The sequence below is a fragment of the Stenotrophomonas sp. YJH_SMC_82 genome (assembly GCF_059368875.1).
The window spans coordinates 225832-281231 of the sequence record NZ_JCAFSE010000003.1 but is presented as its reverse complement, the minus strand read 5'-3'; the positions used below and the strand labels follow the sequence as shown (position 1 = coordinate 281231).

The 55400-nt window shown below is 67.6% G+C and carries 52 protein-coding genes and 1 pseudogene (2 of these 53 only partly in view); 20 read left to right on the top strand and 33 right to left on the bottom strand.

Annotated features, from left to right (window positions below; all coding sequences use genetic code 11):
* A protein-coding gene (locus tag AC5P53_RS13980; RefSeq protein WP_241886894.1) for an AraC family transcriptional regulator crosses the window boundary here: on the top strand, positions 1–27 show its 3' end. Its footprint begins 855 nt before the window's first position; 27 of the gene's 882 nt are visible here — the last part of the coding sequence; the start codon falls outside the window, past its left edge; the stop codon is at positions 25–27.
* A 249-nt stretch (positions 28–276) separates the two neighbouring features.
* On the opposite strand, the gene AC5P53_RS13975 is transcribed toward AC5P53_RS13980, so the two are convergent.
* A complete protein-coding gene (locus tag AC5P53_RS13975) occupies positions 277–834 on the bottom strand; it encodes a TetR/AcrR family transcriptional regulator (RefSeq protein WP_049420776.1) in 558 nt (185 codons plus the stop codon).
* 4 nt (positions 835–838) lie between these two features.
* Positions 839–2371, bottom strand: coding sequence for an MFS transporter (locus AC5P53_RS13970; RefSeq protein ID WP_241886895.1), 1533 nt, complete (start codon positions 2369–2371; stop codon positions 839–841).
* Positions 2372–2608: 237 nt separating this feature from the next.
* On the opposite strand from AC5P53_RS13970, the gene AC5P53_RS13965 reads away from it, so the two are divergent.
* Positions 2609–4297, top strand: coding sequence for an AAA family ATPase (locus tag AC5P53_RS13965; RefSeq protein ID WP_241886896.1), 1689 nt, complete (start codon positions 2609–2611; stop codon positions 4295–4297).
* 128 nt (positions 4298–4425) lie between these two features.
* Positions 4426–5127 carry a hypothetical protein gene (locus tag AC5P53_RS13960; protein WP_241886897.1) on the top strand — a complete coding sequence of 234 codons (702 nt, stop codon included), beginning with the start codon at positions 4426–4428 and terminating at the stop codon, positions 5125–5127.
* A gap of 42 nt (positions 5128–5169) precedes the next feature.
* Here the strand turns inward: AC5P53_RS13960 and AC5P53_RS13955 are convergent, their stop codons facing one another.
* From AC5P53_RS13955 to AC5P53_RS13930, 6 genes are read right to left on the bottom strand one after another with little or no spacing between them, the layout of a single operon-like run.
* Entirely contained in the window at positions 5170–5916 is a 747-nt protein-coding gene (locus AC5P53_RS13955) for a hypothetical protein (RefSeq protein WP_241886898.1), read from the bottom strand.
* Positions 5916–6533 (bottom strand): DUF3299 domain-containing protein, encoded by a 618-nt coding sequence (locus tag AC5P53_RS13950; RefSeq protein ID WP_046430871.1) that lies wholly within the window; start codon positions 6531–6533, stop codon positions 5916–5918. The genes AC5P53_RS13955 and AC5P53_RS13950 overlap by 1 nt, the downstream gene beginning before the upstream one ends.
* Complete coding sequence (locus AC5P53_RS13945; RefSeq protein ID WP_014647315.1) at positions 6523–7074, bottom strand: DUF3299 domain-containing protein; 552 nt, start codon at positions 7072–7074, stop codon at positions 6523–6525. Before AC5P53_RS13945 ends, AC5P53_RS13950 begins: the two co-directional genes overlap by 11 nt.
* A gap of 2 nt (positions 7075–7076) precedes the next feature.
* Positions 7077–8330 carry an ABC transporter permease gene (locus tag AC5P53_RS13940; RefSeq protein WP_241886899.1) on the bottom strand — a complete coding sequence of 418 codons (1254 nt, stop codon included), beginning with the start codon at positions 8328–8330 and terminating at the stop codon, positions 7077–7079.
* Positions 8323–9018, bottom strand: a complete 696-nt coding sequence (locus tag AC5P53_RS13935; protein WP_126412359.1) for an ABC transporter ATP-binding protein — start codon at positions 9016–9018, stop codon at positions 8323–8325. The genes AC5P53_RS13940 and AC5P53_RS13935 overlap by 8 nt, the downstream gene beginning before the upstream one ends.
* Entirely contained in the window at positions 9015–9548 is a 534-nt protein-coding gene (locus tag AC5P53_RS13930; RefSeq protein ID WP_046430878.1) for a ZrgA family zinc uptake protein, read from the bottom strand. The genes AC5P53_RS13935 and AC5P53_RS13930 overlap by 4 nt, the downstream gene beginning before the upstream one ends.
* Positions 9549–9580: 32 nt before the next feature.
* On the opposite strand from AC5P53_RS13930, the gene AC5P53_RS13925 reads away from it, so the two are divergent.
* Entirely contained in the window at positions 9581–10057 is a 477-nt protein-coding gene (locus tag AC5P53_RS13925; protein ID WP_241886900.1) for a MerC domain-containing protein, read from the top strand.
* 269 nt (positions 10058–10326) lie between these two features.
* Here the strand turns inward: AC5P53_RS13925 and AC5P53_RS13920 are convergent, their stop codons facing one another.
* On the bottom strand, positions 10327–11229 hold the full coding sequence (locus tag AC5P53_RS13920) for a LysR family transcriptional regulator (RefSeq protein ID WP_241886901.1): 903 nt from the start codon (positions 11227–11229) through the stop codon (positions 10327–10329).
* A gap of 118 nt (positions 11230–11347) precedes the next feature.
* Here AC5P53_RS13920 and dkgB point away from each other — a divergent pair, with 118 nt between their 5' ends.
* Genes dkgB through AC5P53_RS13900 form a run of 4 tightly spaced genes read left to right on the top strand, consistent with a single transcriptional unit; the run spans position 11348 to position 14415 of the window.
* Positions 11348–12151 carry a 2,5-didehydrogluconate reductase DkgB gene (gene dkgB, locus AC5P53_RS13915; RefSeq protein WP_241886902.1) on the top strand — a complete coding sequence of 268 codons (804 nt, stop codon included), beginning with the start codon at positions 11348–11350 and terminating at the stop codon, positions 12149–12151.
* An 11-nt stretch (positions 12152–12162) separates the two neighbouring features.
* Positions 12163–13137: a TIGR03571 family LLM class oxidoreductase gene (locus tag AC5P53_RS13910; RefSeq protein ID WP_241886903.1), complete on the top strand. Its 975-nt coding sequence runs from the start codon at positions 12163–12165 to the stop codon at positions 13135–13137.
* Between the two features lie 19 nt (positions 13138–13156).
* Entirely contained in the window at positions 13157–14095 is a 939-nt protein-coding gene (locus tag AC5P53_RS13905) for a cyclase family protein (RefSeq protein ID WP_126412369.1), read from the top strand.
* Complete coding sequence (locus AC5P53_RS13900) at positions 14092–14415, top strand: MoaF-related domain-containing protein (protein WP_046430889.1); 324 nt, start codon at positions 14092–14094, stop codon at positions 14413–14415. Before AC5P53_RS13905 ends, AC5P53_RS13900 begins: the two co-directional genes overlap by 4 nt.
* Before the next feature lie 19 nt (positions 14416–14434).
* Here AC5P53_RS13900 and AC5P53_RS13895 read toward each other — a convergent pair whose 3' ends face one another.
* The gene (locus AC5P53_RS13895; RefSeq protein WP_049439531.1) at positions 14435–15388 is read right to left on the bottom strand and encodes a LysR family transcriptional regulator; all 954 of its coding nucleotides are present in this window, start codon (positions 15386–15388) and stop codon (positions 14435–14437) included.
* A gap of 106 nt (positions 15389–15494) precedes the next feature.
* On the opposite strand from AC5P53_RS13895, the gene AC5P53_RS13890 reads away from it, so the two are divergent.
* Both AC5P53_RS13890 and AC5P53_RS13885 read left to right on the top strand, forming a co-directional pair.
* Positions 15495–16238 carry an SDR family oxidoreductase gene (locus AC5P53_RS13890; protein ID WP_241886904.1) on the top strand — a complete coding sequence of 248 codons (744 nt, stop codon included), beginning with the start codon at positions 15495–15497 and terminating at the stop codon, positions 16236–16238.
* A 160-nt stretch (positions 16239–16398) separates the two neighbouring features.
* Positions 16399–16485 (top strand): annotated as a pseudogene (locus AC5P53_RS13885) (3-ketoacyl-ACP reductase); the annotation flags it as partial.
* Positions 16486–16602: 117 nt separating this feature from the next.
* Here AC5P53_RS13885 and AC5P53_RS13880 read toward each other — a convergent pair.
* From AC5P53_RS13880 to AC5P53_RS13870, 3 genes are read right to left on the bottom strand one after another with little or no spacing between them, the layout of a single operon-like run.
* Entirely contained in the window at positions 16603–19680 is a 3078-nt protein-coding gene (locus AC5P53_RS13880; RefSeq protein WP_241886905.1) for a CusA/CzcA family heavy metal efflux RND transporter, read from the bottom strand.
* A complete protein-coding gene (locus AC5P53_RS13875) occupies positions 19677–20849 on the bottom strand; it encodes an efflux RND transporter periplasmic adaptor subunit (protein WP_241886906.1) in 1173 nt (390 codons plus the stop codon). Before AC5P53_RS13875 ends, AC5P53_RS13880 begins: the two co-directional genes overlap by 4 nt.
* A complete protein-coding gene (locus AC5P53_RS13870) occupies positions 20846–22093 on the bottom strand; it encodes a TolC family protein (RefSeq protein ID WP_241886907.1) in 1248 nt (415 codons plus the stop codon). The genes AC5P53_RS13875 and AC5P53_RS13870 overlap by 4 nt, the downstream gene beginning before the upstream one ends.
* Before the next feature lie 62 nt (positions 22094–22155).
* On the opposite strand from AC5P53_RS13870, the gene AC5P53_RS13865 reads away from it, so the two are divergent.
* Together AC5P53_RS13865 and AC5P53_RS13860 are read left to right on the top strand one after the other, a co-directional pair.
* Positions 22156–22830: a response regulator gene (locus AC5P53_RS13865; RefSeq protein ID WP_241886908.1), complete on the top strand. Its 675-nt coding sequence runs from the start codon at positions 22156–22158 to the stop codon at positions 22828–22830.
* Complete coding sequence (locus AC5P53_RS13860; RefSeq protein ID WP_164077807.1) at positions 22823–24196, top strand: sensor histidine kinase N-terminal domain-containing protein; 1374 nt, start codon at positions 22823–22825, stop codon at positions 24194–24196. Before AC5P53_RS13865 ends, AC5P53_RS13860 begins: the two co-directional genes overlap by 8 nt.
* Positions 24197–24339: 143 nt before the next feature.
* On the opposite strand, the gene AC5P53_RS13855 is transcribed toward AC5P53_RS13860, so the two are convergent.
* The gene (locus tag AC5P53_RS13855; protein ID WP_241886909.1) at positions 24340–26691 is read right to left on the bottom strand and encodes a GH92 family glycosyl hydrolase; all 2352 of its coding nucleotides are present in this window, start codon (positions 26689–26691) and stop codon (positions 24340–24342) included.
* Positions 26692–27150: 459 nt separating this feature from the next.
* Between AC5P53_RS13855 and AC5P53_RS13850 the strand changes: the two genes are divergently transcribed.
* On the top strand, positions 27151–27396 hold the full coding sequence (locus AC5P53_RS13850; RefSeq protein ID WP_014647337.1) for a hypothetical protein: 246 nt from the start codon (positions 27151–27153) through the stop codon (positions 27394–27396).
* A 59-nt stretch (positions 27397–27455) separates the two neighbouring features.
* Here the strand turns inward: AC5P53_RS13850 and AC5P53_RS13845 are convergent, their stop codons facing one another.
* Together AC5P53_RS13845 and AC5P53_RS13840 are read right to left on the bottom strand one after the other, a co-directional pair.
* On the bottom strand, positions 27456–27779 hold the full coding sequence (locus tag AC5P53_RS13845) for a thioredoxin family protein (protein WP_049407275.1): 324 nt from the start codon (positions 27777–27779) through the stop codon (positions 27456–27458).
* 5 nt (positions 27780–27784) lie between these two features.
* The gene (locus AC5P53_RS13840; RefSeq protein ID WP_014037377.1) at positions 27785–28201 is read right to left on the bottom strand and encodes a host attachment family protein; all 417 of its coding nucleotides are present in this window, start codon (positions 28199–28201) and stop codon (positions 27785–27787) included.
* Positions 28202–28770: 569 nt separating this feature from the next.
* Here AC5P53_RS13840 and proP point away from each other — a divergent pair.
* Positions 28771–30261: a glycine betaine/L-proline transporter ProP gene (proP, locus tag AC5P53_RS13835; protein ID WP_046430926.1), complete on the top strand. Its 1491-nt coding sequence runs from the start codon at positions 28771–28773 to the stop codon at positions 30259–30261.
* A 72-nt stretch (positions 30262–30333) separates the two neighbouring features.
* On the opposite strand, the gene AC5P53_RS13830 is transcribed toward proP, so the two are convergent.
* From AC5P53_RS13830 to AC5P53_RS13785, 10 genes are all read right to left on the bottom strand, one after another.
* Entirely contained in the window at positions 30334–30963 is a 630-nt protein-coding gene (locus AC5P53_RS13830) for an ATPase (protein WP_014647342.1), read from the bottom strand.
* Between the two features lie 3 nt (positions 30964–30966).
* Positions 30967–31308 (bottom strand): type II toxin-antitoxin system prevent-host-death family antitoxin, encoded by a 342-nt coding sequence (locus tag AC5P53_RS13825; RefSeq protein ID WP_014037381.1) that lies wholly within the window; start codon positions 31306–31308, stop codon positions 30967–30969.
* Between the two features lie 70 nt (positions 31309–31378).
* A complete protein-coding gene (locus tag AC5P53_RS13820) occupies positions 31379–32965 on the bottom strand; it encodes a sensor histidine kinase (protein WP_046430927.1) in 1587 nt (528 codons plus the stop codon).
* 9 nt (positions 32966–32974) lie between these two features.
* Positions 32975–33379 carry a response regulator gene (locus AC5P53_RS13815; protein WP_495227458.1) on the bottom strand — a complete coding sequence of 135 codons (405 nt, stop codon included), beginning with the start codon at positions 33377–33379 and terminating at the stop codon, positions 32975–32977.
* A 136-nt stretch (positions 33380–33515) separates the two neighbouring features.
* Positions 33516–34970: a surface lipoprotein assembly modifier gene (locus AC5P53_RS13810; protein ID WP_241886910.1), complete on the bottom strand. Its 1455-nt coding sequence runs from the start codon at positions 34968–34970 to the stop codon at positions 33516–33518.
* A gap of 89 nt (positions 34971–35059) precedes the next feature.
* Entirely contained in the window at positions 35060–35824 is a 765-nt protein-coding gene (locus AC5P53_RS13805) for a Slam-dependent surface lipoprotein (RefSeq protein ID WP_014647346.1), read from the bottom strand.
* Positions 35825–35876: 52 nt separating this feature from the next.
* On the bottom strand, positions 35877–38993 hold the full coding sequence (locus tag AC5P53_RS13800) for a TonB-dependent receptor (protein ID WP_241886911.1): 3117 nt from the start codon (positions 38991–38993) through the stop codon (positions 35877–35879).
* 183 nt (positions 38994–39176) lie between these two features.
* The gene (locus tag AC5P53_RS13795) at positions 39177–40133 is read right to left on the bottom strand and encodes a FecR domain-containing protein (RefSeq protein ID WP_241886912.1); all 957 of its coding nucleotides are present in this window, start codon (positions 40131–40133) and stop codon (positions 39177–39179) included.
* 82 nt (positions 40134–40215) lie between these two features.
* Positions 40216–40719, bottom strand: coding sequence for an RNA polymerase sigma factor (locus AC5P53_RS13790; RefSeq protein ID WP_014647349.1), 504 nt, complete (start codon positions 40717–40719; stop codon positions 40216–40218).
* 130 nt (positions 40720–40849) lie between these two features.
* On the bottom strand, positions 40850–41776 hold the full coding sequence (locus AC5P53_RS13785) for a LysR family transcriptional regulator (RefSeq protein WP_241886913.1): 927 nt from the start codon (positions 41774–41776) through the stop codon (positions 40850–40852).
* A gap of 149 nt (positions 41777–41925) precedes the next feature.
* Between AC5P53_RS13785 and AC5P53_RS13780 the strand changes: the two genes are divergently transcribed.
* The 4 genes from AC5P53_RS13780 to AC5P53_RS13765 all read left to right on the top strand — a co-directional run bounded on the left by AC5P53_RS13780 (position 41926) and on the right by AC5P53_RS13765 (position 44758).
* Positions 41926–42792 carry a pirin family protein gene (locus AC5P53_RS13780; RefSeq protein WP_241886914.1) on the top strand — a complete coding sequence of 289 codons (867 nt, stop codon included), beginning with the start codon at positions 41926–41928 and terminating at the stop codon, positions 42790–42792.
* Between the two features lie 72 nt (positions 42793–42864).
* Positions 42865–43545 carry a hydrolase gene (locus AC5P53_RS13775; RefSeq protein WP_014647352.1) on the top strand — a complete coding sequence of 227 codons (681 nt, stop codon included), beginning with the start codon at positions 42865–42867 and terminating at the stop codon, positions 43543–43545.
* 55 nt (positions 43546–43600) lie between these two features.
* Complete coding sequence (locus tag AC5P53_RS13770; RefSeq protein WP_032962577.1) at positions 43601–44242, top strand: hydrolase; 642 nt, start codon at positions 43601–43603, stop codon at positions 44240–44242.
* A gap of 117 nt (positions 44243–44359) precedes the next feature.
* A complete protein-coding gene (locus AC5P53_RS13765; RefSeq protein WP_241886915.1) occupies positions 44360–44758 on the top strand; it encodes an OsmC family protein in 399 nt (132 codons plus the stop codon).
* Positions 44759–45209: 451 nt separating this feature from the next.
* Here the strand turns inward: AC5P53_RS13765 and AC5P53_RS13760 are convergent, their stop codons facing one another.
* Positions 45210–45674 (bottom strand): Lrp/AsnC family transcriptional regulator, encoded by a 465-nt coding sequence (locus tag AC5P53_RS13760; protein WP_005413654.1) that lies wholly within the window; start codon positions 45672–45674, stop codon positions 45210–45212.
* A 127-nt stretch (positions 45675–45801) separates the two neighbouring features.
* On the opposite strand from AC5P53_RS13760, the gene AC5P53_RS13755 reads away from it, so the two are divergent.
* The gene (locus tag AC5P53_RS13755) at positions 45802–46533 is read left to right on the top strand and encodes an AzlC family ABC transporter permease (RefSeq protein WP_046430980.1); all 732 of its coding nucleotides are present in this window, start codon (positions 45802–45804) and stop codon (positions 46531–46533) included.
* The gene (locus tag AC5P53_RS13750; protein WP_014647378.1) at positions 46530–46844 is read left to right on the top strand and encodes an AzlD family protein; all 315 of its coding nucleotides are present in this window, start codon (positions 46530–46532) and stop codon (positions 46842–46844) included. Before AC5P53_RS13755 ends, AC5P53_RS13750 begins: the two co-directional genes overlap by 4 nt.
* 68 nt (positions 46845–46912) lie before the next feature.
* Here the strand turns inward: AC5P53_RS13750 and glgX are convergent, their stop codons facing one another.
* The 6 genes in view from glgX to AC5P53_RS13720 are tightly spaced (each overlapping or abutting the next) and all read right to left on the bottom strand, a layout consistent with a single transcriptional unit that may run on beyond the window.
* A complete protein-coding gene (glgX, locus tag AC5P53_RS13745) occupies positions 46913–49033 on the bottom strand; it encodes a glycogen debranching protein GlgX (RefSeq protein ID WP_241886916.1) in 2121 nt (706 codons plus the stop codon).
* Entirely contained in the window at positions 49020–49190 is a 171-nt protein-coding gene (locus tag AC5P53_RS13740; RefSeq protein ID WP_014647380.1) for a DUF2934 domain-containing protein, read from the bottom strand. Before AC5P53_RS13740 ends, glgX begins: the two co-directional genes overlap by 14 nt.
* Positions 49159–51732: a malto-oligosyltrehalose synthase gene (gene treY, locus AC5P53_RS13735; protein ID WP_241886917.1), complete on the bottom strand. Its 2574-nt coding sequence runs from the start codon at positions 51730–51732 to the stop codon at positions 49159–49161. The genes AC5P53_RS13740 and treY overlap by 32 nt, the downstream gene beginning before the upstream one ends.
* Positions 51729–53573 carry a 4-alpha-glucanotransferase gene (locus tag AC5P53_RS13730; protein WP_241886918.1) on the bottom strand — a complete coding sequence of 615 codons (1845 nt, stop codon included), beginning with the start codon at positions 53571–53573 and terminating at the stop codon, positions 51729–51731. Before AC5P53_RS13730 ends, treY begins: the two co-directional genes overlap by 4 nt.
* Entirely contained in the window at positions 53570–55288 is a 1719-nt protein-coding gene (treZ, locus tag AC5P53_RS13725) for a malto-oligosyltrehalose trehalohydrolase (protein ID WP_241886919.1), read from the bottom strand. Before treZ ends, AC5P53_RS13730 begins: the two co-directional genes overlap by 4 nt.
* Positions 55285–55400, bottom strand: the end of a protein-coding gene (locus tag AC5P53_RS13720) for a 1,4-alpha-glucan branching enzyme (RefSeq protein ID WP_164110448.1). Its footprint extends 2119 nt past the window's final position; only the last 116 of its 2235 coding nucleotides appear in the window; its start codon lies off the right edge, out of view; it ends in the stop codon at positions 55285–55287. Before AC5P53_RS13720 ends, treZ begins: the two co-directional genes overlap by 4 nt.

The window sequence follows — 55400 nt, the reverse complement described above, 5'->3', positions numbered from 1 at the left end:
GCCGCGGGCGCCGCGCAGGCTGGGTAAAGGTGAGGGGGTAGAGTCGACCGCTGGTCGACCATCGCGCGACGCGCGGGAGGTTCGTTGCCCGACCGAAGGGCAGTCGACCAACAGCCGACTCTACCGATGCGGCATTTTCGTGATGTGACCGAAGGCAGCCGACCAGCGGTCGGCTCTACCACGGGCGATCGAAGCGGCATTTCCGTGGCCTGACCGAAGGACAGCCGACCGGCGGTCGGCTCTACCACGGGCGATGTCGGCGCGCCGGCTGCCCGCTCAACTGGACGTTCCATCGGGCTTCGCCAGCAGCCCGGCGATCCGTTCGGCCACCTGGGCGCGAACGCTTTCATCCAGCTGCCCTTCGTACATCGCCTCGTAGATCCACAGGCCGTCGGCGGCCAGCCGTGCCACGAAATTGTCGAGCGCGGCCGGGTCGCTCTGCCCGGCCGACGGTGGCAACGGCGCCCAACGCCGTACCGCCGGCCCCCACGGGCGCTCATCGGCGTCCGGGTCGGCCGATTCGAGCATGAACATCAGCTCGGCACGGGTAGCGCTCTGCGCCGAGACGCGCACGAAGGTCTGGTAACGCTCCAGCGCCGAGGCTTCGTCTGCACGCTTGCCCAGCAGCGTTTCCATCGACGTCTCCCAGGCCTGCACCAGGTGCTCGTCGATACCGCGCAGCAGCGCCTCGCGCGAGGGGAAGTGGTACAGCAGGCCGCCGCGGGTCAGCTTGGCCTCGGCCGCCACCGACTCGAAGGTCACTGCGCGCACGCCGTCACGATTGATCACGTTGACGGCGGCGTCGAGGATGCGGTCGCGCTTGCTGGTTCTCATCGCGTCATTTTACGCGATCGGCCGCACCCACGCGGCTGCCGACGCGCCCGCGCAGCAGGCGCGCGATGATCGAAGCGCCCAGCGCCAGCACCACCGTGATCACCAGCAGCACGATCTGGTAGCCGCGGTCATACGCGGCCGTGGCCAGTGCGAACCACTCGCCCTGCCCGCTTTCACGTGCCACGTGCAGCGCCTGGGTGAAGCCTTCCCGTGCAAGCGCGGGCATGTCGGCCGAGACCGGCAGGAATGCGCCATACACCGCCGCGCTCAAGCTGCCCAGCATCGCCACCGCCAGCAGGCCACCGAACTCGTAGGACACCTCTTCCACCGACGAGGCCATGCCCGCACGGTGCGCCGGTACGTTGTTGAGGATGGCGGTGGACGCCACCGAGATGGCCGAACCCATGCCGAAGCCGGTGATCGCCATGCCGGCGACCACCCAGCCGAGGCCGTGCGGGAAGCCGAATGCCACCACGCCTACACCCAGCGCACCTGTGGCCAGGCCGCCACAGATCAGCGGGCGCAGGCCCACCCGGTGCAGGATGCTGCCGCCCAGCAGCGCACTGGGCAGGCTGCCCAGCGCGGCCACCGACACCAGCAGGCCCGCCTCCAGCGGCGAAAAGCCCGCCACCAGCTGGAAGCGCTGGGTGGTGACCAGCTGCAGGCCGGCCATCGCAAACAGGGTGAACACCGCCGACAACGTGCCGGCCAGGAACGCCGGATTGCGGAAGATTGCAAAGTCCAGCAGCGGGTACGGCAGCTGCTGCTGGCGGCGCGCGAACGCCGCACCACTGATGGCGGCCAGCAGCAGCGCGCCTGCACCCAGCGCATACGACGGCGGCGTAGCGATCAGCGACTTGATCGCCAGCACCAGGCCGGACAGTGCAGCCAGAGCCAGCAGCGACGAAACCAGGTCCCACGGTCGCGAGGGGTCGCGCTGGCCTTCCGGTGCCAGCAGCAGCGTGGCCACGAACGCGACCACGACCACCGGCACGTTGATCAGGAACACCGAGCCCCACCAGAAATGCTGCAGCAGCCAGCCACCGATGATCGGGCCAAGCGCCGCACCGACGATCGCCACCGAACCCCAGATCGCGATGGCGATGTTGCGTTCGCGCGCTTCGTGGAAGCTCAGGCCGATCAGCGCCAGCGTGGCCGGCATCATCGCGGCCGCGCCGACCGCCAGGAAGGCGCGCGCGGCAATCAGCAGCCCTGCGGTGTCGGCGAACGCCGCTGCCAACGATGCCACGCCGAACACCACCAGGCCGATCAGGAACATGCGGCGGTGGCCGATGCGGTCGCCCAGCGTGCCCGCACCCAGCAGCAGGCCGGCCATCACAAGCGGATAGGCGTTGATGATCCACAGCGCCTGGCCGGCACTGGCCGAGAGTTCTTCGGTCAGCGTGGGCAGGGCGGTGTAGAGCACGGAGTTGTCGAGCGTGACCAGCAGCAGGCCGGCGGCGACGGTGAACAACAGTGCCCAGCGACGGGCACGCGACAGGGCCGGAGCACCGGCCAAGGGCTGGGACAAAGCCATGGGAGAACCTGGTGGGGGTGGATTACGGCGATAACTATACAGGATGTCCTGTATAGTTATGAGGACCAATCTCGATACTGTTCAGGCCAAGTCAAGCAGGTACTCCGCGACTAGCCGGTTTGCCGAAGACAAAGGCACCTCTTCAGGTTCATGTACAGCCGCCGCTATAGCGTGAAATATTCAACTTTCTCTAGCGAGTGACGCCCTTCACCTCAAGGGAACCGAGGACTTTCTTTCATGACGACAGAGCATCTGATCTTTGGCAGAGCAGAGATAGAAGAAGGCATACAGATTCATCCCGTCAGCCAAAGCTGGAACGACTTCGGCTTCAACTTCCATGCAGAGGCCGCCCTCACGGCAAAGAAGAGGCCTCGCCTAAACCTAAGTCTTTACGTTATTCCATTTGACGGAGAAACCATCCACAGAAAATTCAGTGCCTGGTATCAGGATCTCACTGCCGCGACTGGCACCGCAGCAGCGCCCCCCTCTTTCGCGACCCTCCTGGCAGGGGAAAAATACTATCGGGCACTAAAGGATTGGTGTGGAAGCGATGCCGAGTACCACTCCATCCTGCGCCAGCTGCATGACATCACCCTCGAACTCGCCGAAACCCCCGGTCCACGCGTCGAAAGAATCCGGGCATCAAATGAATTTCGGCTCGGCGTGCTCCGCAACGCTGGGGCGTACCGCGCGTTTCGTACCGGATACCTCTGTCGAACTGGCAACGCCTCCGCCGATGCAAGGATCGACTTTCAATACGACGTTACGCTCGCGAGCACGGGAGACGTGTGCATACCATTCATCCATCGGGACAACGACTACGTAGCCGATCGCATCCATTGCATCGTTGGCAAGAATGGAGTCGGCAAATCCAGAATTCTGGCCTCACTTGTCAGAACACTGGCCGGAGACCAGCGCTCCCTGCTTGAGTATGACTGGAATGGGCCTCGAGAACATGGCGCCGTCACCCTGGGCTACTTCGATGGCGTTGCCCAGCCTTCCTATGCCAACCACTTCTCCAGAGTGATCGCGTACTCGACGGAGTTCGAACACCAGTATCCAACCCATACCCACCCCTCGTCGAGCTTCGATTATCTGCATTTTTCGCTAACATCGGGACTTACTGGGAATCCAAGAAGCGACTCGAATACTCGATGCGCTCGGGCGATGGTTGATCTTCTGCGTGATCATGATCCAGTGGGTGAGGTCGGACCGGATCGCTACAGTTGGCTTAAGAAGTATTGCCAAGACCACATCCCTTGGAGCGACCTATGCCTTCCAGTCGAGGAAGGTATTGACGACCGCGCGATCTTTTCGGATCAGGAGGGATATTGGATAAAGCTTGAACATCTGCGCCATGCGGGCGAACAACGCACATTGGAACTTACCGGAGCCCTCGCCGAGGACAGAGACATTGCCTTCTTCAACGATGAAGGAATTCGAGTTCGCATCAGTAGCGGCCAACGAACCTATCTAAGGTTTGCCATCCACATAATATCATTCATATCCAAGGGGTCTTTGATTATTCTCGATGAACCAGAGACCCACCTACATCCCAATCTGATTTCTCAACTCATGCTTCTGTTGAATCAAGTAGCAAGCACCTTCGAGTCGCTGGCATTGATCGCAACGCACTCCGTGCATGTCGTGCGCGAGGTTCCAACGCATTGCACACACGTCCTCACCCGAACGGAAGAAGGAACTTCCACCAAGCATGTCTATCTTCCAACGCTGGGAGCAAGCCCGACGCTGCTGTCGCTTGCGATATTTGGCGACGATTCCGTCCCCCGCCATTCCAATGAGATTGTGAAGAAAATCATCAACTCGAACCTCTCCATGAAAGAGGTCATAAAAGATCTTTCCGGGCTGATAAGCACCGAAATGCTAACAGAAATCCGCAGGGGCATTGAGGAGCAGAGCTCATGAGATCTTTGCCAGGACCGCGTCGCGCCGATGGCGCAAGACTCATCCGAGTTGGTGGTGCCTACACAGCCATAGAACCCGCAATCTGGTCATTGCGTGTCGCATACCAGGATTACGTCAAGAAGAATGCTATGGGCCTGGCAGCAATCACCCTGCCGAAGAATGCCCAGGATGAACTTCGAACGGCCTATTCAAGCAAAGCCACCACGGCATCACTGGACTGGATAGATAGGCTCCATCACGATCACAGCCTCAATCATTGCCCTGTTTGCGGCGGCCTCGGTGCGCGCACAATCGACCATCACCTGCCGAAGGCCAATTACCCCGAGTTCTCGATCTTTGCTCCCAACCTGATCCCATGCTGTGGAACGTGCAATTCGAAGCGGGGAAATGCAAACAAGCCTGGAGTGCCACAAACCACACTTCATCCGTACTTTGACAGTGCAATTCTTGACGCTCCGCTTGTATTCATCAAGGTGAGAAAACCATGGTGCGCGCCAGAATTCCAGCTGCTTCGACTACCGCAATACAAGGCCACCCGAGAACGGGTAAAGCATCATGTCCGCACATCGGTCGATTCCGCCGCCTTCGGAACATGGGCAAAGGGCTACTGGGGAGACTTCCGTAGCAAGATCGCTGCAAAGTACCAGACCGCCATTCAACTGGAGAACGAGCTGAAGCGCATGCTTGCAACTGACGCGGACTCTCATGGACACAACTCATGGCAAGCAGCGCTATCCAGAGGCGTTGCCAAGGATCAAGCCCTTATGCAGTGGCTTGTCTCCAATCCGGTGAACGTCGGCAACTACACGGCTGCACAGCTCGGAATCTAGTGTACTGCATGACTCGGGAATGCTTAACGACATGATTTGTCGCTACCGACAGTCCTCCGGCAACGCGGCGATGGCCGATACCACCGCCGCCTGCATGCCCTGCCCCACGGCCATGTCCAGCTCCCCGCCCGTTGCCCCGTGCTGGCGCCGCAGCTCGTCCTCGCACAGGCCGCGCACCCGCGCGCGGGCATTCGCGCGCAGGCTGCTGCACCGCCAGTCGGTGCCACCCAGCGGCAGCACCGAATACACCACGCTGTTGCAGGCGTTGCCAGCGCGCTGCTGCAACGACCGTCCACCAAAATCCCGGGGTTCACTGCTGCGCTGCGGGTCGAAGTAGCTGTCCGGGAAGGTGCGCGCGTACTGTTCGATGTCCAACGCCATGCTGCGCCCAGCGGCCAACGGCATCTGCAGCGGCTGCCCGCACCGCGTCGCATTGGCGCGATGCTGGATGTACTGGTAGATCGGCCGGTCCAGCGATGGATCCTGCTGGGTCACCGCGCTGACTCCCGCCAGCACCGGCAGCGATGCACGATTGGCCATGCGCGCCAGCAGCCCCGCCTGCGCTGGCTGGCAGCGGTCGCGCACTGTTGCCGCAAGCAGGAACAGCACGTCGTTGCGGAACGCGTGGTCGTCACCCAAACGCTGTTCGATGCGCTGGCTGGCGTCGGACGCCGGCGCTGGAAACGCGACCAACGGCGGCGCGGTGGGTGCGCGCTGCCGCTGCCACCACACCAGCAGCACGACTGCGCTCACCAGCACCCCGGCAGCCAGGATCCAGCGCATGCGCATCAGTCGTGGATCGCCGTCAGCGTGGCCGCTGCGGCATCGTAGGACGCGCTGGCAATGTCCGCATCGAAGCGCTTCACCTGCAGGCGGCCGGCCAACCGGTACGGGTCCCAAAGATCGCCCAGCGCGATCGGCGTGGCCAGGGTCACATGGATGATCTGGTTCGGTGGCGGCGGCGGCACGTGGATGCACGCACCGTAGAACGGCACGAACAGCAGCTCATCGACCAGGCCGGCATCATTGGTGCCCAGCGGTACCACGTAGCCATCCAGATCCACCGCGCGACCGTCGACAGCGTCGACCACGCGCGAAGAGCCGAACTGCTTGGCGCGATCCGGGCTGGAATGGTCGATCTCCTGCCCCGGTGGCGTGCCCGAGCCGGTGTCGTCGATCAGGCCGCCCACCCCGTCCATGCCATTGCGTGACAAGCCGATCTGCGGGGGCGGGCGCTGATAGGTCACTTCGTCCGGCCGCAGCGCGTCCCAGCGGTCGATGGGCGTTTCGGGCGCGGCGGAGGGCAACGGCTTGTCGCGCGGCGTGGCCACCACGGCATCACCGCCCGGTGACGTGCAGCCTGCCAACCAGACGCATCCAAGCAGCAACACTGCGCTACGGTTCATAGGGCCTCAGCTGGGCATCGCGCATGGTGTAGGCGGAACCGGCCAGATCATCATCCAGCCGCTCGGCACGCAGGGTGCCGGCCAGGAAGAACGGCGAGTACATGTCCGGCATGGCGATCGGGCGCGGCAGCACCACGTGCACGATCTGGTTCGGTGGCGGCGGTGGTACGTGGATGCAGGCGCCGTAGTACGGCACGAACAGGAATTCGGTCAGGCGCCCGTCCTGCGCAGTGGCCAGCGGCACCACGTAGCCGGGCAGGCGCACCGGACGCTGCAGCACCGTATCCACGGTACGGAACGTGCCGAACTGCGGCATGCGCCGGTTGCCGTTGTGCTCCACCTCCGGGCCCTCTCCGCGCTCCAGCGCGGCCAGCTCGTCCTTGGGCATCATCTGCAACCAGTCCAGTTCCTGCTCCGCCGCATCCGCAGCGCCAGCGTGGTCGACAACCGGCGAAGGTGGCAACGCCTGCACACCGGTATCCACCGGCCGCTCGCAGGCTGCCAGCGCCAGTACCATCGGCAATGACAGCATCCAGCGCATGCTCAGCCTCCCGGCGACAGACCATCGGCCAAGGTGCGCCGGTAGGCCAGCAACGCCGGCACCAGCCCGGCCACCGCGCTGATCGCCAACACACCCGCCACCCAGGCCAGCTCGCGGCCATCCGGCCAGACATGGGTGATGGACAGGCCGAACGTGGCCAGGGCCCAGCCGCGTCCGGCCATGCTGGCGGCCACCAGCAGCCCCAACGCCAGCACGCAGGCCACGGCACTGGTTGCCACCGCTTCCACTACCAGCAGGCCGGCGATGTAACCCGGCCGCGCGCCGGTCGCACGCAGGATCGCCATCTCGCGCCGCCGCTGCTGCAGCGTCGAGACCAGCAACGCCACCAGCGAGACCATGCCCAGCAACACCACCAACGCGCTGATCAGCTGCAGGGCGCGCTCGGCCGTGCCCAGCGACTGCCACAGCTGCTGCAGCGTCACCCCGGGCAGGATCGCCAGCATCGCCTCTTCGGGATACTCGTTGATCCTGCGCTGCACCGAAAAGGTGGCGATGCGCGAGTTAAGGCCGAGCATGAAAGCGGTGATGCTGGTCGGGGTCAGATCGAGGTGGCGCGCCTGCTCGGCACTGACGCTCTGGCTGCGCAGCTGCACACCCGAGCGCCAGTCGACGTGGATGGCCTCGATCGCCGGCAGCGAGACCAGCAGCGACGAATCCACCGGCGTGCCGGTGCGCTGCAGGATGCCGGAGACCCGGAACGGCTTGTCGGCATGCGTGGCCAGCGTGACCGGGCCGGTGCCGTGCGCCAGCACGATCTCGTCGCCGAGGCCGACCTTCTGCGCGCGTGCCACCTCCGCGCCGATCACCGCGTCATACAGATCATCAAAGGGCCGCCCCTGTGCAAAGGCAAGCGCATGACCGGAACCATAGCGATAGTGTTCAAAGTAGCCGCCAGTGGTACCCACTACCCGGTAGCCGCGCCAGGAATCGCCCAGCGACAGCGGCACCGCCCACTTCACCTGCGGCATTGCGGACAGCGCCTGGTAGGACTGCCAGGACACGTTGTTGGTGGGGTCACCGATATGGAACACCGCGTACAGCAGCAGGTTCACCGGCCCCGAACGCGCACCGACAATCAGGTCCGTGCCCGACACCGTGCTGGCGAAGCCTTCGTGCGCCTGCGTGCGCACACGCTCGACACCCAGCAACAGCACCACGCTGAGGGTGATGACCAGCACGGTCAGGCCCACGCTCAACGCGCGGCTGCGCAGGCTGGCCCAGGCAAGCTCAAGCATGGCCGGCACCTGCCTGGTTGATCTGAGACAGGGCAATCGTGCGGTCGAACAACGGCTGCAGGCTGTCGTCATGGCTGACCACCAGCACCGTGGTGCCGGCCGCCTCGCATTGCGCCGACATCAGCTTCAGGAACGCGGTCGCCGCGTCGCGGTCGAGCGCCGAGGTCGGCTCATCAGCCAGCAGCAACGCCGGGCGGCCGATCAGCGCGCGTGCCGCCGCCACGCGTTGTTGCTGGCCGACGCTGAGCGTGCCGGCGCGGCGCTGCATCAGCCCGGGGTCCAGCTGCAGCGCCTGCAGCAGTCGCGCGATCTCGGCATTCAACGGCCCGCTGATGCGCGCACTGCGCAGGCGCGAGAAGCGCAGGCCCAGTGCGATGTTGTCGCGCACGCTGAGAAACGGCAGCAGGTTGAACTGCTGGAAGATCACGCCCAGGTGGTCGGCGCGGAAGCGATCCCGCGCGGCACCACGCATCGCCTGCAGCGCGTGGCCGGCGACCTCGATGCGGCCCTTGCCGGGCAGCAGCACGCCCGCCAGCAGGCCCAGCAGCGTGCTCTTGCCACCGCCACTGATTCCGCGCAGCAGCACGCTGCTGCCCTGCTCGATCCATAGCCGCGGCACGTCCAGCACCAGCCGCCGGCCATAGCCGAACTGCACGCCATCCAGCACGATCACCGGTCGCATGCTCACGGTGCCAGCACCACGCGCAGATTGTCCGCAGTCAACACGCTGCGGTTCTGGCCATGGGCGGTGGTGCTGTTGACGATCACTTCGTGCAGGCCCGGGAATACTGCGGGCAGGCGCACGACGATGGCCCGCAACCCGGCAGGCTTGGTGCACTGGTACCGCAGGGTTGCGCTGAACCCTGCGTGGCGATGCTGACCGGGCGGCGGCGCGGCAGCCATCGCATCGAAGCCCTCGGCCCTGGCATCGTTCGCGATAAGGCGGCAGCCCGCGGCGGTGGGCAAGGTGACCCAGCTGCCGCTTTGCAGCAGCGCAATCGCACGCGCCAGCGCGGCCTGCTCGGTTGCATTGGCCGACGGCCGCTCGAAATCAAGGATGCCGATGCCGGGCGCCTGCAGGGCGAATTCCAGCGTCTGCTGGTCAAGCGCAAGATCAACGGTGGCCTGGCCGTGTACGTGCGCACCGAGCTGGCGGACATCATGGGCCTGTGCAGCGCTGGCAGCCAGCAGCAGGAAAAGAGCAGCAGAACGCTTCATGGGAGAGGCTCCAATTGTTACTATGTAACATTATGGACCACATCCCCACGACGCCTGCAAGGGCCCTGGCCCAGCCGCCAGCTTCGGCACGCTGGCACCCCCGCTTCGATCTAGCCGGGGCCTGGCTGTCCCTGGCCTGCGCCGCCCATTGCATCGCCCTGCCCCTGCTGTTGGCCTTCGTGCCGGCAGCGATGATGGCGCTGCGCTCGTTCCAGCACCCCGGCCATGGCGCGATGACGTTTCTGCTGATGATGTCGCGCTGGGAATGGCTGTTTGCGCTGCTGGCCTCGTCGCTGGCCTTGGTGAGCACCTTGGCCGGGGTTCACCGGCATGGGCGCTGGCGACCTGCAAGGCTGGCCTGCGTCGGCGCCCTCCTGCTGTTGCCGGCCTCGCTATACCTGCCGCTGAAGGAATCACTGCTCTGGCATGGCGTGGCGACAGCTGGTGGTGGCGTGCTGCTGGCATGCGCGCACATCGGCAACCGCCGCGCGCTGCACAACCGCCGGTAGTGCCGGCCGCTGGCCGGCAGCTGCGGGATCCCGGCAGCCGGCCAGCGGCCGGCTCTACCCCCTCCATGCATGGGCCACGCATCAGGTGATACACAGTTGGTAGTGCCGGGCGCTGGCCGGCAGCCCCAGAGACCCGGCAGCCGGCCAGCGGCCGGCTCTACCCCTCCATGCATGGGCCACGCATCAGGTGATACACAGTTGGCAGTGCCGGCCGCTGGCCGGCAGCCCCCGGGACCCGGCAGCCGGCCAGCGGCCGGCGCTACGCCGCCTTATTCGTCAAACGGACGCTGGCCGAGCGTCTGCGTCACGTGGTCGACGAAACAGGTGATGCGCGCGGCCAGCGCGGTGTTGCGGTAGTACACCGCGTTGATCGGCTGGCGCACCTCCTGCGTCTGCTTGGCGAACAACTGCACCAGGCGGCCGTCACGCCGGTCCTGGCGGGTCAGGAAGTCGGACAGGCAGGCGATGCCCAGCCCGGTCACCGCCATCTGCCGCAGTGTCTCGCCACTGGATGAAGCAATCGCCGGCTCAATCACGAATGGGCCGCCATCGGCATCCTGCAGCGGCCATTCGTTCAACGAACTGGGCTGGGTGAAGCCAAGCAGGTCGTGCTCGCGCAGCTGCTCCACCCGCGTGGGCGTGCCACGCCGGCGCAGGTACTCGGGGCTGGCCACCACGCGGATGCGGCTGTGGCCGATGGGCCGCGCATGCAGGGTGGAATCGCGCAGCACGCCAATGCGGAACGCCACGTCGGTGCGCTTCTCGATCAGGTCGGTGATGCCTTCATTGGAATTCAGCTCCAGCTCCACCTGCGGGTAGCGCTCGCGGAAGCCCTCCAGCAACGGCACGATGACGTGCAGCATGAACGGCGTGGCGGCGTCTACGCGCAGGCGCCCGACCGGCTGCAGCCGCCGCGCGGCCATCTGTTCCTCGGCCTCGTCCACCGTGACCAGGATCGTGCGCGCGTACTCCAGGAATGCGGCTCCCTCCTCGGTCAGCTCCAGCCGCCGCGTGGTCCGCCGCAGCAGCGTGGTCTGCAGCTTGTCCTCCAGCCGCGCCAGGGTGCGGCTGGTGGCGGAGATGGTCAGCTCCAGCTCTTCGGCCGCGGCAGTGATCGAACCGCTGTCGACCACGGCCACGAAGGCCTTCAGCTCATCCAGGGTGGTTTTCATTTTTTACCTCGGCGCAAAAGCGTTTCCCGTATACACGGCTTAATCAACAAATGTAAAGCGCCCACACTTCGCCCTGTCCCGAGCCCACCGGCTCTCAACGAAGTCCCTGGAGTCCATCATGAGCGTTCCTTCCTTTGGCGTCGGCACCTTCCGCCTGACCGGCCAGACCGTCATCGATTCGGTGCGCAACGCCCTCGACGTCGGCTACCGTGCGGTCGATACCGCGCAGATCTACGGCAACGAAGCCGACGTCGGCCAGGCCATCGCCGAATCCGGCGTCCCGCGCGACGAGCTGTTCCTGACCACCAAGATCTGGGTGGACAACTACGCCGCAGACAAGCTGATCCCGAGCCTGCGCGACAGCCTGGCCAAGCTGCGCACCGGGTACGTCGACCTGCTGCTGATCCACTGGCCGGCGCCGGGCAATGGCGTTGAACTGCGCGAGTACATGACCGCGCTGGCCGAAGCCAAATCGCTGGGCCTGACCCGTCAGATCGGTGTGTCCAACTTCAACATCGAACTGACCCGGCAGGCCATCGAGGTGGTCGGCGCCGGCGAGATCGCCACCAACCAGATCGAACTGAGCCCCTACCTGCAGAACCCTGCATTGACTGCCTTCCTGCAGGAACAAGGCATCATCGTCACCTCCTACATGACCCTGGCCTACGGCAAGGTGCTGAAGGACCCGGTGCTGGCCGCCATCGCCGACAAGCACCAGGCCACCGTCGCCCAGGTCGCGCTGGCGTGGGCGCTGCAGCGGGGTTACTCGGTCATCCCGTCCTCGACCAAGCGCGAGAACCTGGCCAGCAACCTGCTCGCCCAGGACCTGCACCTGGATGCCGATGACATGGCCGCGATCGCTGCGCTTGACCGCAACGGCCGCGAAGTCGATCCGCCGGGCCTGGCCCCGGCCTGGGACTGAGGAGCCTCGCCATGGGCAGTGCGTTGACGCGTCTGCAGGCCGGTGGCTTCAGCATCGGCATCGAAGCGCCGCTGGACAATGACTGGACGCCGCTGGGCGAACAGGCACGACACGCCGCGCGACGCCTGCCCGGCGAACCGGACCTGCAGCGCCATGCGGAGCTGGCACGGCTGGCCGACCGCCTTGGCTTCCGTGCGCTGTGGGTACGCGACGTGCCCGTGTACGACCCGGCCTTCGGCGATGCCGCACAGGTGTTCGAGGTGTTCAGTTACCTCGGCTACCTGGCCGGCATCACCGAGCACATCCTGCTGGGTACCGGCGCGGTGGTGCTGCCGATCCGCGAGCCGTTGCTGACCCTGAAGTCGGCACGCAGCGTGCAGCGGCTGAGCGGTGACCGCCTGCTGCTGGGCGTGGCCAGTGGCGACCGCCCGGTGGAGTACCCGCTGTTCGGCCGCGACTTCGACAGCCGTGGCAGCCGCTTCCGCGAGCACATCGCACTGCTGCGCGAAGGCGCTGCCGCGCACCTGCCGCAGGGCCTGGACGTGCTGCCCGCGGATGGCCCGGCCCTGCCGCTGTTCGTGGCAGGCCTGGCCCAGCAGCAACCGGCGTGGATCGGCCAGCACATGGATGGCTGCCTGGCCTACCCGGGCACGCCGCAGGACCATGTACAACGCGTGGCGGCCTGGCGCGCCGTGGCCGGTAACAAGCCCTATGCCAGCTTCATCCACCTGGACCTGGTGGCCGATGCCGATGCTCCTCTGCAGCGCTGGCGCTTCGGCCTGCGCGGCGGCCGCAACGCCCTGCTGGCCGAGCTGTACGCCATGCGGGCGGCCGGTGTCGACCACATCGGCCTGCAGTTCCGCCGCAACGAACGGCCGTTGGCCGAAACCTTCCACGAAATCGCCGAGTACGTGCTGCCGCACTTCCCGGCCCACGCCGGCGCCGCTGCGCCGCATGCCCCGCTTGCCGCCCCCGCGACGGCCTGACAGTTACCGGAGCTTTGCCATGAAGATGAAGACCCTGGCCGCGCTAGCGCTGGCTACCCTGCCGCTGTCCTTCCAGGCCACTGCCGAGGACTGGTACCCCTCTGCCTACGGCGCCAACGACGAGATTGGCGCGGCCAACCTGCTGACCGCCGACGTGGTCAAGCACGCGGTCTCGCTGGTCAGGACCGGCAAGACCTATCCGCTGGCGGTGCCGGTGGACAAGAACCTGCCCGCGTTCCGCCACCGCAGCTTCCGCCTGTACAACGTGCAGGTCGGCCAGCAGGCTGGCAAGTCGCTGGGCCCCAACAAGTTCACCTTCAACGATGAACTGGTGAACGCCTGGACCGGCGTTGGCACCCAGCTCAACGGCATCGGCCATATCGGCATCGACAACGTCTACTACAACGGCAACAAGGCCGCCGACTTCGTCACCGTGGACGGGGTGCGCAAGCTTGGCGTCGAGAAGGTGCCGCCGATGGTCACCCGTGGCGTCGTGCTGGACATGACCACGTACTACGGCAAGGCGATCGTGCCCGGCGGCACCGAGTTCACCGTGGCCGACATCCAGGCCGTGCTGAAGAAGCAGGGGCTGCGCCTGCGCAAGGGCGACGTGGTGCTGTTCAACACCGGCTGGCTGGAACTGATCGGCAAGGACGACAAACAGTTCCTGGAAGTGGAACCGGGTATCGGCATGGAGGCGGCGAAGTGGCTGGCCGACCAGGGCATCGTCGCCTTCGGTGGCGACACCTGGGCCTCGGAGGTCTACCCGAACCCGAACGGTGCCGAGGAGTTCCCGATCAACCAGTACATGCTGGCCAAGCGTGGCATCTACAACCTGGAGCTGATCGACAGCCGTGCCCTGGTGCGCGACAAGGCCTGGGAATTCCTGTTCGTGCTCGGCCAGCCGCTGTACGTCGGTTCGACCCAGGTCAACATCAACCCGGTGGCAATCCGATGAACACTGCCCCCGCCTTGCCGTTGTTCGCCGGCCGCCGCTTCCGCGTCAGCTATGACGGCCTGGCCGCCGACAATGTCTACAGCGCCGATGGCCGCCACGTGCAGTACGCCATCGTCTCTGGCGCCTATGCCGGTGCGCAGGGCGAAGCCGCCTGTGAGTGGCAGCGGATCAGCGACGGGGTCTATGCCATTTCGTGGCAGGAAGCCGATGGCGCTACGGTCGTGCATGTCGATGACTTCGCGGGCGGGCATTCGCTGGCCTGGTTCACCGCCACCGATGGCAGTTTCCATCGCATGCAAGGGCCGCTGGCAGCGCTGTGATGCGGGCCAGCGGCCGGCACTACCCCCTGCGGTCGGACAGCTTCGCGTGCCGCTCCGGTAGTGCCGGCCGCTGGCCGGCACCCCCGGTCTGCTCGAACACCCCGGCCACCCAGTCGATGAACACCCGCAAGCGTGGGGACGGCGTGCGGTTGCGCGGGTAGACCAGGCTCAACGGGCTTGGGGTCGGCGGCGCGTCCGGCAACAGCTCCACCAGCTGCCCGCGCGCGATATACGGGTCCATCCGGTAGCGCGGAGCCTGGATGATGCCCAGGCCCGCCAGCGCGGCGCCGAGGAACGCATCCGCACCGGACACACGCACCCGCACCGGCAGCGGCACGTAGCGCACCTGCCCGCCCTGCTGGAACTCCAGCGGGATCAGCTGGCCGGTGGCGCTGGAGCGATAGCCCACCATTTCATGGCCACCCAGCAGGGACTCGATGCTGCCTGGCACGCCCTTGGCCTGCAGGTAGCCCGGCGCGGCCACCGTGACTTCGCGCAGCATCGCCAACCGGCGCGCCGCCAGATCGCTGTCGGCCAGCGTGCCCACCCGCAGCGCCGCATCCACGCCTTCGCGCAGCAGATCGACATAGCGGTCGCCTTCGCTGACCTCCAGTTCGATCTCCGGGTAGCGCTGCAGGAACTCCGGCAGGTGGGGAAACAGCAGGTGCCGGCCCAGCGTGCCATGCACCTCAATGCGCAGGGGGCCGCGCGGCGGCGCATCACGGAAGGCGGCCTCGGCGTCGTCCATGTCGGCGATCAGGCGCAGACAACGGCCATAGAAGGCCTCGCCTTCCAGCGTCGGCACCACCAGCCGCGTGGTCCGGTGCAGCAGGCGCACGCCCAGCCGCTGTTCCAGCGCCTTGATCGCGTCGGTCACCGTGGCCCGCGGCAGGCCCAGGTCCTCGGAGGCCCGGGTGAAGCTGCGGCGCTCGACGATACGGACGAAGGCGCGCATGGCCGTGAAGCGGTCCATTGTTCGGCTATCCGGATGATGTTGGCGGATTATGCAGGATTATCCGAAAGCGCGATTTCGCGAGGATGGCGCTGCGCCACTTCGGCGTGTCCCCGTGGAAGTCACCATGACCCTCTCCCCCGCCCGCTCTGTCGCCCTGGTCACCGGCGGATCCCGTGGCATCGGTGCCGCCATCTCGCGTCGGCTCGCCGCCAATGGCCACGCGGTCGCGATCAACTATGCGGGCCGCCGCGACGACGCCGAAGCCTTGGCGGCCGAACTGAACGCCGCCGGCGCGCAGGCCACCGCGCTGCAGGCCGATGTGTCCGATCCGCAGGCGGTGCGCCAGCTCTTCGACGCCATCGAAGCCCGTTTCGGCGGCATCGACGTGGTGGTCAACAGCGCCGGGGTGCTGCAGCTGGCACCACTGGCCGATACCGACGACGCCCTGTTCGAGCGGGTGATCGGCATCAACCTCAGGGGCGTCTTCAACGTGCTGCGCGAAAGCGCGCGACGGGTGCGCGACGGTGGCCGGCTGATCACCCTGTCCACCAGCGTGGTCGGCATCCGGCTGGAGAACTACGGCGTGTATGCGGCCAGCAAGGCGGCGGTGGAGACGATGGGCGCAATCCTCAGCAAGGAGCTGCGCGGACGCAATATCACCGTGAACGCCGTGGCGCCGGGCCCGACCGCCACCGATCTGTTCCTGGATGGAAAATCGCCCGAGCTGATCGAGCGGCTGGCGAAGATGAACCCCCTGGAGCGGATGGGTACGCCGGAGGACATCGCCGGCGCGGTGGGGTTCCTGGCAGGTGCCGATGGCGGATGGATCAACGGCCAGGTGCTGCGCGCCAACGGCGGGATGGTATAGATCGCACAGGTGGCATCCACGCATGGCGCGACGCCCTTGTAGAGCCGAGCCCATGCTCGGCTGCTCTTCGCGCAAAGGCCAGAAGCAGCCGAGCGTGGGCTCGGCTCTACAGGTAGGTCAGGCGATCCGCGCCTCGCGGCGGCGATGCACCCAGTAGTACATCGCCGGTGCAGTGGGGTTCCTGGCAGGTGCCGATGGCGGATGGATCAACGGTCAGGTGCTGCGCGCCAACGGCGGAATGGTGTAGATCGCACAGGTGGCATCCACGCATGGCGCGACGCCCTTGTAGAGCCGAGCCCATGCTCGGCTGCTCTTCGCGCAAAGGCCAGAAGCAGCCGAGCGTGGGCTCGGCTCTACAGGCAGGTCAGGCGATGCGCCCCTCGCGGCGGCGATGCACCCAGTAGTACAGCGTCGGCAACACCAGCAGGGTCAGCAGCATCGCCGACAGCAGACCACCGATCACCACCACCGCCAGCGGCTTCTGGGTCTCGGCACCGATCGCATGCGAGGTGGCCATCGGCAGCAGGCCGAACATCGCCAATAGTGCGGTCATCAGCACCGTGCGCAGGCGCTGCAGCGAACCCTGCACCACCGACTGCAGCAGGTCCATGCCCTGCTCGCGCAACTGGGCGAAGCGGCTGAGCATCACCACGCCGTTCAGCACCGCTTGCCCGAACAATGCAATGAAGCCGATTGCCGCCGACACCGACAGCGGAATGCCGGTCAGCCACAGGGCCAGGATGCCGCCGATCATCGCCAGTGGCACGTTGGCCAGGATCAGCGCGGCGCTGCTGATGTCCTTGAAGGCATCGAACAGCAGCACGAAGATGATCAGCACCGACAGCGGAATCACCCAGCCCAGCCGCTTCATCGCACGCTGCTGGTTCTCGAACTCGCCGGACCACTCCAGCCGATAGCCTTCCGGCAGCTGTACGCTGGCATCCACGCGCTTGCGCATGTCAGCCACCACGCTGCCCATGTCGCGGCCGGCGATGAAGATGCTCACCGCCTTCACCCGCTGTGCGTTCTCGCGCGAGATGTTGATCGCGCCGCTGGCCATGCGGAAGTCGGCCACGTCGGACAGCGTCACCGTGTGGCCATCGCCGATGCCAACCGGCACCGTACGCAGCCGCTGCAGGTCACGATCGGCATCGTCCAGGCGCAGGGTGATGGGGAATCTGCGGTCACCCTCCCACAGCTCGCCGACCTGGCGCCCGCCCAGTGCGGTCTCGATCACTTCGTCGACGTCGCGTACGTTCAGGCCATAGCGCGCGGCGCGGTCGCGGTCGATCTCGATCTGCAGCTGCGGCAATGACCCGTCGCGGTCGATGAAGGCGCTCTCCACGCCCTCCACGCCGCGTACCTGGCCGAGGATCGCCTGCGCCTGCTGGTTCAACACGTCCAGATCCGAGCCGCTGACCTTGATCACCACCTGGCCCTTGATCTGCGAGATGCTCTCCAGGATGTTGTCGCGCACGGGCTGCGAAATCGAGAACTCGGGGCCCGGAATGCGCTGCTCCAGCGTGCGCTGCAGATCGCTCACCAGCTGTCGCTTGCCCACGCCTTTCGGCCATTCCTTCTCCGGCTTCAACGCCACCAGCGCCTCGATCTGGTTGGCGCCCTTGGCATCGGAGCCGTCTTCCGGGCGTCCCAGCTTGGCCACCACCGTCGATACCTGCGGAAAGCTGCCGACCAGCTCACGGATGCGCCGCGACTGCTGCTGCGCTTCGCCCAGGCTGGTGCTCGGGTCGAGCGTGGCCGTCAGCCAGATCGATCCTTCGTCCAGCTCGGGCAGGAACTCCGAACCCAGCCGCGTGCCCAATGCCAGCGTGCCGACCAGCAGCGCAATCGCGGTCAGCACTACCGCACGCGGGCGGGCCAGTGCGCGCTCCAGGACCGGCCGGTACCAGCCGGTCAGGCGGTCCATCAGTGGATTGCCGTCGCGCATGCGGTCGCGCCGCAGCCACCAGTAACAGAACAACGGCACCACGGTCAGCGCCAGGATCAGCGCGCCGATCAATGCCGAGGTCACCGAGTACGCCATCGGCGCGAACATGCGGCCTTCCTGGCGCTGCAGGGTGAAGATCGGGATGTGCGCGGCGATGATGATCAGCATCGAGAAGAACGTCGGCCGGCCCACTTCCGACGCTGCCGAAAGAATGGTCGAGAAGCGTGTCTTACGGTCGGCCGCAGGTGGCAGCTTCGACAATCGCGAGACGATGTGCTCGGTCACGATTACCGCGCCGTCGATGATGATGCCGAAGTCCATCGCACCCAACGACAGCAGGTTGGCCGGCACGCCCCACAGATGCAGGCCAAGGAAGGTCGACAGCAGCGCAAGCGGCATCATCGCCGCCACGATCAGCGCGGCACGGGCGTTGTACAGGAACAGCCACAGCACCAGGAACACCAGCACCGCGCCTTCCAGCAGGTTGCTGAAGACGGTTTTCAGCGTGGTCGAGACCAGCCACGAGCGGTCGTAGAACGGCTCGATGCTGACCCCGGCCGGCAGCTGGTTCGCTTCGATCTCGGCGATGCGCGCATGCAGGGCGTCGAGCACGTCGGACGGGTTCTCGCCCTTGCGCATCAGCACCATGCCGAACACCGCATCGTCGTTGTCATCCTGGCCGACCAGGCCCTGCCGGGGCAGGCCGGTATCGGCGATGCCGGCCAGGTCGCGCACCAGGATCGGCGTGCCACTGCGCTGCGCCACGACCACGTTGCCGATGTCGGCCGGCGAACGCATCAGTCCGACGCCGCGGATCAGGAACTGCTGCTGGCCACGTTCCACGTAGCCGCCGCCTGCGTTCGAGCTGCCCTTCTCAAGCGCCTCGGCGAACTCACCCAGGCTGATGCCGCGGTCACGCAGCTTGTCCAGGTCCGGCTTGACCTGGAACGTACGCGCGAAGCCACCGAAACTGATCACATCGGCTACGCCCGGCACGGTGCGCAGGCTGCGCTCCATCGTCCATTCCTGCACGGTGCGCAGCTGGGTCGGTGTCAGGTGCGGGCCTTTCAGCACGTACCGGTAGATCTCGCCCACCGCCGAGCTCATCGCCTCCAGCTCCGGCGTCACCCCTTCGGGCAGCTCCACGCCCTGCAGGCGTTCCAGCACCTGCTGGCGCGCGAAGTAATCGTCGGCCTTGTCGTCGAAGGTCAGGATGATCATCGACAGGCCGAATTGCGTATGCGAGAACACCCGCACCGAATGCGGGATGCCGGACAGTGCCACTTCCAGCGGCATCGTCACCTCGCGCTCCACCTCCTCGGCGGCCCGGCCCGGGTGCAGCGATACCACCGTCACCTGGGTGTCGGACACATCCGGAAAGGCTTCCACCGGCAGCACGCGGAACGCGGCAATGCCAGCGCCGATGAACAGCAGCAGCGCCAGCATCACCATCAGCGGCTGGCGCAGGCAATAGGCAATCAGGCGATCGATCATGGCGCGGCATGCCCCGTCCCGGTGCTGGCGGCTGCGGGCGCACTGTCGACCAGCTGCTGCAGCAACAGGCCCCCTTCGACCACCACCCTGGCGCCCTGGGCCAGGCCCTCGCGCACCCACAGGCGGCCATCGCCCAGTTCCTCGGCACGCACGGCGCGGCGCGCGAAGCGGCCCTTGGCCTCCTCCACGAACACCACCTGCTTGCCGTCGATGAGCAGTACCGCAGCATCGGGCAGCGAGACACCGCCCCCGGCCGGCACTGCCACCTGCGCACGCACGTACTGGCCCGCCTTGAAACCGCGCGCACGGTTGTCCAGTTCGGCGCGCGCCTGCACCACGCGGCGTTCGCTGTCGACGAAGTCATCCACGTGCTGCAGGGTCGCCTGCTGCGGCTGCCCATCGGCGCCGGGCACGCTCACCTGCATGCCCGCCTTAAGGCGTCCGGCCAGGCTCTCCGGTACATCCAGCAGCAACCACAGGCGGTCAGGATTGCCAATCATCGCCAGCGGCTGTTCGCTGTCGGGGCTGACTGCCATGCCCGGGCTCATCCGCCGCTCCACCAGCACGCCATCAATGGGTGCGCGCAGCGGCAGCCGTTGGTCGACGTGCTGGCCGTTGCCATACGCCCTGGCGAAGGCGGTCGCGCGCGCGTGATCGGCCTGGCTGCCGGCGAAGCTGGCCTCGGCCTCGTCCAGTTCACGGCCCGACGCCACCCCTGCCGCGTGCAGTTCGCGGGTGCGGTCCAGTTCCCGGCGTGCCAGCTGCAGCTCGGCACGGCCACGCACGCCCTCCGCCTGCGCCTGGCCGAACTCGGGCGAGGTGATCCAGGCGATCACCTGGCCGGCCTTCACCTTCTGCCCCGGTTGTGCCTCGATGCGCGCCACCTGCCCCGCCAGCGGGGTGCGCAGCGCGCTGGAGCGGGTCTCGTCCCAGACCACCCGGCCCGGCAGCTGCAGGCTGGCGCTGGCACCGGCGGTCACCAGCTCGCTGCGCAGCACATCCAGCTGGCGGCTGCCGGCCGGAAACAGGATCTGGCCGGCACTGACCTGCGGCGCATCCTCGGTATACGACGCCGGTTCGCGACCGCAGCCGCCCAGCAGGGCCAGCGCCAGCAGGGCCGGCAGCATGGCATGTCGCGCCCGCGGGCGATGGGCGACGGTGGACTTCATCGGGACTCTCCTTCAGCAACGGATGTGGCCGCTTCCCAGCGCGCCAAGGCAATGGCATGGTCGGCACGCGCATCAATCAGCGCGGCCTCGAACTCGCGCCAGCTGCGGCGCGCGTCGAGCAGATCGGTCAGGCTGGCGGCGCCACGGCGATAGGCCAGTTCGATGCCCTCCACCGCCTTGCGCGCAGCGTCGGACTGCAGCCCCTCGTAATCGCTGCGGCGCTGCGCGGCGGACTGCACGCTGGCCTGCAGCTGGTCCAGTTCAGCGTGTGCTTCGCGCTGCAGCAGCTGCAGTTCCAGCGCGGCGCTGTCCCGGTCGGCCTCGGCACGCTGGATCGCGCCGCGTGCGCGCGACGGGCCGCCCAGCGGAATGGTCAACGACACGCCCCAGGTGACACCGCTGATATCGGTGGGCTCGCGCTCGGCCTCCACACCCAGCTGGATGTCGCGGTGGCGCTCGCTACGTGCCAGGGCCACGCCAGCGTCGGCGGCGGCCAGGCGCGAGCGTGCCGCGCGCAGATCGGCACGCTGCTGCGGATCGAACGCGCGCACCCTGGCCACGCTGCTGGCATCCGGCCAGGGGTCATCGGCACTGAGGTCGCGGCTGTCATCGCTGCCGAGCAGCAGGCCCAGCGCATGCCGCGCGTCACGCAGATCCAGGGCCGCCTCGCGCGCCGCATCGGCCACCGCCAGATGGTCCACCGCCATCCGCGCGCGATCCACCGGCGCCATCGCCCCGGTGGCCACCTGCTTGTCGGCCGCCGCCATCTGTTCGGCCGAACTCTGGCGGTTGGCCTCGGCAATCTGCGCCCGCTCCTGCGCGCCCTTCAGGCCGAAATAGGCTTCATGCAGTGCCACCTGCTGCCGGCGCCGGGTATCGAGCATGTCCAGCCCGGCCACTTCCAGCAGCGCGTCCGCCTGGCGGATGCGCAATGCGCGCTTGCCGCCGCGCTCCCAGGTCCAGCCCAGGCCCAGCGTGCTGTCCACCCGCTTGTCCTGCCAGCGCCCCGGGCCGATGCCGTGCTTCGGGCTGATCTTGCTGCTGCCGATCGACAGCTCGGCCGCTGGCCGCAACGCAGCGGTCTGCGCATCGCCCTGCACCCCACGCAGTTCCAATGCCGCCGCGCGCAGGTCCGGGTTGTGCGCTTCCATTGCACGCTGTGCGTCCTGCAAGGACAGCGCCGAAGCCGCAGGCGCGCACGAAAGGGCGGCCAGCAGGGCCGCAAGACGACGGGCGAAATTCATGCACGTCACGGTAAGGTGACGCACTTGCGCCAAACTTGCCCCAACCTTGCACGAAGCTTGCAATGCGAATCCTGCTGATCGAAGACGACGCCGCCCTGGCCGATGGACTGATCCGCGCCCTGCAGGGCGCCGGCCATCTGTGCGACCACCTTTCGCGCGGGCTGCACGCGCCGGCTGCAATGGCCAGCGCGCCGTATGACGTGATGGTGCTCGATCTTTCATTGCCCGACGTCGATGGCCTCGACCTGCTCTCGCGCCTGCGCAACGACGGCGTCACACTGCCGGTGCTGATCCTCACGGCGCGCGATGGCGTGGAGGACCGCATCCTCGGCCTTGACCGCGGTGGCGACGACTATCTCGCCAAGCCGTTTGCACTCGGTGAGCTGGAAGCCCGCCTGCGTGCGCTGTCGCGTCGCCGCAGCGACGCACCGGCGCAGAAGCGGTTGGGCCGGTTGTGCTTCGACAGCATCCGCAATGAAGTGCAGGTGGAAGGCCAGCGCATCGAACTGACCGCGCGCGAGCTGTCGCTGGTCGAGGCACTGATGCAGCATCCTGGCCGCACCGTCACCAAGCAGCGCCTGTTCGACGCGCTGTACAGCTGGGATCACGAGGCCAACCTGTCAGTGATCGAAGTGCATGTCAGCCGCCTGCGCCGCAAGCTGGAACAGGCGCGCGCCGGCGTCGGCATCCGCATGCTGCGTGGCCTGGGCTATCGGCTGGAAGCCGGTGGTGACTGAGCGTGTGCACAGCCTGCGTGGCCTGCTGCTGCGCCGCCTGTGGCTGCCCCTGCTGGTGCTGCTGCTGTGCAGCGCGATCGGTTCATTCGCGTTGGCCCGCTTCTATGCCGGCCAGGTCTATGACCGCTGGTTGCTGGACTCGGCGATGTCGTTGTCCGAGCTGGTGAAGGTGCAGGACGGGCGTGCCTCGATCGAGATCACGCCCGCGGTGTCGCGCATGTTCACCTGGGATACCGCTGACGAAGTGCATGGCGAAGTGGTCGACGCTGCGGGCGGGCGCCTGTATGGGGACCTGCCCGAAGCGCTGCCCCGCCCCGCGATCGCTGCCGGCAGCGACGATGCCGTCTACTACGACGCGCGCCTGCGTGGGCAGCCGGTGCGCATGGTCGAGGTCGTGGTCAGCGCTGGGCCGGGCCACGATATCCGCCTGCGCGTGGCCGAGACGCTGCGCAAGCGGCACCGGCTGGAGCGCAAGCTGCTGCTGGCCAGCATCCCGTTCCAGGCCGCGATCCTGGCGCTGGCCGCGTGGCTGGCCTGGTCCGGTACCGGCGCGGCTGCACGCCATGCCAACCAGGTGGCGCGGCGGCTGGCCAGCCCGCGTCCGGACCCGCTGGCGCCGCTGGAGCCCGCGCAGGAAGCCCCACGCGAACTGTGGCCGGCGGTCGAAGCCTACAACGCACTGCTGCAACGGCTGGACGCGATGCAGGCCGCGCAACGGCGCTTCGTCAGCAATGCGGCGCACCAGCTGCGCACGCCGCTGGCGGCAATGCAGGTGGAGCTGGAGAGCTCACTCCGCCAACAGGATCCGCAGGCCCAGCAGCTGGCGCTGTCCGGCACGCTGGCCGGGCTGGCACGGCTGCAGCACCTGGTCAACCAGCTGCTGATGCTCAGCCGCTCGGAAGAGCCACAGGGCAGCGCACTGCCGCTGCAGCCGCTGGATCTGGCCGCGTTGGCACGGGGCGTGGTCGAGCGCTACGCCGACCGTGCGTTGGTGGCGGGCGTGGACCTGGGTTACGACGGACCCGACGACGGCGTGAAGGTACAGGGTGATCCGCAGTTGCTGCGCGAGGCGCTGGGCAACCTGCTGGACAACGCGCTGCGCTACGGCGCCGTGCCCGGTGTGATCACCCTGGGACTACAGCGGGATGCCGAGGGCGTGCAGGTGTGGGTGGACGATGACGGTACAGGTATCGCCGAAGCCGAGCGCGCGCGCGTCACGGAACGGTTCTACCGGGCCAGCAGCGAGGGAGATGGCTGCGGGCTGGGGCTGGCGATCGTGGCCGAGATCGCGCAGCGGCATGGCGCGATATTGATGATCGAAACGGCGCCGCTCGGTGGCGCGCGCGTCGGGTTGCGTTTCCGTTGACCTTTGTCGAATTGCCCTTGTAGAGCCGAGCCCATGCTCGGCTCAGGCACCGTGCCAAAAGCAGCCGAGCATGGGTTCGGCTCTACAGGTTCCAGGTCACCCGTGAAGCGTGCCGGCCAAGGTCGGCGCCTACCACGTGCGCATCACCGGCTCATCGAATACGGCGCCTGCGCGTCCTGCCCCGGCCAGTCCTTGTTCGGCTCGGCCTGCATGCTGAAGCGCAGTTCGCCGCCAGCCAGGATCTCGTCATGGCGCAGGAAGGTGCGCTGCAGCGGCTTGCCGTTGAGGCTCACGCGGCCCACATAGGTGTGCTTGTCATCCAGGCCCTCGGCCACGATGGTGAACGTCTTGCCGTTCGGCAGACGCATCGCGGTCCTGGGCAGGAACGGACGGCCCAGGATGTACTCGCCCGAACCCGGCGCCACCGGGTAGAAGCCCAGCGCGGTGAACACATACCAAGCCGACATCTGGCCAACGTCATCATTGCCGGCCAGGCCATCGGGGCGGTCGGCATACTGGGTGTCCATGATCTGCTTCAGCCGCGCCTGGGTGCGCCATGGCTGGCCCGCATACGAATAGAGGTAGGCCACGTGGTGGCTGGGCTCGTTGCCGTGCGCGTACCAGCCGATCAGGCCGGTGATGTCTTCCATGTGCTCGAAGATCGATGGATCCACCTTGGCGTTGAACACCTCGTCCAGGCGCGCGAGCAGCTTGTCGCTGCCACCGTGGGCTGCCGCCAGGCCGGCAACGTCCTGCGGCACGTACCACGAGTACTGCCAGGCGTTGCCCTCGGTGTAGTCGGTGCCGTAGCCGCTGGCGCTGGGGTCGAACGGCGTACGGAAGCTGCCGTCGCGCTTGCGCGCGCGCATGAAGCCGGTGTCCTTGTCGAACGCGTTGCGCCAGTTACCCGCGCGTTTGTCGAAGGTGGCCGCGATATCGGCCTTGCCCATCGCCAGCGCCATGCGTGCGATGGTCCAGTCATCAAAGGCGTACTCCAGCGTCTTGCTGGCCGCTTCGCCTTCCTCGTCGATCGGCACATAGCCCAGCTCACGGTACTGCGCGATACCGTCATACGGGCCGTAGTTGGCGGTCTCGACCATCGCCTTCAATGCCTTGTCGGTGTCGAAGCCACGAATGCCCTTCACGTAGGCATCGGCGATCACCGGCACGGCGTGGTAGCCGATCATGCACCAGTCTTCCACGCCATGGAACGACCACACCGGCAGCATGCCGTACGGACTGTGCTCATGGTGGGCCAGCATCGAATTGACGAAGTCGCTGTTGCGCTTCTCCGGCTGCACCAGCGTCAGCAACGGGTGCAGCGCGCGGTAGGTGTCCCACAGCGAGAACGTCGAATAGTGCGTGAAGCCGTCGGCCTTGTGCACCGCGTTGTCCGAACCGCGGTACTGGCCATCGGCGTCCATGAACAGCGTCGGCCCCAGCATCGTGTGGTACAGCGCGGTATAGGCACTGCGCCGCGCATGCTCGGGGGCATCGATATCGAGCACGGACAGTGCCTGCGTCCAGTCCTGCTTCGCCTGCGCACGCACCCGATCGAAGTCGAAGTCGGCCACTTCAGCGTCGAGGTTGGCGATGGCACCGGCCTCACTGACCGGCGAGATGGCTACCTTCACCACCAGCGGTGCGTCCAGCTTGCCGAAGTTGAAGGTGCCGACCAGCTGGCGACCCTCGATCTGTGCGCGCTGCGCCGGGTCCTTCTCGCCCGGCGGCGGGAAGCCCTTGTAGACGATGTCCTGCTCGGTGTTATGCAGTTCATGGCCAGCCAGCGGGCGCGAAAAGCGCATCGCGAAGAACAGCTGGCGGCCCGGCGCCCAGCCGCGCGTCTCGCGGAAGCCGGTCACCGTGCCATCGGCGCGCACCCGCACCCGCGACCACAGCACCTTGCCCGGGTAGTCGTACATGCTGGTACGCATGTCCAGCAGCACCTTGGCGTCGGCACCTTTGGGGAAGGCATAGCGGTGCACGCCCACGCGCGCACTGGTGGTCAGCTCGGCACGCACCTTGTAGTCGTCCAGGGTGACCGCGTAGTAGCCCGGCTCGGCCTTCTCGTCAGCGTGGCGGAACCGTGAGGCGTAACCGCTGCGCGGCTTCTCCGGATCGCCGCGCTCCAGCCCGGGGTTGCCGGTGAACGGCATCAGCAGGATGTCGCCCAGGTCCGAATGACCGGTGCCGGAAAAATGCGTGTGCGAGAAACCGACGATGCTGCTGTCGTCGTAACGGTAGCCCGCCGCCCAGCCATAGGCCTTTTCGCGCGGCTGGATGCGCGTGTCCGGGCTGAGCTGGACCATGCCGAACGGCACCGTCGCCCCCGGGTAGGTATGGCCTTCCCCGCCGGTACCGATGAACGGGTCGACCGAGCCATAGGCGCGTTCGGCGGCGGATTTCGACGGAGCCGCCAGCACCGCCCCGGAGGCAAGCATGGCGGTCGCGACGAAAGCGATCAGGAGACGACGGTCCAGCGTGGGCATCGGCATTTGGATCGATTCAGGTGGTAGTCGGATCCTAGCACCGGCCCTGCCCTGTCGCATGCTGCAGTGCGGCCGCCGGAACCGGCACGATGCTTTGCACGTAATTGCATGGCCGCGCGACGAGTCACCTCATAGCCTTCCGGTCTCCCGCGTCCCGATCGGTGCCGATACGGCAATGGATGTCCAGACATGCACTTCTGAAAGACCGCGCCTTCCGAACGGGACAAAGCGAGACAAACCATCAATTGGTGCGCAGCGCCTCGATCTGCCCAGGATTGCGCCGCAGCGGACATCCCGCTGCCGGGATTGGAACCCCCGGATGAAACTGAAGATCTGCCTGTCATGACTATGGCGGGCGCTGCGTGTGGCCGTCTGGCCATCGGAGTTCTTCTTCAGTCTCTCCGGGTTCCAAGCACGCATCGCCCGCCACCCTTGCGGTGGCCCTCGCACCCAAGGAGTTCCCGCATGAAACACACGCGTCCGCTCAGCCCGGCCATGGAGTCGCTCTTCCAGCGCATCGAACACGCCCTCAACAGTGCAGAAGGCATGGCCATCCTCATCGGTGAACAGTACGGCCCCGAGCCGAAGCCGCCCGCACCGATGGGCTACAACGCCAGAGAGATCGCCAATGCGATGGTCATGCTGAGCCAGCATGGCCGGTCGTTGTTGCAGAAGCTGCGTGCGGAAGCGGAAAAGGTGACCTATCACTAGCCCGCCCTGCAGCCGAGCCCGCTCGGCGCCGTGCGCACCGCACGCAGTGATTGCTGCCCTCAATCTGGCAATGCGCCCTGCAAGGTGGCGAGGTCGGCGCTGTCGACCGGCCTCACCACGCGCGCCACTTCCTGGCCGTCATGCAGCAGCACCACGGTGGGCCACAGTTTTACCTTGAACGCACGCCCCAGCGGCTTTCCCTTGCCATCCTCGATCTTCCAATGCACCAGATCGTGGGCGTCCACAAACGCCTGGAGTGCGGGCTGCGCGGCCTGGCAATGGCCACACCAGGGTGCACCGAACTCCAGCAGCTGCCAGCCCGCCTGAGCTTCCACGTCCGCGCCCGCAGGCTCCGCCGCCGGGTAGTCACGCATGAACGGCATGCCGGTTACGCCGCCAGCGCTTTCTGGATATCCGCCAGCGGGGCGTTGGTCAGGTCCTTGGCGATATCGCCCAGCAGGCGCGCCTGGACCTCCTTGTGCAGCAGCGGGCGGATACGGCCCAGCGTGGTCGGGTCTGCCACCAGCACCAGGTGTGCATAGCGGTTGTTGAGCGCATCTTCGTTCAACTGCTCCGCTACCTGCTTGGCAAACGTCGCCTCGTTGAGCTGCGAAATGGACATGTCCTTCGGCACCGCGCCGGCCGGGCCCTGACCGGAGACGCCCTGCTCGCTGATGTCCTGCAGGCGCAGCTCACCTTCCTGCTTCAACGCCAGTTGATGTTCGCTGCCGACGTTGGTGAACACGCGGGCCGAACCGCCATCGGCGACGATGATCAACGTGCCTTCGGGAATGCGACGGGTCATGCGATGCTCCTTCTCGATTGCGTTCAGCGCTACCGTAGACAGCGTCGCGTGAGCGCTGCGGCCAGAGTTCGTTCAACACTTGTCATTGCATGCCGCGCGGATGAACAGGCGCGATGGAACACAGCGTGCAGATCAGTCCGCTTCGCTGCATGCTCACGCCGATGCCGCTATGATGAACGGATGATCGACACGACCCACTACGTGACGGGCGCACCTGTTACGTGGGAAGCACTGCCGACCGGCGCTTCGCTTGCCACGATGGCTCCCGCCCTGCCGTTCCACCGCCTCGCGCTGGATCCTGGCGGATGACGCCCGCAGGCCCTCGGCCTGCACTCCCCACGCTGCTGTGACCGCCAGCCGCTGATTGCGCGACCGCTGTGATCCCGTTGCTGCGTTTCCGCCGTTGCGGCGGTGCTTTGCCGTGCGCGTGGCGTCGTGCCTGCACACATTCCCCGGCCCCCACGCCACTCACCGATGCCCCTGCGCCACCTGCGCCTGCATCGCCGTTTCCGATTTCCGGGACCTACCTCACCGCTCATTTCCCCTCTTCTGCCTACAAGGGAGCCCCCATGCAGGACACCCCCGATGCACACGCCCATTTCGGCTGGTTCAAACGCCGCCGCCACCTGAAGGTCGATGAGATCACCGTCGTCGACAAGCCCATGCTCAAGCGCGCCGTCGGCGCGGCCGCACTCGGCAATGCCATGGAGTGGTTCGACTTCGGTGTCTACGGCTATCTGGCCGTCACCATCGGCCAGGTGTTCTTCCCCTCCAGCAACCCCACCGCGCAGGTGATCGCTGCGTTCGCCACCTTCACCGTGGCGTTCCTGGTGCGGCCACTGGGCGGCCTGGTGTTCGGCCCCCTGGGTGATCGCTATGGCCGCCAGAAAGTGCTGGCGTTCACCATGATCCTGATGGCGCTGGGCACGTTTGCCATCGGCCTGATTCCCGCCTACGAGCGCATCGGCATCTGGGCACCGGTGCTGTTGCTGCTGGCGCGCGTGGTGCAGGGCTTCTCCACCGGCGGCGAATACGGGGGCGCGGCCACCTTCATCGCCGAGTATTCCACCGACCGCAACCGCGGCCTGATGGGCAGCTGGCTGGAGTTCGGCACGCTGGGCGGCTACATCGCCGGCGCCGGCACCGTCACCGCGCTGCACATGCTGCTGAGCAGCGAGCAGATGCTGGACTGGGGGTGGCGCATTCCGTTCCTGGTGGCCGGCCCGCTGGGCCTGCTCGGCCTGTACATGCGCATGAAGCTGGAGGAAACCCCGGCGTTCCGCGCCTTCGCCGAGGAAGCCGAGAAGCGTGAGCACGAGCGGCCGGGGCTGGGCGCGCTGTTCCAGGTGCATGGCCGCCAGCTGCTGGTGTGCATGGGCCTGGTGCTGGTGTTCAACGTGACCGATTACATGCTGCTGACCTACATGCCCAGCTACCTCAGCGTCACGATGGGCTATGCCGAGAGCAAGGGCCTACTGCTGATCATCATCGTGATGCTGGTGATGATGCCGCTGAACATCGTCGGCGGGTTGTTCAGTGACCGGCTGGGCCGGCGCCCGATGATCATCGGTGCGTGCATCGCGCTGCTGGTGCTGGCCATTCCGTGCCTGCTGCTGGTCGGTAGCGGCAACGACGGGCTGATCTTCCTCGGCCTGATGCTGCTGGGGCTGGCGCTGGTGTGCTTCACCAGCTCGATGCCGTCCACGCTGCCGGCGCTGTTCTACACCCCGGTGCGCTACAGCGCGCTGTCGATCGCCTTCAATGTGTCGGTGTCGCTGTTCGGTGGCACCACGCCGCTGGTGACCGCGTGGCTGGTGGAGCGTACCGGCGACCCGCTGGTGCCGGCCTATTACCTGATGGGCGCGGCGGTGATCGGCCTGGTAACCATGCTGTTCGTGAAGGAAACCGCCGGCCTGCCGCTGCGCGGTTCACCGCCAGCGGTTGGCAGCGACAAGGAAGCAGCCGCGCTGTTGAAGAGCGATGTGCCGGTGACGGTGGACCCGACCTTGCCGCCGCTGCCGGACGTTGCCGAGCCCGAGCAGGCGAAGCCGGCGTTGTAGAGCCGAGCCCGTGCTCGGCTGACTTCCAGGGGATCAGCCGAGCATGGGTTCGACTCCGCACCCCGTGCGGCATCAATCACCCGGGGTGTCCAATTCCATCGCGCGCATCACGATGGGCTTGGCCCAGCCCGGCGTGTGCAACAGGTCGGCCACTGCGACCGGGTAATGCAGCTGGCCTGCAGCCATGGCCAATACCGGCAGCGGCACCACGCAGCCGTCGGCATCGGCCGGCGCGCTGTTGTCGTAGACATGCAGCTCGGCCAGGTGCGGCAGCAGCTCCAGCAGGTTTGCGCGCGCCGAATCGAAACGCGCGTGGATCTTCTCCACCGGAATATCGTGGCCACCGGCGGCCACCCGCGCGGCCACACGGGCGACGTGCAGCCCGACATCGGCCAGCCCACAGAACCAGATCGCCACCTGGTGCCGCTCGCAGGCCTCACGCAGCAGACGCGGAATGGTGTTGCCACCGAGCGTGGTCTCGAAGGCGAAGTCGGTGCCATCGGCCATGGCCTGGCGCAGGCGGCGGGTGCCTTCCTGCCAGGCCTCGGCATTGGCGTCCGGCAGCGGCCAGCCGGCGTCGACCAGGCGGCGGGTGAACGAGTCCGGGTTGAACCAGCTCAGCCCTTCGGCGTCCAGCCAGGTGCCCAGCAGCGAACTCTTGCCGGCGCCATTGACACCGGCCAACGCCAGGATGCGTCCCATCGATCAGAGCGGACGGCCAAGGGTGACCTTGCGGCCGCGCCGGATCGGCTGGCCCAGCACCTTGCCCAGCCCTTCCCCGCGCTGCAGCCCGGCCAGGGTCTGGTCGAACTCGCTGCGCAGGCGCTGCAGTTCTTCGTTGCGCTCACCGGCATCACCGCCGGCGGCCTTGGCCAGCAGTTCCTGGTAGGTGCGGATGTCCACGATCACCGCTTCCGGGTGGTTGTGGTTGGTGATGACCAGCGCCTGCTTTTCGCGCACGGTGCGCATCAGGCTCGGCCAGCCCCGGGTCTTCACCGACGAGGCCGGGGCCTTCTCGAGGCCAGGCAGATCCAGCGGCAGGGTCATGGCACGGCTCCAGGCGGGGTGGATGAGCGACACTATACCCAATTTGGCCAAATTGGGGATAAATCCCCTTTTACCGCAGGGGCGCGGTGTCCGGAGCGTCGGTCTGCAGCAGGCTGTCGCGTTCGCGCAGCGGGAAGCGGATCCACGCATCCAGCCCCTGTGGGCCAAAGTGCAGCTCGCCGCTGCCAGCCAGCTCGTAGGGCACGCGCTGCTCGATCAGCGCCCGGCCCAGGCCGCGCTGGCGTGGCATTTCCCAGCCCTCCACGTCGGCATGGCGCTCGCACCAGTGCAGGCCCAGCCACGGTTCTGCGTCCTGCACCTGCAGATGCCAGGACACCTCGATCCGCCCCGCCTCGCGCGCGGCCGCGCCATAGCGCAGCGCGTTGCTCGCCAGCTCATGGATGGCCAACGACAGCACCTCGGCCGCTTTCGGTGGCAGCAGCACGTCCTCACCGTGCAGCTCGCACAGGCCCGTGCCCGGCATCTGCGCCGACACTTCCTCTTCGATCATCCCGCGCAGGCAGACCCCGGCATTGCCGCCGCGGGTCAGCAGGCTCTGCGTGCGCGCCAGCGACATCAACCGCCCGCACAGCCGCTCGGCGTACTCGTCCACGCTGGCCACGGTGCTGCGCGTCCGCCAGGCAAGGGCATGGATGGTGGACATGATGTTGCGGACCCGGTGCTGCAGTTCGGCCAGCAGCACCGCCTGGCGCTCGGTGGCGCGCTTGAGGTCGTCGATATCCACCGCAATGGCGAACACCCCGGTCACCTCGCCGTCTGCATCGCGCAGCGGCGCAGCGGCGACGCGTGTCCAGCGGGCGCGCCCGTCGTCATGGATGAACTGGAACTCCAGGCCAGGGACCACCGTCTCCCCCCGCAGGGCGCGGGCGATGGCGAAATCATGGGGCTCGATGCGCGAGCCGTCGGGGTGCCATCCCTGCCAGCGGTAGTGGTTGGGACGATCGGTGGACGGCACCTTGCCGGTGGGCAGATAGGTCCGCATCCGGTCATTGGACAGTTGCAGTCGGCCTTCGGCATCGACAATGCAGACGCCCACCGGCAGCACCTTGAATGCCAGCGCCAGGCGCCGGTCGCTCTCACGGCGCTTCTGCTCCTCGCGCTCGCGGGCCGCCTGCGCGACATGCGCGGCGGTCGTTTCGAACATGGTGACAAGCACGCCGTTGATGCGCCCTTCCTCACCGCGGATGGGGCTGTAGGTGATGGTGAACCAGACATCCTCCAGCCGCCCCCGCCGCGCCAGCGGATAGAGCTTGTCCTCATAGGTGATGGTCTCGCCCTGCCACACCCGCTGGTAGATCGGGCCGTTGATGTGCCAGACCTCAGGCCAGCACTCGCGGGTGGGCTGGCCAAGCCCGCCCGGATGCTTGTCGGCGAGGATCTCGGCATAGCCATCGTTGTAGAGCTGCACCAGCTGCTCGCCCCACAGCACGATCATCGGGAAGCCGTGGGCCAGCATCAGGTCGACAGTGGCGCGCAGGTGCGGCGGCCATCGCTCGATCGCACCCAGTGGCGTGCCTGACCAGTCGTGGCGGGCAATACGGGCGGCCATGCCGTCATGGCGTGCATGCGCCTGCAGCGGCGGCGGCATGCCCGCCGGGCGCTCAACGGCCGGGAGACCCTGAATGCGGTGTGACATGCCGCGCAATCAGGCGATGCCCGCAGCAGCCTGCGGACCTGCCACCAGCCGTGCCAGCTGCTGCACCAGTGCCTCGATGTGATAGGGCTTGGTACAGCGGGGCGCGCCAGCGAAGCGGCTGGGGAGATTGTCATCGTAGCCGGAGGTCAACATGAACGGCGTGCCGGCGTCCGCCAAGCGGTCGGCCAAGGGGTAGACCAGTTCACCCCCCAGGTTGATGTCCAGCAGGGCGACATCGATGGGGTTCTCATCGACCAGACGCCCCAGCGCCTGCAGGTCACCGGCCGGTCCCACCACCTGCGCGCCCTTCAGTTCCAGATAGTCCACCAGGAACATCGCGATGGCGAATTCATCTTCCGCCACCAGCGCCCGCAGCCCTTTCAGGCCCTCTGGCTTGTTGCCCGCTTCCAGCACGACCCGCGCTCCTCGATACACGCGGCGCACCTCTGCCGCAACGCCTGCAGGATGCGCGAAACGGGCTACAAGGGCGCGTGATGATCGATGAAGATCGCCGCCACGGCCCGTTCACCCAGGCATTGCAGCGGCGCGTTCAGAACGCACGCTCCCATTTCAGGCTGAGCAGGCTGCGGTCGTGGCTGTACAGCCAGCCGACGTTGCTGTCGATGCGGGCGTAGCGCAGGCCCAGGCTGGGCACCAGCCCGGCCACCGCCAGCCGCTCGCTGCGCACGATGGCGATCAGGTTCTGTTCGTCGTCCTGCCTGCGCGCCTCCAGCAAGGGACTCCAGGCGTCGTAGTCGCGGCGGCGCAGCGACACGAACACCGTGGCCGTGGTGCCGCTCCACTGCCGCGCCGCGCCCAGCCGCAAGCCGCGCTGGCGGTAGCCGTTGGCCGGGTCGGCAGCGCTGCTGCCGGTGACATCCAGCCCGGCGAAGACCGTCCAGCGCGGACTGAGCGCGCGGAACCAGGTGGCATACACCGATACCAGCTCGCCGTCATAATTGCTGGCCAGGCCCTGCTGGCGATACCGCTGGCGCTTCCAGTCGGCCTCCAGCTTGAGCAGGCTGCGTGCATCCAGGGCGTACTGCCATTCGCCGTGCACGCCACTGCCGCCCTGCAGCGCACGGTTGCCCAGGCCCTGGACGTCATAGCTGGGGGCAAGCAGCACGGTCTGCCGCGCACTGCGCCAGCTGTAACCTGCCTGCACATTGGCATTGAGCTCGTTGTAGGCACGGTGCCCGCGCCATGCCTGACCGAAGGCGAGACCGCGCACGTACAGCCCATGATGCCCGTCGAGGACCCAGCGCCGTTCCAGGCTGGCGTCGTAGTCGAGGCCCCCTGCGTGCTGGGCGTCGGGCAGTTTCCGTTCGATGATGCAGGCGTCGCCTACGCCGAACAGGCAGGTGCGGCTGGCCGAGCTGCGGTTGATGTTGTCACTCCATGCGGGGCCGGCGGACAGCGCGCCTTTCCAGCGCTGGCGCGCCTGCAGGGCACCCAGGTACCCGTCCACGCGCGCGCGGACGCCGGCCGTGGCCGGATCATCAGCATTGATGCCTGCAGCGATGGCCGTGAACAGCGCGACCGCATCGCGATCACGCTGGTCTTCCGCATAGACACGTGCCAGCTCGAGACGGGCCGGCAGGAACTCCGGCTGCGCCGCCAGCAGCGCTTCGTACTCCTTCGCCGCGCGACGATGGTCGCCGGCCACGCGGGCCAACGCCCCCTGCGCGTAATGGCGCAGCAGCGGGTCATGCCCCGGCAGTTCGATGTACTCCTCGAGGAACGCCGCGGCGGCCCGCCATTGCTGATGCTGCAGTGACAGGTAGAGGGCCTGGCCGAGATCGTCAACGGTGCGCTCCACGCGCAGCGTCCTGCCGTCGATGGTGATGGTCGGCCGCTCCGACTCGGCCTGTTGCAGGCGCTGCCGGTCCTGCTGCTGGTGGCGCAGTTCGCTGCCCTGTTCAAGCACGCGGCGCAGATCGTCCTGCTGGGCGCGCACATCAGCGGCAGCCAACAGCAGTACGACAAGGAAGGTGGAATGGCGCATGGTCGATCCGTGGTGGTGCATGCAGCGGCCGAAGCAGGGACTGGCGGATCGCGGCTTGTCCCTGCCCTGCCCCGTCAGGGGCGTGGCGATCAGTTCTTGCTGCCGCCGAAGGCGGTGTCGTACTGGCTGTTGCCGGCGAACGTGGCGATACCGGCGAGCGTGGCCGCATTGGCGCCGAAGAACTGGCCCTGGCTGTTGCCGGTGACCGAGCCGTTGGCCACGGCGGTGCCGGCGAAGGATGCATCGGCGCTGTTGATGTTGGCGCTGATCGCCAGGGTCTGGCCACCACCGGTCAGGCCGCCGGTCAGCTTGCCAGTGCCGAAGTTCGCCGCGAAGGTACCGCTGAGCAGGTTGCTGCCATTGAACCGGTTCAGGCCGGCCACCGCGTAGGTGGCGGTACCGCTGGGCAGGGTGGTGCCGGCGCGGTCGCCAGCGAAGTACACCTGGCGGTTGTTGAAGCCACCCGCAGCGCCGTCCTTGGACCATTCGCCGAACCACACATCGCCACTGCCCACCTTGACGAAGTTGAAGTGGCCCATGCCGGAATGGCTGCCCGGCGTACCGGTGATCGGCATGGCCAGGGTACGCACGGTAACGCCGTTGACGGTGGTCGGGGCCGAGTAGGCCGCCAGCCCCTGGAAGTCGACCGGCTTGCCGTTGGAGACGGTGCCGACGCCGATGCCGGCCTTGCCTGCGCTGTGCGGGCCGCCGTTGACTTCGGAGGCACCGACCTTGACGTACAGCTGCGAATCGGTGGCCGGGCTGGCCGCACCGACGATGTCGGCGGCCTGGGCGGCACCGGCCAGGGCGAAGGTGGCGGCCATGGCCAGTACGGAACGGGAGATCATCTTCATGGAACTACTCCTTGGGTTGAGGGAACAACGGGTACAACAACGAGACAGGTCATCAGAAGCGTGCAGTGACACCGAGCTTCAGCGTGCGCCCCGGCGCCGGCAGCGTAGAGCGCGTGGCCGGGTCGACGTAGTAGCGGTTGCCGAGGTTGGTGCCGACCAGCTCGACGCTGGTGTGGTCATTGAAGCGCCAGCGCGCGTAGGCATCGACGGTGGTGATGTTTCCCCAGGTGAACGGCACGTTCTGCCAGATCAGGCCACCGCTGCCGGCGTACAGGCGATCACGGTAGGCCTGCAGGTCCGGGTTCTGGTGGCGCTGGTAATGCACGATGCGGCTGCCCAGCTCCAGGCGCTCATCGAACAGCCGGGTGCCCAGCGACACGTTCACCGACAACCGGGGAATGGCCTGGGTCAGCAGGTAGCCACTGACGAAGCCGTCCTGCACGCAGTTGGGCACCTTGCCGGCCAGCGCATCGAGCTGCACCGCCATGCTTTCGTCGCAGACCTTGTTTTCCAGCGTACGGGTGATGCCCAGGTCGGTGAAGAAGCGCCGGTTGTCGAACCGCGCCTGCAACTCCACGCCGCGGATGCGCTGCTTGTCCAGGTTGTCGAACAGGAAATTGCCGTCGCGCTCGATCACGTTGCGGGTCTTGTGCACGTAGTAGGCCAGCTTCACGTCGGCATCGGCAGTGTTGCCGAACAGTGCGGACAGGTTGTGCACATAGCCCACTTCGTAGTTGTAGGCGTGCTCGGGCTTGAGCGGGTACAGCGGGTTCAGGCTGCTGGAGAACGCGATGGTGCTCTCGAACATGCTGGGGAAACGCACCGCCTCGCTGTAACGCACATAGGCGCGCGCATTGGGCGAGAAATGCGCGGTGGCCGAGAAGGTCGGCAGCCAGGCATGGTCGCGCCTGCGCTCGTTGCGGCCGGCCACCGTCTGCGACCGCCCGCTCTGGATGCTGCACAGGATCTGCGCGCCCTGCACCGGCAACAGCCCGGGAATGGCCGCCACCTGACCATTCAGGCACGGGTTGCTGGCACGGCTGTAGTTGCCGTCCGCATCCGGCAGCCACGGAATGCTGTGCTCCACCGCCACCGGCGTCTCGTACCTGCTGAGCAGGCCCTTGAGCAGATCATCGACGATGAAGCCCATGCCGATGCTGTCCCAGAACGCGCGCTGCGACTCGATGGCGTCGATCTCGCCCTGCAGGCTGGCCGGGCGTTCGGGCAGTTCGTTGACCCGGTAGCGGGCCTCCTTGGGGAATACAGAGGTGGTCATCAGCTCCGGGTGTTCCTGCAGGAAATCATCGATGGCCCAATAGCGCGCGTAGCGCACCCCGGCGCTCAGGGAGAGGAAATCCACCGGCCGCCAGTCCAGCACCAGGTAGCCCTCGCCTTCCTGGCGGCGCCCGGCGCGCGGGTACATGCGCCAGCCATCGCTGACGCCAAAGTACGGGTCCGCCGAGCGCAGTTTCTCGAACTGCCAGTTGCCGCCCACCGTCAGGTCCAGGGTGGAATGCAGCGCGAAGCGGTTGCTCAGGGTCAGGCCGGTGCGGTCGTTGCGGGCATTGGCCAGCGCGGTATTGCGCAGGACCGGGCTGCTGCCGGGGTTCCAGTCGGGGTTGCTGGCAAAATTGGGGAAGCCGCCAGCGGTGTAGGTATCGCTGGTGGTTTCGGTGCGCCACAGGTTGGCACGCAGGTCCAGCCAGCGGCTGCCGGCAGGCTGCCAGTGGTATTCCAGGTTCCAGGCATCGGCATCGACGCGGCTGAGCGGCCACTGGATGCGACCGTAGTCGGGCGCGGACAGGATGCGCGAGGGCATGATCTCGCCGTAGTGGGAGAGCGTACGCCGCCAGGTGGCGCGCAGCTGCTGGTCATCGTTGATCTGCCAGGTCGCCTTCAGCAGCCACGATTCCTGCTCGCTGGAGGTGTTGGGCACCTCGTCGCCGGGCTTGAAGTAGCGCGCCAGCGTGGTGATGTAGTCCAGGCCCTTGTACTCGAACTGCTCGCGCGGGTCCTGGTCGTAGTACGCCGTGCCCTGGGTGCCGGAGAAGTAGTTGCCGCGCTTGCGCCAGGCATACGCGGCCATCAGGTCCACGTGTTCGCCGCGCAGGCCCAGCGCCAGCCGCCAGGCCTGGTCCTCGCCGGCGAACACATTGGCTTCCGAACCGCGCGACTTCACCGGCACCAGCAGCGTGCTGTCGGCATACGGTGCCGAGGGCGAGCCCTGCGGGAACCCGGGCACCGTGCGGTAGTCCTCGCCGGTATGCAGCCGCGGCAGGCGTGGCGCCACCGCATTGCTGCTGCCTTCGATCTTCAGCTCCCCGCCGAAGCGCTCACCCGCTTCCACGATGTCATCGACGTCGATGGTCTTGATCACCAGCGCGCCACCGATCCCGCTGTGCACATCGCGCACCAGCCCCGGCCCCTTGATGACCTGGATGCCACCTATCAGGTTGGGATCGATGTAGTTGCGGTTGCTGACGCCGTTGTAGCCGCGCCAGACCGTAAGTGCCTGCTCGCCGCCGTCGATGCTGACCGGCACCCGCCCCGGCCCCTGGATGCCGCGGATGTTGATGTCCAGCGCGCCACTGTTGCGCGCATCGCCGCTGAACACACCGACCAGATCCTTGACCACGTCGGCCGGATTGGAGCCGCGGTAGCGCTCCACCCGGTCGCGCCCCGAATACGCCGTGGCCATGTCCAGCGCGAACACATCATCGTAGCCGCGCCGATCGCGGGCCTCGCCCCCTTCCGACTGCAGGCGACCGGCCACGTCCAGTGTCTCGGTCACCCGCACCCCTTCCCCTTCACCCGCCTCCGCTGCGGTACGCAGGCTCCAGGTGCCGTCCATGCCACGCTGCGCGCGCACGCCGCTGCCACGCAGCAGCAGCTGCAGGGCCTGCATCTGGCTGTACTCGCCGCTCACCGCGCTGGAGCGACGGCCTTCCACCAGGTCACTGCGGAACACCACCTGCACATCGGCCTGGCGGCCAAAGGCACGCACGGCGTCGGCCAAGGGCTGTTCCGGAATGGCGTACTGGCGCAGCGGCGCGACGACCGCCGGTTGCGCCTGCCCGGCCGGCACCCAGGCCAACTGCAGCAATGCGGTGGAAACAGCCAGGGCCAGAGCGGTGGCGCGACGATGACAGGCGGATGCCGTGGACGGCATGGACAGGAACTCCTCAAGCGGGGCGGGACCACGGACACGTCCGGTGCCCGGTGGTGTGTCTGGCTTGAGAAGAAACGCTGTTTCGCTCTGGCTATACCTCTATAGACAGCGGGCTGCGACGACTGCCCACGGTTTTTTCATGTTTTTTTCATGCGACCGGTTCGTCCATGTTCCGAGGGTGCTTCACCACAGCAGCAACGCACCAACGGGCAAGCGCTGCACGCGCAGTCCCGCCTGCGCGGCCACGGCGACGATGGCCGTGTCCGGTTGCTGCAGGTGGAACAGGCCACTGACCCGTACGCGTGCGCCCTGCCCGCCCAGTACCCAGACCGGGCCACGACGGTAGCGCGCCAGGTCGGCGATGGCCTGCGCGGCCGGCCGATCATCGATCACTACCTCGCCACGCCGCCACGGCGCCATGCTCTCCGGATCTTCCAGCTGCACCGGCTGCAGCCAGTGCCCGTCACGGAACGCGCGTGCCTGTCCGGCATGCAGACGCTGCACGCTGCCATCGCCCGGGCGCACATCGACCACACCCGCGCTGACCTGGGTGGTGACCGTGGTATCCAGCATCGACACGCTGAAGGCAGTGCCGATGTCACGGACCAGGCCGTCCGCTGCCTCGACCTGGAACGGGCGAGCCTCGTGCGCTACCTGGAACCAGGCCTGGCCGCGCAGCAGGCGCAGGTGGCGCTGCCGGTCATCGAACGAAAGTGCCAGCGCGGTGCCGGCATCGAGTACCGCCGTGCTGCCATCGGCCAGCTGCACCACTCGTGGCGCATCGCTGCTGCGCACATCACTGCGCGCCAGCAGCAACGCATGCGGAGCGGCCGCGACCATCAGCACCACGGCGGCAGCCGATGCCAGCAGCCACGGCAGGCGACGGCGCGGTGCGATCGGACGCAGCCCCTGGCGGTCGGCGGTCAGCTCGGGCAGCGCGGCCAGCACCTCGGGCCCGGCAGCGTCCAACCGCTGCCAGAAGGCCTGCTGCTGGCGCCAGGCCAGCGCATGGCGCGGATCGGACTGCAGCCAGCGCTGCAGGGTGCGTTGCTGGCGTTCCGGCAACGGGCCTGCACTGCACCGTATCACCCAGCGCAACGCCTGCCTGGCCTGACGCGGCGAGGGTTCGGACGTGGTCATGGTTGTGGCCTGCCGCACCGCGAATGGGTGCGCTTTCCTGTTGTGACAACGGCGGGCACGATCTGCCCACGGCAATCGCCGCTCATCGGCCCATTCCCCGCTGCTGTTGCTGGATCAGCAGCGCTGCGCGCAGCACATGCTTGCCGACCAGGCTCTTGGAGATCCCCAGGCGCGCGGCAATCTCGCGTTCGCTCAGGCCCAGGTAGCGGTTGAGCACGAAGCACTCGCGTACCTGGGCCGGCAGGGCCAGGATGGTCTGGGTGATCTCGCGCAGCTGCGCCTGGTCCAGCGCCTGCGCCTCGCCGTCGTGGCCTGCCTCGGCCATGCCGGTGGCGTACTCGGCCATCGCGCGCCGCTCGCGGGCGTCGGCCTGGCTGCGGTTGAGCGCGTGGTGGTAGGCCATCCGGTACAGATAACCGCGCGGCTCCAGGATCGGTGGATCACCGGGCACGCTGCTGGCCTTCAGGTAGAGGTTCTGCAGGGTGTCCTCGGTGCTGGCCGGGTCGAGGTAGCGCGCGACGAAGCGGGACAACGCACGGCGCTCGCGGATCAGCAGCTCGACCAGCGCCAGGGCATTGGGAGACATAGGTGCCAAGGCCGGACCGGGGAATGATGGGCGTGATGGCGACGGTCCGGACGTGGATTGTGGGCTGCGGGGCCGCAGGCGGCAAGCCGCGCCACGAAAGCATCATCGACGCATGGCGTGGATGGAGGATCTACGGTTCCTCCAGCGCCTCGAAGCGTTCGGCGAGGTAGTCGATCAGCGCACGCACCGCAGGCAACAGGCCGCGTCGCGACGGGAACACCGCGTGCACGATGCCGTGCTTGGGCACCCACTCCGGCAGTACCGGCACCAGCGCGCCACTGGCCAGCTCGTCGCTGATCATCATCCGCGGCAGCATCAGCAGGCCCACCCCGGCCACCGCGGCGGTGCGCAACGCGATCATGTCATCGCTGACCAGCCGCGGGCGATGGTGCACGCTGGCCAGCACATCGCCCGGCCCGGTGTATTCCCAGGCATGCTGCTGGCTGGGCGATGCCAGATCCACGGTCGGCATCATCGCCAGGTCGGCCGGCACCTGCGGCGTGCCCAGCCGCTGCAGCAGCGCCGGGCTGGCACTGGTGCACCAGACCCGGCGCGCCAGCACGCGTACCACCAGGTCACTGTCCTCCAGCGGCGGCGGCCGCACGCGGATCGCCACGTCCACACCCTCGCCCACCACATCGACGCGCCGGTTGGTGGCGTCCAGCTGCACCGTCACCTGCGGGTGCAGGGCCAGGAAATCGGCCAGCATCGTGCCAATGCGCGCGTGCAGGATCGCGATCGGGCACGCCAGGCGGATGGTGCCGCGCGGCTCGGCACGTGACATCGCAATGGCTTCCTCGGCCGCTTCGGCTTCGACCAGCATGGCCTTGCAGTGGCGGTAGTAGTCCTGGCCGACCTCGGTGACCGAGAAACGCCGGGTCGAACGCTGGATCAGGCGCACGCCCAACCGTTCCTCCAGCAGCGCGACGCGCCGGCTCAGTTTCGACTTCGGCATCGCCAGCACCCGGCCGGCCTGCGAGAAGCCGCCATGCTCGACCACCATGGCGAAGTAGAACAGGTCGTTGAGGTCACAACGGCGGATATCTGCGATGAACACGGGGCGATCTCCTGCGGCCACGGCCTGCAGACATTGTTCACCAGATAGGACTATGACGGCAAATATTGGCGTCTACCGGCCTTATTGTCACGGCAATATCGTCTTCGCAACGAAGAACAGCGGCCGGCATCCCCGGCCAGGAGATCGCCATGAAGCGTGTCACCGGTACCTACAGCGCCCCGCGCCCGCACTGGGTGGGCGACGGATTCCCCGCCCGCTCGATGTTTTCCTACAACACCCACGGCCAGCACCTCAGCCCGTTCCTGCTGCTGGATTATGCCGGCCCGTACACCTTCGCCCCCAGCAATACGCCGCGTGGCGTCGGCCAGCATCCGCATCGCGGATTCGAGACCGTCACCATAGTCTATGAGGGTGAGGTCGCCCACCGCGATTCGACCGGGGCCGGCGGCACCATCGGCCCGGGTGACGTGCAGTGGATGACGGCTGCCTCCGGCATCCTCCACGAGGAATTCCACACGCCGGAATTCAGCAGGCGCGGCGGCACGCTGGACATGGTCCAGCTGTGGGTGAACCTGCCGGCGCGCGACAAGATGGGCGCACCGGGCTACCAGACCCTGCTCGACCCAGAGATTCCCTCGGTGGATCTGCCCGATGGCGCCGGCCGCGTGCGGGTCATCGCCGGCCGCTTCCACGGTCATGCCGGCCCGGCGCGCACCCACACGCCGATGGATGTCTGGGACATCCGCCTGCAGCAGGGCCACCACACCGACCTGCCGGTGGCCGAGGGCCGCACGCTGGCGCTTGTGGTGCTGAAGGGTACGGTGCGGATCAACGGCGGCCAGCCGGTCGGCGAAGCGCAGCTGGTCACCTTCGACCGCAGCGGCGAGGACGTGTTCGTCGACGCCGACAGCGACGCCACCGTACTGCTGCTCAGCGGTGAGCCGATCGACGAGCCGGTGGTGGGCTATGGCCCGTTCGTGATGAACAGCCAGGCCGAGATCGCGCAGGCGGTCAACGACTTCAACAGCGGCCGCTTCGGCCAGATCGCGCACTGATCGTTTCAAAGCGGCGGGCGATGGCCCGCCGCACCCTCCGGGCCATCGCCCGCTTTTTCCAGGAGACTGACCATGAGTACACCCGCCAACTTCAACGGTGCCCGCCCGGTGATCGATCCGGACAACGCCGCGATGCTGCTGATCGACCACCAGAGCGGCCTGTTCCAGACCATCGGTGACATGCCGTTCACCCGCGTGCGCGCCCACGCCACCGCGCTGGCCAGGATGGCCACGCTGGCAAAGATGCCGGTGATCACCACTGCCTCTGTTCCGCAGGGCCCGAACGGCCCGCTGATCCCGGAGATCCACGACGCAGCCCCGCATGCCCGGTACGTGGCGCGCAAGGGCGAGATCAACGCCTGGGACAACCCGGAATTCGTTGCCGCAGTGAAGGCCACCGGCCGCAGGCAGCTGATCATTGCCGGCACCATCACCAGCGTTTGCATGGCCTTCCCGTCCATTGCCGCCGTTGCCGATGGCTATCAGGTGTTCGCGGTCATCGATGCCTCGGGCACCTATTCGAAGATGGCCGAGGAGATCACCCTGGCCCGGGTGGTGCAGGCCGGCGTGGTGCCGATGGACACCGCCGCGGTGGCCTCGGAGATCCAGCGCAGCTGGAACCGCGACGATGCCCAGCAGTGGGCCGAGGTCTACACGAAGATCTTCCCGAACTACCAGCTGCTGATCGAAAGCTACCTGAAGGCGCAGGACGTGCAGAAGAACCACGAGCCGCTGGATTCGCAGCGCAGCTGACCTACGCCCGGGGTGCCGGCCCGCTGTCGGCACGCCTCTCAACCGGAGACCCATCATGTCCAGTGAACCGATCCGCGACCCGGCCAGCGATCATCTGCTGACCCCGCAGAACTCCGCCTTCATCATCATCGACTACCAGCCGGTGCAGGTGAACTCCATTGCTTCGATGGACCGCCAGTTGCTGGTCAACAACATCGTCGGCACTGCCAAAGCCGCAGTGGCTTATGGCCTGCCGATCGTGCATTCGACGGTGAACGTCAAGACCGGCCTGAACAAGCCGCCGATTCCGCAGCTGCGCCAGGTGCTGGGTGACTATCCGACCTACGACCGCACCACCATCAATTCCTGGGAAGACGTCCAGTTCCGCAGGGCGGTGGAAGCCACCGGCCGCCGCAAGCTGATCATGACCGCGCTGTGGACCGAGGCCTGCCTGACCTTCCCGGCCTTGGATGCGTTGAAGGAAGGCTATGAGGTGTATGTGGTGGTCGACGCCGTCGGCGGCACCTCGCTGGCCGCGCACGATGCCGCGCTGCGCCGCATCGAACAGGCCGGCGGCCAGCTGATCAGCGTGCCGCAGCTGTTCTGCGAGCTGCAGCGCGACTGGGCCCGTTCGGAAACGGTGCCGGCCTTCATGAACCTCTTCATTGAAACCGGCGGTACGGCGGGCATCCAGTTCTCGTACGATCGTACCGAGTAACCGGGTGGCGGCGCCGGTCTTGGCTGGCGCCGCCTTTGGGGAGCCGTCGAGCATGGCTCGAGGCTACAGTGGGTTTAATCGAGCGTGGCTCGACGCCATGGATAGATGGAGAATGTGATGGCCTACGCACGCATTGTTTCGACCGCCGACAATTACCTGCACCACATCAGCAATGGCAGCGTCGATGTGGATGCGGACGAGCCCGCCTCGTTGGGCGGCCAGGGCAAGGGCTTCGCGCCGTTCGACCTGTACCTGGCCTCGCTGGCGGCGTGCACCGCCATCACCCTGCGCATGTGCGCGCAGCGCACGGGCTGGGACCTGGGCGAGTTCCATGCCGAGCTGCGCTCGGAACGTGATGAGGACGGACGCCTCCACGTGCACCGCGTGCTGCATGCCAGTGCCGAGCTGAGCGATGCGCAGTGGCAGCGATTGCTGGAGGTGGTGGAAAAGACCCCGGTGACCCTGGTGATGCGCGAAGGTGCACGCATCACCAGTGAGCGTGGGGCGGCGGCGTAACAGAAGGCTCAGCGCCGTGAATGCAGCACTGGCGTCGAGCAGGCTCCGTGGAGCCAGTCACCCATCAGGAATCAATAAATCGAACGGACCACCTCATCCACGCCTGGGGTCAGAGCCCGTTGCGCAGCAACGGGATCCGACCCCGTGCCGGCCCAGACGTGTCGACCAAGGTCGACACCCACCAGGAGCAGTTCATGCCGTTCCGGCAGATTGCGGGGAACTGTCGAAGGCGGGGTGGGTCTGGTTGCAGGGGCGTCCGCGGCATGAATGCCGCGGCCAAGCCCCCATGGAAGGGTTTACGGCGTCCCCTGCAACCGGACCCACCCCGCCATCCAACGGAATGCACGCTGTTGCTTCGGCTGTTGCTTCGGCTGTTGCTTCTGGGGTTGCCGGCCAGCGGCCGGCACTACCTGCGGGTGCCGGGCGCCACCCGCGCGGAAACCCCCGCCCTTCACAGCGGCAGCTGGGTCGTCTGCTTGATCCGCTGCATCGGAATCTCGGTCTTGGTGTTCTGCACCCCGGCGATCCGGTTCAGGTGCTGCATCTGGAACTGCCGGTAGGCATCAAGGTCGGCCACCGCCACCCGCAGCAGGAAATCGCAGTCACCGGCCATCAGATGGCATTCAAGCACTTCCGGGAAAGACTTGATGCTGTTGATGAAGTGATTGGTGGTGTCCTCGTCCTGCCCGCGCAGCCACACGCGGACGAATACCGTGAAGCCACGGCCCACCTTGGCCTCGTTCAACAAGGCCACGTAGCGGTCGATGTAGCCGCCTTCCTCCAGCAGCCGCACCCGACGCAGGCAGGCCGACGGCGACAGCCCGACCAGCCGGGCAAGCTCCAGGTTCTGCAGGCGGCCGTCGCGCTGCAGGGCGTCGAGGATACGCCGATCGAGGTTGTCGAGCTGATACTGCATGGGATTTCGCCCTTGTCACTTCTGGCCGCATGAAATATCAATCATCCAGAATCCAGTGGCATCAACGCAACCCGATTTCGCGATCGGACCGCTAGCATGGGCCACCCCCACCTCGTTGTGCCGTTCCATGGACGCCCGTACCACCCTCCCCCTGCCCGACACCTGCGATACCGCGCCGCGTGCCGAATTCCTGCGCGGCCTGCGCGCCGCCGTGCCGGTGATGATCGGTTTCATTCCCTTCGCCCTGGTGCTCGGCGCGCAGGCCGCCCAGAAAGGCCTGAGCGTACTGGAAGTGCCACTGATGACGGGCCTCAACTTCGCTGGCGGCTCGGAGTTCGCCGCCGTCGAACTGTGGACCTCGCCACCGCACATCGCACTGATCGTGGCGATCACCGCACTGGTCAACAGCCGCCATCTGCTGATGGGCGCCAGCCTGGCCCCACTGCTGCAGCACCTGCCGCGCCGCCGGGTGCTGCCGGCGTTGTTCTTCATGTGTGACGAAAGCTGGGCGATGGGCGTGGCCGATGCGCGCCGCCGTGCGCTCGGCTTCAGCCTGGCCTATTACCTGGGCGTCTCCGCGGGCCTCTACACCGTCTGGGTGGCCTGCACCGCGCTGGGTGCGATCGTCGGGCCGCTGCTGGGCGACATCCACGCCTACGGCTTTGACATGGCCTTCCCCGCCGTGTTCCTGGTGCTGCTGCGCGGCATGTGGCAGGGCATGAAGGCCGCGCGCCCGTGGCTGGTCAGCCTGGTCGTGGCCGCCGCCACCTATCTGCTGATCCCGGGTGCGTGGTACGTGGCCAGCGGCGCATTGGCCGGCCTGGCCGCCGCCTGGCTGCTGGCGGAGGACGCAGCGTGATCTTCAACGGCCTGATCCACTGGTCCTCGGTGCTGACCATCGTGCTGATGGCCGCCGCCACCTACCTGACCCGCATCGTCGGCTTCCTCGCGCTGCGCAACCGCACGCTGGGCAAGCGCGCGGTGACGGTGATGGAAGCCGCGCCGGGCTGCGTGCTGATCTCGGTGATCGCTCCGGATTTCGTCGCCGACAAGCCCGCCGACCTGGCCGCGCTGGCGATCACCCTGCTGGCCGCCACGCGGCTGTCGATGCTGCCGACGGTGCTGATCGGCGTGGCCTCGGCCGGGCTGCTGCGCTACCTGATGGGCTGACTGCGGTGCGCCGGGCAAAGGCCCGGCGCTGGCCAGTCATCGCAGCACCGCCTGTACGCGCGCTGCCGTCAGGCGCTGCTGCTGGCCGCAAGCAGGCACAGGCTGCGCGGCGGCAGGGTCCAGGCACCTGCTTCATCCGGCTCCAACGGCGTTTCGTCGGTCTGCAGCAGTACGCGCCGGAACGACAAGGCTTCATCCGACACACTGAACCGCTGCGGCTGGTCTCCGGCGTTCAACAGCAGGGCCAGGCTGACATGCCGCCCGGGCTCGCGCAGGCCGCTGTCCGGGCTGCGGCCGTCCAGCACGATCAGCAGCGCACGCAGCCCTGCGTCATGCCAGTCCGCTTCCTCCATGCTGCGGCCGTCAGGATGCCGCCAGTCGATATCGCGCAGGCCCAGCGCTTCATCGTATTCGCCGCGCAGGAACCGGTTCCTGCGCAGCAGGCCATAGCGTCGGCGCAGCGACAGCGCCCGGCGTACGAACGCCACCTGCGCCTGTGCAGCCGGCGATGCCGCACGCTCCCAGTCGATCCAGCTCAGCGGGTTGTCCTGGCAGTAGGCGTTGTTGTTGCCCTGCTGCGAATGGCCGAACTCATCGCCGGCCAGCAGCATCGGCGTGCCCTGCGCGAACAGCAGCGTGGCCAGCAGGTTGCGCATCTGCCGCGCACGCAACGAGAGGATCGCCGCATCTTCGGTGTCGCCCTCCACACCGTGGTTGCTGGAGAGGTTGTGCGAGTGGCCATCGCGGTTGTCTTCGCCGTTGGCCTCGTTGTGGCGATCGTTGTAGCTCACCAGATCGTGCAGGGTGAACCCATCGTGCGCCGTCACCAGGTTGATGCTGGCCGAGGGCCGCCTGCCATGATGTTCGAACAGGTCGGCCGAGCCGGTGAAGCGCGTGGCGAATTCCGGCAACTGGCCGCCATCGCCGCGCCAGAGCGCGCGCACCGTATCGCGGAAGCGGTCGTTCCATTCCGCCCAGCCCGGCGGGAACTGGCCCAGTTGATAGCCGCCCGGGCCGATGTCCCATGGCTCGGCAATCAGCTTCACCTGGCTCAGGATCGGGTCCTGGCGTACCGCATCAAGGAAACTGCCCGAGGCATCGAAGCCATGCCGCTCGCGGCCAAGGATGGTGGCCAGGTCGAAACGGAACCCATCCACCCGCATCTCGGTCACCCAGTAGCGCAGCGAGTCCATCACCATGCGCAGCGCGCCGGCATTGGTCAGGTCGAACGTGTTGCCGGTGCCGGTATCGTTGATGTAATAGCGGCGATCATCGGCCAGGCGGTAGTAGCTGGCATTGTCGATGCCCTTGAAGGACAGCGTAGGGCCCAGCTCATTGCCTTCGGCGGTGTGGTTGTAGACCACGTCCAGGATCACTTCGATGCCGGCACTGTGCAGCCGCGCGACCATCTGCTTGAACTCGGCCACGGTGCCCAGCGACAGGTAGCGTGGCTGCGGCGCGAAGAAGCCGATGGTGTTGTACCCCCAGTAGTTGCGCAGCCCGCGCTCGAGCAGCTGCTGGTCATCCACGTAGGCATGCACCGGCAGCAGCTCGATGGCGGTCACCCCCAGATGGCTGAGGTGGTCGACCACCGCGTCGTGGCGCAGGGCAGAGAAAGTGCCGCGCTCGGCCTGCGGAACATCGGGGTGCTGCATGGTCAGTCCGCGCACGTGCGCTTCGTAGATCACGGTCCGGTCCCAGGGCGTTGCGGGTGCACGTTCGACACCCCAGCTGAAGGCCGGATCGATCACCGCGCAGCGTGGCATGTAGCTGGCGCTGTCGCGGCGGTCGAAACTGAGATCGCCATCGCGGTGGCCCAGGGTGTAGCCGAACAGGTGCGGCGCCCACTTCAGCTCGCCGACGATCTGCTTGGCGTAGGGGTCCAGCAACAGTTTGTTGGGATTGAAGCGATGCCCCTCCTCCGGCGCATACGGGCCGTGCACCCGATAGCCATAGCGTTGCCCGGGCCGCACGTCCGGCAGGTAGCCGTGCCAGATCTCGTTGGTGTACTCAGGCAGGACGATGCGCTCGACTTCACGGTTGCGCGCATCGAACAGGCACAGCTCCACCCGGGTGGCATGCCGCGAGTACAGCGCAAAGTTCACGCCCAGCCCGTCCCACGTCGCGCCCAGCGGGAACGGCCGGCCTTCGCGCACGCGTGAGGTCTGCGTCCACTTACGGCTGGCCATCGGTGCCCTCCTCGCCGCGCGCCGCGGCAATCTCGGCCTCCACCAGGCGCTCGGCCATGTGCCAGTGCCGCTGCTGCTGGTCGTCCGGGCGCCCCTCCGCTTCCCAGATCTGGTGGGCCAATGCCTCAATCCGCTGCCGTCGTTCCCTGCTGTCCATCCCTACCTGTCTCCTCGTTGATCCATATCGCCAGCGGGCTGCCAGCCAGAAGCCTGCCCACGTCCGCGGTTGCGTTGAAATGTTCGATGCGCCCGTCCAGGAGGTTGCGCATGGGGCCTGTCGGCACACCGTGCAGTGCTACGCCGGTGCCGACGTCGTGCGCGGCGTGCAGGCTGGGCCCAGGCACGGCGGCGGGCGAACCCCGGCGCACGATCACCAGCAGCACCTGCGCCTGATGCCTGCGCGTGAACGCCAGCCACGGCGAGCGCGCAGGCGCGGACAGCGGCTGCAACTGGCCATGCAGGAACAGGTGCGGGTGCCTGCGGCGGCACTCCAGCAATTGCCGCAGCAGGAATGCCTTGATGCCACCGTCCCCCCAGTCTTCCAGCAGCGCGGGCCACCCGCGCGTATCGCGCAGCCACGCCTGCCGCGCTGGATAGTCCACGGCACGCCGGTTGTCCGGGTCCACCAGGCTCAGGTCCCAGCCTTCCCCACCCTGGTAGAGGTCGGGCACGCCGGGCAGGCAGTGCTGCAGGCACAGCTGCGCCAGGCCGTTGCAGGCGCCGGCCGGCGCGATGCGCGCCACGAACGTCGCCAGCGCCTCGCGCACCGGCTGCAAGGGCGCTGCGTCCAGCAGCGCGTGCAGCCACTGCGCGGCGGCCTCCTCCACGGCCACATCCGGGTCTGACCAGCTGCTGACCCGCTTGCCCTCGCGCAATGCCTTGGCCAGCCATTGCACCATCCTCGAGGCGAAGTCGGCGCCAGGGGCACCGTGCATCGGCCATGCGGCCACGAGCGCCTGCCACAGTGCGTAGGCCTCGGCACCCGGCAATGGCATCGGCGCGCCGGCGCGGGTCAACATCCGGTTCCAGCGCCGCACAGCGTCCCGCCATTCGAACGTGCAGGTACTGAGAACCGCCAGCCGTGCCCGGCTGTCGGCGCCGCGCTTGTGATCGTGGGTCGCAAGCGCAAGCAACGCCCTGGGGTGGCGACGCAGGCGCGCGGCGGCGTGTTCCAGCAGCGCGCGCCCCTCCATGCCCAGCCGCTGCGGATCACTGCCGACGTCGTTGCGCGAGAGCAGCCTGAAATAGCGATAGAACCCGGTGTCTTCCACCGACTTGGCATTCAACGGCGCGGCCAGTTGACCGAAACGCGCACGCAGCACGCGCTCGGCCTGCGCCTCGCCGGCAAGCGCTGCCAGCAACAGGTCCAGCGCCGCGCGTGCGGCACCGTCCAGTGCCTGGCGCGCTGCGGCGGAAGCGTCCGCCAGCGCCTTTCGTTCACCCGCCCCCTGCAGCGAATAGGGCCGGTAGGTGCGGTAATGCCCCAGCACGGAAGCCAATGCGCGGGCCAGCGCAGCCACTCCGATATCGGCTTCGGCCAGCCGCGGCTGCAGGACCTGCTGCGCGCTGCGCAGCAGCCGCTGGAAGTCGGCATGAAGGCCCTGGCGCAGCAACATGGCGCGGGCGTCCTGCTGGATCCGGTCGAAGCTGCGCGGGTCACCGCCCAGCGCCTGCCACGTGCGCGAGAGCGCGGGTGCAGCCGCCGGATCGTGCAACCAGGCACCGGCCTGGTCCATGAAGTCATAGCCGGTGGTGCCGTCGCAGGCCCAGCCGTCGGGCAGCTGCTCGCCCTCGGCCAGTATCTTCTCCACATGCAGGCTGACGGTCTGCGGGTCACGACCGCCGGCCGCGCAGGCGGCGTCGAGCGATTCACGCAGGCGCTGCAGGTACGCGCCCGGGCAGGACAGGCCATCCACGTGGTCGATGCGCAGGCCGTCCACCCATCCCTCGCGTACCAGCCGCAGCGGCAGCGCATGCACTGCCTCGAACACATCCTCGCGCTCCACCCGCAGCGCGGCCAGTTCGTTGATATCGAAAAAGCGCCGGTAGTTCACCTGATCGCCGGCCGTGCGCCACCAGGCCAGACGGTAGTGCTGCCGCTGCAGCAGCGTGTGCAACCGTTCAACGCTGCGGTTGCAGCGTTCGGCCCACGCCGGCCACTGCGCGGGTTCCAGCGGATGGCTGCGCGGCGACAACGGCAATGCCAGGCCATGGTGGCGCAGCACGGGCCGCGCGTTGTCCACCACCACGCGCACCACGCCGTCGCGTACCGCGTCGTGCAACGGCCGGTCCAGTACCGGCAGCCAGAGCCGGCCCTCGCAGCCCGGCGCCTCCCACTCGATGTCAAACCAAGCTGCGTGCGGGCTTCGAGGCCCGTGCATCAGCACATCGCTCCACCACTGGCTGTGCGGGGACGCCGCCAGATGGTTGGGCACGATGTCCAGGATCAGGCCCATGCCGTGCGCGCGCGTCACTTCCGCCAGCTGCCGGAAGCCCGCTTCACCGCCCAGTTCCGGATTGATGCGAGCCGGGTCGATGCCATCGTAGCCATGCGTCGACCCGGGCACCGCCGCAGCGATCGGTGACAGGTAAAGGTGGCTGACGCCCAGCGCGGCGTAGTACGGCACCTGCGCGGCAGCCGCCCCGAGGTCGAAGCCTGCGTGCAGCTGCAGGCGCGCGGTGGCACGCAACCCCGTCATTGCCCGGCCCTGCGGCGCGTGGCACTCAGGCGCGCCACGCGCGCATCGGCCGCGTCAGCATCCCACGTCGGCGGCAGGCGGCGGCGCCAGTTGGGATGGCCGCCGACGGTGCCTGGCAGGTTCACCTGTGCGCGACCGCCCAGCGCGTCTTCCAGCGGCAGCAACGCCAGCCGGGACGCCGCGTGGGCGACCAGAGACAACGCCCTGGCGTCCAGCGGCGCGCCCTCGCCGCCAACCACCGCAGACAGTGCCTGCGCGTCGCTGGCACGCGCGCGCAGTGCCGCTGGCAGATCCGCCAGCTCACCCAGGCGTGCGCGCCAGCGCAGGTCACGCCCGCGCAGCCAACCGGCCAGCGGTGGCAGGTCATGGGTGGAGGGCATGGCCACTGCATCGCGGCGCCACTGCGGCGCCGGCAGGAAGCGCGCGCCGTTGCGGGCAAACGGCAGCACCTCGATGCCCAGAATGCCCCGGGCTGCCAGCCGCTGGCGCATGCCCGGCGGAACCACGCCCAGGTCTTCGCCGATCAGCACGCAGCGATGCCGCCAGGACTCCAGCACCAGCAGGTTGATCAGATCATCGAACGGATAGCGCAGGTACACGCCCTGCCCGGCGTCCGCGCCACGGGGCAACACCCACAGCCGCAGCAGGCCCAGGATGTGATCGATGCGAAGCCCGCCGCGGCCGGACATCACGGCGCGCAGCACGCGAAGGTAGGGGGCGAAGCCCTCGCGCAGCAACGCCATCGGTGACCAGCTGGTGATGCCCCAGGCCTGGCCGAGCGGATTGAACGCGTCCGGCGGCGCACCCAGCTCAAGTCCCTGCAGCAGATCAGCCCCCCCGGTGCGTGCCTCCACGCCCTGCGGCGCGCAGCCCACGGCCAGGTCGGCAATCAACCCGATCGAAGCGCCCTCGTCGCGCAGCGTGGCGTGTACCTGCGCCCAGCCCTGCTGTGCCAACCACTGCGCAAACGCGTGGTCGTCCGCGCTGCCGGTGAACCGGTCGGCGGCATGCTGGCAATAGTGCCGTAGCGGATCGCCCTGCATGGCACGCCAGGTTTCGATCTGTGCGTGCTGCGACGGTGCCTGCGCTGCAATCCATTGGCGAACCTGCCGTATCCAGCGCCACTTCACTGCCGCCGAGTGCGGCCAGTCAATGCGACGTGCGGCAGTTCCCGCTTCCACCGCCGCCGCCAGCGCCTCGTCCCCGCCCAGCACGCTGTTGGCGGCATCGGGCAATACCTGCGGCAGGGAGACCTGCAGCGGGTCGAGCCAGCGCCGGTCGCTGGGCGAATAGGGGCTGTAGCCTGGGCCCGGTGGCATGCCCGCGTGCAGCGGGCTCAACGCCAGTGCGTCGCCGCCGTGTCGGTGCAGCAGCTCGCTCCATCGTGCACAGCCGGCACTGTCACCGATGCCGGCATCACCGGGCGCGCGCAGGCTGTAGACCTGCGCCGACAGGCCCCAGCCGCGCAGCGTGCCCCGCGGCCACCAGGCACGCTGTGGCGCCACCGCAACCGCCTGTTGCTGGTCGCCCCGGCGCCACTGCCAGTAACCCGGCTGGTCCGGCACGCGCCAGCGGCCCTGCGCATCGGCACGGGCGGGCAACGCTGCGCCCTGCTCATCCACCCAGCACGCTGCGCCGGCTGCCTCCGGCATCACCAGCAGCTGTCCGCAGCAGGCCGTGCGCAGGCCAGCGTGCTCGGGCACCGCCTCGCACTGCAGCCCCTCCAGCACGGCGCGCAGCACGTCCGGCGCGACCTCGCGCGCGGCACCGGCCACGTCGGTCCAGCGGACCAGCAGGCCCGCACGGCGGGCCGTCTCCCGCACCGCTGCATCCGTATTCATGCGGCGACCCAGCAGGCCAGCACGCCGCCGCCTGCCGGCAGCATCCCGGCAGCGTCCGGCCCCACGACGCACTCGCCGGCCGGCACCGCATGCGCCACCGGCGCAGGGCCCACGTTGATCGCGATCCACCATTGGCCCGATGGCAACTGCCAGCCCGCCTGCACCGCGCCTTGGCCCAGCTCGCGCGCGCCCAGCGACCGCGCCTGCAGCAGGCCCGGCTGCAGATAGCGCCTGCGCAGGTCGAGGAACTCACCCGTGCAGCGCAGCCAGTGCTGCGACCAGGGATCATCGCCGGGCGGCGGCGTGTACGACGCCTGCAGGGTCGCCGCATCGTTCGGGTCCGGAATACGCGCGCGCGCGGCGGCGTCGGCAAAGGCGCTGAAACCAGCGAACTCACGTCGACGCCCTTCACGCACCGCCTCGTCCAGCGGCGGCGCGTAGTCGGTGAAGAACAGGAACGGCGATTGCGCCTGCCACGGCTCGCCCATGAACAGCAGCGGGATCATCGGCGTCAGCAGGGTCAGCGCCAGCGCCGCGCGCAGCGGCGCAGGATCGGTCAGCATCGACAGGCGCTCGCCGAAAGCGCGGTTGCCCACCTGGTCATGGTTCTGCGCGAATACCACAAAACGCGCGGGCGACAGGTCGGCGCTGGGTTCGCCGCGGGGATTGCCGCGCAGGTCCGGTTCACCCTGCCAGGCGAATCCCTCGGCCAGGCAGCGCGCCAGCAGTGCTTCGGCGCGACCGGCATAGGCCGCGTAATAGCCTTCCTGCTCGCCGGTCAGCATCACGTGCAGCGCATTGTGGAAGTCATCGTTCCACTGCCCCTGGTAGGCGCCGCGCAGCCACCGCGCCTGGTTGCGCTCGTTCTCCAGCACCAGGTGCGCGTGCGGGGCCACCGCACGTACCTCATCGGCCAGCTGCTGCAGGAAACGGTCATCGTCAATGGCGTGCACCGCGTCCAGGCGCAGGCCATCGAAGCCGTAGTCGCGCAACCACATCAGCGCGTTGTCGATGAAAAAGCGCCGCACCCAGGGCTGGCAGAAGTCGATGGCCTCGCCCCACGGCGTGCTGCGGTCGTCACGGAAGAACCCGCGCGCGTAGTCGCGCAGGTGGTTGCCCTGTGGTCCGAAGTGGTTGTAGACCACATCCAGCAGCACCGACAGCCCTGCATCGTGCGCCGCTTCGATGAAGGCCCTCAGCGCTGCCGGCCCGCCATAGGCATGGGCCGGCGCATACGGGAACACGCCGTCGTAGCCCCAGTTGCGCTGGCCGGGAAACTGCGCGACCGGCATCAGTTCAATGGCGGTGATGCCCAGCGCGGCCAGCATCGGCAGTTGCGCGGTCAACGCCGCGAAGCCGCCCCCGGCCTCGATATGCACCTCATAGATCACCAGGTCCTGCCAGGCATGCCCCTGCCGGGCAGGCCGCGCTGCCTCCGTATCCAGCACCACCGCGCTGTCGCCGTCGATGCCGTCCGGCTGCCAGCGCGAGGCCGGGTCGGGCACGTCCTGGCCAGAAGGCAGGCGGAACCGGTAGCGGTCACCATGCGATGCCGGTATTCGCAGCCAGTGGCAGCCATCCGGGTCGCGCTGCATCGGCCGCTGGGTGCCTTGCAGGCACAGCGCCATCGTCCTTGCGCCCGGTGCCCACACGCGGAACTCCACCCCGTCACCGGCCACCGGCCAAGCGCCCAGGCGCGGGGCCACTGTGGTCATGCATCAACCTGCAGGTAGAGCGTGGACAGCGGCGGCAGCGTGAGCCGCAGCGACTGCGCGTGGCCGTGCATCGGCCTCGGCTCGGTATGCACTGCGCCGAGGTTTCCCGCAT

What these genes read in the sequence shown, in the direction of transcription:
- AC5P53_RS13975 (WP_049420776.1), bottom strand. Translation starts at nt 834, where the DNA reads ATGAGAACCAGCAAGCGCGACCGCATCCTCGACGCCGCCGTCAACGTG.
- AC5P53_RS13970 (WP_241886895.1), bottom strand. Translation starts at nt 2,371, where the DNA reads ATGGCTTTGTCCCAGCCCTTGGCCGGTGCTCCGGCCCTGTCGCGTGCC.
- AC5P53_RS13965 (WP_241886896.1), top strand. Translation starts at nt 2,609, where the DNA reads ATGACGACAGAGCATCTGATCTTTGGCAGAGCAGAGATAGAAGAAGGC.
- AC5P53_RS13960 (WP_241886897.1), top strand. Translation starts at nt 4,426, where the DNA reads ATGGGCCTGGCAGCAATCACCCTGCCGAAGAATGCCCAGGATGAACTT.
- AC5P53_RS13955 (WP_241886898.1), bottom strand. Translation starts at nt 5,916, where the DNA reads ATGCGCATGCGCTGGATCCTGGCTGCCGGGGTGCTGGTGAGCGCAGTC.
- AC5P53_RS13950 (WP_046430871.1), bottom strand. Translation starts at nt 6,533, where the DNA reads ATGAACCGTAGCGCAGTGTTGCTGCTTGGATGCGTCTGGTTGGCAGGC.
- AC5P53_RS13945 (WP_014647315.1), bottom strand. Translation starts at nt 7,074, where the DNA reads ATGCGCTGGATGCTGTCATTGCCGATGGTACTGGCGCTGGCAGCCTGC.
- AC5P53_RS13940 (WP_241886899.1), bottom strand. Translation starts at nt 8,330, where the DNA reads ATGCTTGAGCTTGCCTGGGCCAGCCTGCGCAGCCGCGCGTTGAGCGTG.
- AC5P53_RS13930 (WP_046430878.1), bottom strand. Translation starts at nt 9,548, where the DNA reads ATGAAGCGTTCTGCTGCTCTTTTCCTGCTGCTGGCTGCCAGCGCTGCA.
- AC5P53_RS13925 (WP_241886900.1), top strand. Translation starts at nt 9,581, where the DNA reads ATGGACCACATCCCCACGACGCCTGCAAGGGCCCTGGCCCAGCCGCCA.
- AC5P53_RS13920 (WP_241886901.1), bottom strand. Translation starts at nt 11,229, where the DNA reads ATGAAAACCACCCTGGATGAGCTGAAGGCCTTCGTGGCCGTGGTCGAC.
- dkgB (WP_241886902.1), top strand. Translation starts at nt 11,348, where the DNA reads ATGAGCGTTCCTTCCTTTGGCGTCGGCACCTTCCGCCTGACCGGCCAG.
- AC5P53_RS13910 (WP_241886903.1), top strand. Translation starts at nt 12,163, where the DNA reads ATGGGCAGTGCGTTGACGCGTCTGCAGGCCGGTGGCTTCAGCATCGGC.
- AC5P53_RS13905 (WP_126412369.1), top strand. Translation starts at nt 13,157, where the DNA reads ATGAAGATGAAGACCCTGGCCGCGCTAGCGCTGGCTACCCTGCCGCTG.
- AC5P53_RS13900 (WP_046430889.1), top strand. Translation starts at nt 14,092, where the DNA reads ATGAACACTGCCCCCGCCTTGCCGTTGTTCGCCGGCCGCCGCTTCCGC.
- AC5P53_RS13895 (WP_049439531.1), bottom strand. Translation starts at nt 15,388, where the DNA reads ATGGACCGCTTCACGGCCATGCGCGCCTTCGTCCGTATCGTCGAGCGC.
- AC5P53_RS13890 (WP_241886904.1), top strand. Translation starts at nt 15,495, where the DNA reads ATGACCCTCTCCCCCGCCCGCTCTGTCGCCCTGGTCACCGGCGGATCC.
- AC5P53_RS13880 (WP_241886905.1), bottom strand. Translation starts at nt 19,680, where the DNA reads ATGATCGATCGCCTGATTGCCTATTGCCTGCGCCAGCCGCTGATGGTG.
- AC5P53_RS13875 (WP_241886906.1), bottom strand. Translation starts at nt 20,849, where the DNA reads ATGAAGTCCACCGTCGCCCATCGCCCGCGGGCGCGACATGCCATGCTG.
- AC5P53_RS13870 (WP_241886907.1), bottom strand. Translation starts at nt 22,093, where the DNA reads ATGAATTTCGCCCGTCGTCTTGCGGCCCTGCTGGCCGCCCTTTCGTGC.
- AC5P53_RS13865 (WP_241886908.1), top strand. Translation starts at nt 22,156, where the DNA reads ATGCGAATCCTGCTGATCGAAGACGACGCCGCCCTGGCCGATGGACTG.
- AC5P53_RS13855 (WP_241886909.1), bottom strand. Translation starts at nt 26,691, where the DNA reads ATGCCGATGCCCACGCTGGACCGTCGTCTCCTGATCGCTTTCGTCGCG.
- AC5P53_RS13850 (WP_014647337.1), top strand. Translation starts at nt 27,151, where the DNA reads ATGAAACACACGCGTCCGCTCAGCCCGGCCATGGAGTCGCTCTTCCAG.
- AC5P53_RS13845 (WP_049407275.1), bottom strand. Translation starts at nt 27,779, where the DNA reads ATGCCGTTCATGCGTGACTACCCGGCGGCGGAGCCTGCGGGCGCGGAC.
- AC5P53_RS13840 (WP_014037377.1), bottom strand. Translation starts at nt 28,201, where the DNA reads ATGACCCGTCGCATTCCCGAAGGCACGTTGATCATCGTCGCCGATGGC.
- proP (WP_046430926.1), top strand. Translation starts at nt 28,771, where the DNA reads ATGCAGGACACCCCCGATGCACACGCCCATTTCGGCTGGTTCAAACGC.
- AC5P53_RS13830 (WP_014647342.1), bottom strand. Translation starts at nt 30,963, where the DNA reads ATGGGACGCATCCTGGCGTTGGCCGGTGTCAATGGCGCCGGCAAGAGT.
- AC5P53_RS13825 (WP_014037381.1), bottom strand. Translation starts at nt 31,308, where the DNA reads ATGACCCTGCCGCTGGATCTGCCTGGCCTCGAGAAGGCCCCGGCCTCG.
- AC5P53_RS13820 (WP_046430927.1), bottom strand. Translation starts at nt 32,965, where the DNA reads ATGTCACACCGCATTCAGGGTCTCCCGGCCGTTGAGCGCCCGGCGGGC.
- AC5P53_RS13810 (WP_241886910.1), bottom strand. Translation starts at nt 34,970, where the DNA reads ATGCGCCATTCCACCTTCCTTGTCGTACTGCTGTTGGCTGCCGCTGAT.
- AC5P53_RS13805 (WP_014647346.1), bottom strand. Translation starts at nt 35,824, where the DNA reads ATGAAGATGATCTCCCGTTCCGTACTGGCCATGGCCGCCACCTTCGCC.
- AC5P53_RS13800 (WP_241886911.1), bottom strand. Translation starts at nt 38,993, where the DNA reads ATGCCGTCCACGGCATCCGCCTGTCATCGTCGCGCCACCGCTCTGGCC.
- AC5P53_RS13795 (WP_241886912.1), bottom strand. Translation starts at nt 40,133, where the DNA reads ATGACCACGTCCGAACCCTCGCCGCGTCAGGCCAGGCAGGCGTTGCGC.
- AC5P53_RS13790 (WP_014647349.1), bottom strand. Translation starts at nt 40,719, where the DNA reads ATGTCTCCCAATGCCCTGGCGCTGGTCGAGCTGCTGATCCGCGAGCGC.
- AC5P53_RS13780 (WP_241886914.1), top strand. Translation starts at nt 41,926, where the DNA reads ATGAAGCGTGTCACCGGTACCTACAGCGCCCCGCGCCCGCACTGGGTG.
- AC5P53_RS13775 (WP_014647352.1), top strand. Translation starts at nt 42,865, where the DNA reads ATGAGTACACCCGCCAACTTCAACGGTGCCCGCCCGGTGATCGATCCG.
- AC5P53_RS13770 (WP_032962577.1), top strand. Translation starts at nt 43,601, where the DNA reads ATGTCCAGTGAACCGATCCGCGACCCGGCCAGCGATCATCTGCTGACC.
- AC5P53_RS13765 (WP_241886915.1), top strand. Translation starts at nt 44,360, where the DNA reads ATGGCCTACGCACGCATTGTTTCGACCGCCGACAATTACCTGCACCAC.
- AC5P53_RS13760 (WP_005413654.1), bottom strand. Translation starts at nt 45,674, where the DNA reads ATGCAGTATCAGCTCGACAACCTCGATCGGCGTATCCTCGACGCCCTG.
- AC5P53_RS13755 (WP_046430980.1), top strand. Translation starts at nt 45,802, where the DNA reads ATGGACGCCCGTACCACCCTCCCCCTGCCCGACACCTGCGATACCGCG.
- glgX (WP_241886916.1), bottom strand. Translation starts at nt 49,033, where the DNA reads ATGGCCAGCCGTAAGTGGACGCAGACCTCACGCGTGCGCGAAGGCCGG.
- AC5P53_RS13740 (WP_014647380.1), bottom strand. Translation starts at nt 49,190, where the DNA reads ATGGACAGCAGGGAACGACGGCAGCGGATTGAGGCATTGGCCCACCAG.
- treY (WP_241886917.1), bottom strand. Translation starts at nt 51,732, where the DNA reads ATGACGGGGTTGCGTGCCACCGCGCGCCTGCAGCTGCACGCAGGCTTC.
- AC5P53_RS13730 (WP_241886918.1), bottom strand. Translation starts at nt 53,573, where the DNA reads ATGAATACGGATGCAGCGGTGCGGGAGACGGCCCGCCGTGCGGGCCTG.
- treZ (WP_241886919.1), bottom strand. Translation starts at nt 55,288, where the DNA reads ATGACCACAGTGGCCCCGCGCCTGGGCGCTTGGCCGGTGGCCGGTGAC.